Source organism: Arthrobacter sp. zg-Y844 (assembly GCF_024385465.1).
Lineage (GTDB): Bacteria > Actinomycetota > Actinomycetes > Actinomycetales > Micrococcaceae > Arthrobacter_B.
In genome coordinates this window covers 736,604-793,801 of the sequence record NZ_JANFLS010000002.1, presented here as the reverse complement: position 1 = coordinate 793,801, position 57,198 = coordinate 736,604, and the positions used below count along the sequence as shown (strand labels likewise).

Below are 57,198 nucleotides of genomic sequence, written 5' to 3'. Positions count from 1 at the left end.
ACCGGCGCCCAGACAGCAAAGAACGGGCCGGTCCGCGGGAGCTGCATGCTCCGCGGACCGGCCCGTTTTTCGTTGTTGCTGCCTGCCGGCGTCAGCCCTGGCTTGGTCCTACGGCGTCTACCGCGTTGGCCAGGGGCACCCCGGAACCGTCCCGCCGGCCATGCTCGGTGGGCAGGGCCCGCGCCACCCCGTTGGCTGCGGACGCCTTCGCGGGACCGTGTCCGGCCCACGCCACCGACAGCGAATCTTCGCCCTTCAGGAAGCGGTGCGCCCGGACGCCGGCAGTGGCCCGGCCCTTCGCCGGGTATTCGGCGAACGGTGTCACCTTCACCGACCCGCCCGGAGTGCCCGGCAAGGCCTCGGTGGTGGTCGAAACGGTGACGACGACGGCGTCGGGATCCTCCGCGGCCACGGCACCGAAGAACACCGCGGCGTCGTCGGCGGCCAGCTTAATCCCGGCCACGCCGCTTGCCGTACGGCCCTGGGCGCGGACCGCGGAGGCAGGGAAGTGCAGCAGCTGCGCCGACCGGGTGATGAAGACCAGTTCGTCCGTCTCGTCCGCTGCCACGGACACCCCGATGACCTCGTCCTTGGGCTTGAGCGTGATGGCTTCCCAGTCATCACGGTTCAGCGGGTAATCGGGATTGACCCGCTTCACCACGCCGTTACGGGTGCCGATGGCGACCACGGCGTTCAACGGAACAAGTCCCACCAGCTTCTCGCCCTTGCCCAGGGTCATGAATTCCTTGACCGGCACGCCGCCGGCAAGGTTCGGCAGGCCGGCGGTCGGGGGCAGGGCGGGCAGGTCAAGGACGGAGATCCGGATCATCCGGCCCGAGGAGGTCAGCGCCCCGATCTCGCCGCGGGCGGTGGTCTTGACCACCGAGCGGAACACGTCGTGGCGCACCCGCTGCCCGCCTTCGGCGAGCGGTTCCTGGTCCGAGGTCCGGGCCACCTGGCCGGAGGCGGACAGGATGGCCCAGCAGGGATCGTCCGGGATCTCCAGCGGAAGGATCGCCTTGGCGCCCTTGCCCGCGACGCCGGCCGCAGCGGTCACTGCCGCACCTTTCAGGGGTGAAGCGGCCTCCGATTCGAGCAGCACCGTACGCCGCGGCGTCGCGTATTTTGCCGCCACTTCGCCCAGTTCATCCGAGACCAGGGAGCGCAGCCGCTGCTCGGAGCCGAGAATCGCTTCGAGCTCCTCGATGGCTTTGCGCAGCTCGTCCTGCTCCTTCTCGAGCTCGATGCGGGAGTACTTCGTCAACTGCCGCAGGCGCAGCTCGAGGATGTGGCTGGCCTGGACTTCGGTCAGGTCGTACACGGCCATCAGCCGTTCCCGGGCCTGGGCCGTTTCATCCGAGGACCGGATGATCTGGATGACCTCGTCAATGTCCACAATGGCGATCAACAGGCCCTCGACCAGGTGCAGCCGGTCCTTCTTCCGGCTCAGCCGGTAGGCGGTGCGGCGGCGGACCACGCCGAGGCGGTGTGCAACGTAGACCTGCAGCAGCTCAACCAGGCCCAGGGTCCGGGGCTGCCCGTCCACGAGGGTGACGTTGTTGATCCCGAAGGAATCCTCCATGGGCGTGAACTTGTACAGCTGGGCCAGCACCGCGTTGGGGTTGAACCCGTTCTTCAGCTCGATCACCAGGCGCAGGCCGTGGCTGCGGTCCGTCAGGTCCACAATGTCGGAGATGCCCTGCAGCTTCTTGGACGTCACGGCGTCCTTGATCTTTTCAATGACCTTTTCCGGGCCGACCATGTAGGGCAGTTCGGTGACCACCAGGCCGGTGCGGCGCGCGGTGAGCTGCTCCACCTCCACCTTGGCGCGGGTCTTGAAGGAACCGCGGCCGCTGGCGTAGGCATCGCGGATGCCGTCCAGCCCAACGATCCGTCCGCCCGTGGGCAGGTCCGGTCCGGGGATGAAGCGCATCAGCTCCTCCAGCCCGGCGTCCGGGTTGGCGATCAGGTGCTGGGTGGCGGCAATAACCTCGCCGAGGTTGTGCGGCGCCATGTTCGTGGCCATGCCCACGGCAATACCCGTGGCACCGTTGACCAGCAGGTTGGGGAAGGCTGCGGGCAGCACTTCGGGCTGCTGGAGCTGGTTGTCGTAGTTCGGGACAAAGTCCACTACGTCTTCGTCCAGGTGATCCGTCAGGGTCAGGGCCGGGGCCGCCAGCCGGGCCTCCGTGTAACGGGCGGCGGCCGGACCGTCGTCGAGCGAGCCGAAGTTGCCGTGGCCGTCGATCAGCGGCAGGCGCAGCGCCCAGTCCTGGGCCATGCGCACCATGGCGTCATAAATGGCCGTGTCACCGTGCGGGTGCAGCTTGCCCATCACCTCGCCCACCACCCGGGCGGACTTCACATGCCCGCGGTCGGGCCGCAGCCCCATGTCGGACATCATGTACAGGATGCGCCGCTGGACAGGCTTCAGGCCGTCGCGTGCATCGGGGAGGGCACGCGAATAGATCACCGAGTAGGCGTATTCGAGGAAGGAGCCCTCCATCTCGGTGGTGACATCTATCTCGATGATGTTCTCGGCGATCTTTTCGCCGGGTACGGATTTGGAGACGGGTTGGCGCCGGGCCATGCTTTTGTCGAATCCTTGCAGTGTTAGGGGACAGGGATTGCGCCCCGTACATAATCCACGCGGTGCGGAGCCACGCTGTACAGAGCGGGTGGATGACTATGGGGAAGTTTGCCCACTACTCTGATTCTATGGTGGAGCAGGGACATTACCCCGAATATTGGGAAGCCGACGTCGTGTTGCGGGACGGGGGGACCGGCCATCTGCGCCCCGTTTCCCCCTCCGATGCGGACGCGCTGCAGGCCTTCCACATGCGGCAGTCGCAGAGTTCCATCTACCTGCGGTTCTTCACCTACAAGGCCAAGCTCACCAATAAGGAGCTGGAGCGCTTCACCAATGTGGACTACCGGGACCGCGTGGCGTTCGTCATCACCATTGGTGATGAAATCATCGGCATCGGCCGCTACGACCGCCTCGACGATCCCACCGAAGCCGAGGTTGCCTTCAACATAGCCGACGGCCACCAGGGCCGCGGGCTGGGGTCCATCCTGCTGGAACACCTGGCCGCCGCCGCCCGCGAAAACGGCATCCGCCGCTTCTCCGCGGAAGTCCTTCCCGAGAACCGCAAAATGATCGGCGTCTTCGCCGACGCCGGGTACGAGGTAAGCCGGCACTTCGACGACGGCGTGATCGCACTGGACTTCAACATCGACCCCACCGAGAAATCGCTGGCGGTCATGGAAGCACGCGAACACCGTGCCGAGGCCCGCAGCGTGGCCGACCTGCTCTCGCCGTCGTCCATCGCCGTCATCGGAGCCAGCCGCGAATGGGGTTCGGTGGGCTACCAGCTGCTGGAGCACATCATCGAGGGCGGCTTCAAGGGATCCGTCTACGCCATCAATCCGGAAGCCTTCGAACTGGCCGGCATGATTTCCTACAGCCGGATTTCCGAAGTGCCGGAAACGGTCCAGCTGGCCGTCATCGCCGTGCCCTACGAACAGGTCCTGGAGGTGGCGGACGAATGCGCTGCCGCCGGGGTGAAGGCCCTGCTGGTGGTGACCGCCGGTTTCGGACCGAAGGGCCCGGAGGGGCTGGCCCGGCAGCGGGCCCTGGTCCGACGTGCACGGGCCCACGGCATGCGCGTGGTGGGGCCGGCGTCGCTGGGCCTGATCAACACCCGGCCGGACGTGTCCCTGAACGCTTCCATGGCACCGGCGCTGCCCCGGCGCGGGGGACTGGGGCTCTTCAGCCAGTCCGCCGCCATCGGCGTCCTGCTCTACGCCACTGCCCAGCGGCGCGCGCTGGGACTGTCCTCCACCATCTCCGCCGGCAACCGGGCCGACGTCTCCGGCAATGACGCCATGCAGTACTGGGAGGACGACGCCGATACGCGCGTGGTGGCCATGTACCTGGAGTCGGTGGGGAACCCGCGTAAGTTCTCCCGCCTGGCCCGCAGGCTGGCGCGCACCAAACCCGTGATTGTCGCCAAGTCGGACGTGACCGGCCTGCAGCTTCCGCCCGGCCACGCCGTGCGGACCACGCAGGCCCCTCCGGGCGCCCTGGACGCGATGCTCCGCCAGTCCGGCGTCATCCGCGTGAGCACCAACGAGCAGCTGATCGACGTGGCCCAGATTGCCGTCAGCCAGCCGCTGCCGCGCGGGCGCCGGGTGGCTGTCTTCAGCAACTCGGTGGCTCTGGGCCGGGTCCTGGCCGATGCCTGCACCGGACTGGACCTGGACATCACCCGCCTCGAGGCGGAACTGGCCCTGGACACCGGGATGAGCGTGGCGCTGCCGCAGCTGCGCCGCACGGTCACCGAGGTGCTGTCGGACGACACGGTGGATGCCGGCGTCGTCGCCATCCTCCCGGCGCCGGGACTGCGGACGGAAGCGATAGCCGCCGTTCTGGCCGAATGCGTGCAGGAGACCGGCAAGCCCCTGGTTGCCGCCTTCACCGGGATCGTGGATCCCCGGGCGCATGTCGAGGGGCTGCTTGCGGCGGACCCCGAGGTGCCCGGCGGCGGATTGCCCTGCTTCAGCAGCCCCGGCGCAGCGGTCACCGCCCTGGCCTCCGTGGTGCGCTACACGGAATGGGCGCAGCGGGACCACGGCAGTTTCGTGGAACCCGCCGGTGTCGATACCGAAGGAGCCTCGGCCTACCTCGACTCGTTGATGGACCGGGTGGAAGGCGACGCCCTGACCCGGCTGGACCAGGAACAGACGGCAAGACTCCTGGAGTTCTACCGCATTTCCGTGCTGCCCGCCGTCGGGTTTTCCACGCCGGACGAAGCCGTGGCCGCAGCTGAACAGCTTGGCTGGCCGGTGGCGGTCAAGACCCGTGAAGGGCACCTGCGCCACCGCCTGGACCTCGGCGGGGTGCGGCTGAATATTTCCACGCCGGAAGCACTGCGGACCAACATCGGGCAAATGCACCAGGCCCTGCGCCGCTACGGTGAATTCGAAATGGAAGTCCAGTCCATGGCCAACAGCGGGCAGGGCTGCCGGATCCGGGCCATTGAGGATCCGCTGCTGGGACCGGTGATCTCCTTCGGGCTCGCCGGTGATGCCACCAGCCTGCTGGATGACTGGGCGCACGGCGTTCCACCGCTGACGGACCGCGACATTGCCGACCTGGTGCGGGCACCCCGTTCAGCTGCCAAGCTCTTCGGCTACCAGGGACTGCCCGAAGCCGACATCGCAGCCCTGGAGGACCTCATCGCCCGGCTGGCTGTCCTGAAGGACGAGCATCCGCAGATCGCACTGATCGACATCAACCCGGTCCTGGTCTCCGCCGACGGCGTGACCGTGCTGAGCGCCGACATCCGGCTGGGCAACCCGCAGCGCCGCACCGACAGCGCCCGGCGCGCAATGCGGGACTGATCTGCTTACCTGCCCGCGCGCCATTTAGGCATGTAGGGGCGGTCTGGGGGAAACTGGAAGCATGTCGCCGTTACTTTCCGCTGAACGCCGCAGCCTTGACGCATCCATGGAACGGGCAGGCTTCTACCCGACGCTTTTGGCCGACGTGGTCCATGATGCCCTCGACGGCCGTGAACCGCTGTCCCATCTGATCCACCTCGAAACGCATTTTGAGCGTACCGAGGTGCACCGCCACATCACGGTCCTGGTGCTGACCGAGGACATGCTCGTCATCACGCACGTCGATGACCAGCAGCTGGATGAAGCCGGCGAGCAGATGATGGCGCAGGTCTCCACCGAATCCGTACCGGTAACGCAGATCCGCTCCGTAGTGCTGGGTTATATGTATGCCCAGCCGCAGAACTACAAGCCATCGGACCCGGCACGGGAAATGACCCTCGCCATTGCCTGGTCCGGCGGCCAGCGCCTGGACATGGGTCCCGCCGGCTGTGCGGACCCCCAGTGCGACGCGGACCACGGTTACACCGGGACCATCGCGCAGGAAGACATTGTGCTGCGCGTCAGTGCGGAAGCCGACGGCGCCCAGGCGGTCCAGAACGCCAAGGCCTTCGCCCGCGCCCTGCGCAAGGTGAACACCGACACCACTGCGGTTCCCCGCCCGGTCGACGGCGGCGACCCGCGCCAGCGCATGCCCGGCATCGGTGGACGCTTCAACCGCGCCCACCCGCAGCGCTAGCACCGTGGCATCAAACCCCGCTGCTCCTGACCTCCTGCCCGCAGCACCGGCTTACGGAACCCGTTCCGTAGCGGACGTGCTGTCCAGCGCCGCAGCCGTGCTGGGCGTGCCCGGCTATGAGAACCTGCTGTCCCTTCCGGCGGCCCGGCGGGTCTGCGTGGTGATGGTGGACGGGCTGGGCCTGTCGCTGCTCAAAAAGCGCGGCGGGCACGCCCCCTTCCTGAAGGGGTTCCTGCCTACCGCGCGTACCCTCAGCGCCTCCTTCCCCACCACTACTGTTGCGTCGCTGGCATCCCTGGGCACCGGACTGCCTCCCGGCCGGCACGGACTCGTGGGATACGACGTCCTGGATCCGAACCAGGACAAGGTAGTAAACATGCTCGGCTCCTGGGATCCGGGGGTGGACCCGCTGCAGTGGCAGCCCTATCCCACCATCCTGGAAACGGCCGCGGAGCACATTCCCGTGGCCACGGTCAGCCTGCCCCGCTTTGCCGATTCCGCCCTGACCCGTGCCGCGCTCCGGGGCGGCACGTTCATCCCGGCCTCCGGAGTGCACGCCCGGGTATCGGCCGCCGTCGACGCCCTGGCAGGTGCGGACCGGATGCTGATGTACCTCTACTGGAATGAGCTGGACAAGGCGGGGCACCGGTACGGTGCAGCTTCCCCGGAATGGGGCAACGAGCTGGAAGAACTCGACAGCGCCCTGAAGCGGCTCGTGGCCAGGGTGCCGGCCGGCACCCTGGTGGTGTTGACCGCAGACCACGGCATGGTGGATGTCCCCGCTTCCCAGCGGTTCGATTTCAGTACCCAGCCGGAACTGATCGACGGCGTCCGGCACACGGCAGGCGAGCCGCGCATGGTCCATTTGTACCTGGAACCTGACGCGGGACATGATGCGCTCAGCCGGCTCAAAGCCGCCTGGCAGGCCGCCTACGGCACCCGGGCATGGATTTTCACCCGCGACGAAGCAGTGCGTGCCGGCTACTTCGGACCCGAGGTGGATGCCGCCGTCCTGCCCCGGATCGGCGACCTTATGATCGCCGCACGGGAGCAGATTGCACTGTTCGACACCCGCCGCGTTGCTGCCTCGGCGCTGGAGGTCACCGGCCAGCACGGGTCGCTCACCAAGGCAGAGTGCGAAGTGCCCCTCCTGGTCCTGGCACGCCCCGAAACGCGGAAGCGCGCGTCTTCTCCGGCGCAGGGAGGGAAGTAGCCATGGCGGAACTGGTCTTTTTCTCAGGCACCATGGACTGCGGCAAATCGACGCTCGCGCTGCAGATGGATTACAACCACAGCGCCCGCGGCCGCGGCGGAATCCTGTTCAGCCGCAATGACCGGGCGGGGGAGTCCATGATCTCCAGCCGCCTTGGACTGCAGACGCCGGCGGTTGAAGTGCGTGACGACACGGACTTCTGGGCCGAGGTGCTGCGCTGCAGGGCAACGGGGCACAACGTGGACTACCTGATCTGCGACGAGGCACAGTTCTACAGTGCGGCGCAGGTCGAGCAGCTGGCCGCCATCGTGGATGAGATGGACATCGACGTGTTCGCCTTCGGCATCACCTCCGACTTCCGGACCCGGTTGTTCCCGGGGTCGCAGCGCCTGGTTGAGTTGGCGGACCGCATGGAGGTCCTCCAGGTCCGCGCCCTGTGCTGGTGCGGGCGGCGCGCCACCCACAACGCCCGCACCGTGGACGGGGTAATGGTGACGGAGGGCGACCAGGTGGTGGTTGGCGACGTCGAATCCCGCACCCCGGCTCCGGCCCCTGCCGCCGAAGCGGAACTGCCGCTGTTTGCGGATGAGCCGCTGTTCGAGGACCGGCCCTTGTTTGACGATCAACCGTTGTTCGACGCCGATGACCTGCTGGCTCCCGGCGCTGCAGGGTCCCCGGCGGGAACTTCGGCGGAAGCGGCCCCCGTCATCGGTTATGAAACACTGTGCCGCCGGCACTACATGCGCCGGGTAACCGCACAGCAGGCAGCGGCCCTCGCAGACCCAGCGGAATCAGCGTCGGTGTGTTGCGTGGAGTCCAAGGCGGAAACGCCCTAGGCAGTACCTTCGCGTAGGGCGCGCCGGGAATCGCTCAGGGCAGCCCTGAAGGGCCTCGTCAGCGAATCGAACGTCCTCGGGGACTAGTCGCCCTTGGTGCCGAAGACAATCTCGTCCCAGGACGGGACCGAGGACCGCTTGGGCTTGATGGCGCGCCGTTCCTGGGCGCCGTCGTCCTTGCCCTCTGCCTTATCGGCGTCGGACGGCTGCTGGCCCTTGCCTCCGCTGGGCAGGCGGTCCCACGGGAAATCGCGTCCGGCGTTCTTGCGGGCGGGGGATTCCACCGGTGCCTCGTCCGGAACAGCGGTCTCTGCTTCCGCGGGCGGGTTGGGCGTTTCCTCGTCGGTACCGTCCGCGGCAGGTTCCCGGGTGGCCCGCCGGCGGAAGGGCCGCGCCAGGACGCTGATCTCCCGGGTCTGGGTAACGCTGCCGGGAAGGGCCACGGGATCTACCGGATCGTCGCTGTCCGCGGAGTCGACCGACGGCGCCAGGGTCAGGCGGCCGGTACGCGGCCGCTTGCCGTTGCTGTCCTCGTCCTCTGTATCGGGGCTGCCCTCCCGCGGGTGCGCCGCTGGGACGCTGCCCTTGGACAGCAGGGTTGCCAGGGCATCGTCGCCGTCTTCATCGCTGCCCAGCCGCTGGCCGCGCCGCGACCGCAGGACTTCGAGGATGTCGTCGGTGTCGTCGGAGGAGGCTCCGCCTTCTGCTTCGAAATCGAAGACGCGGTCCGCGACGGCGGCCAGGCGGCGGGTGGGCACGGGTGTGTCCAGCGGTTCCAGTTCGCTCAGGACCTGGGCCCAGCGGTTGGTGTTCGTAACGCTCTTGCGCAGCGGGCTGAAGATCCAGCGGGCCGGCGGTTCTTCGCCGACGGCGACCCGGGACTTCTCGGTGAGCTCGAAGCGGGCCACCACTTCCCAGGTTCCATCCGGGCGGCGCCAGGCATCCCACTCGACGGAATCGGGGTCCACGCCGAAGGAACGCAGCCGGTGCAGCACCATGTCGCCGAGGTTTACCGGATTCTCACCAAAGGCACTGCGGTAACCGTCGTGGGTGGCGGACATGGGCGCGGCAACTTCAACGCCCTGCGCCTGCCGCGCAACGTACTCACGTTCGGCGAGCACGGGGCCTTCGTAGCGGCGGATGTGCGCCAGGTCGTGGCCGGAAAGTTCGGCAACCTCTTCGGCGCTGGCGCCGGATCGGATCCGGGCCTGGATATCCCGCGGAGTCATGGTGGTGCCGGCCGCCGGAGCAGCCTGCGGTGCGGACCGGTGTACGGGGCGCGATGCCGCCACCCGGAGGGCTTCATCAATCCGGAGACGGAAGGTTTCCCCGCCCTTGCCGCTTAACAGCAGATGTTCGCCACCTTCATGGACACCCACCAGCCGTAGATCCTGCATCAAAAAGTCCTCCACCCGATAGCAATTCCTTCTTGAAACAATGCCATCCCCGGCGCCGAAAACCTAAGCTTTGCCCGGGTGTGGCGCATTTGGAAAGGGTGCAGGATTGCCGTCCCTGCGCGGGAGCGTACGTCCGGAGCAGCAGCCGGTTCGCTTTTTGGCCCTATGTGGGTAAAAATCTCTGCTTTACGGGCACAAAACAGGTATCCGTGGCGTTGATATCTCCGAGTCACCGACGCGGGTCCGTAAGAGCCGGTCCGCCCCGGGGCTCAGGCAGCAGCGAACACCATTCAAACGGACGGCGAGATAAGACACTATGGCGACAGATTATGACGCCCCGCACAAGACCGGGGAAGACGCCGGAGAAGAGTCGATAGAGGAGCTCAAAACGCGGCGCACCCCTGTGCAGACAGCCGTCGTGGACGAGGACGAGGCAGAGGCGGCTGACAGCTTTGAGTTGCCCGGGGCGGACCTTTCCGGCGAGGAGCTGCTGGTTCGGGTCCTTCCGGCGCAGGCCGACGAGTTCACCTGCGCCTCATGCTTCCTGGTCCGCCACCGCTCACAGATAGCCCTGGAAAAGAACGGCATGTTTTACTGCGTGGACTGCGAGGGCTGATTCAGCGCCCGGAGGTGAGCGCCTCGACCAGCTTTTCCGGACGGCGCGTGGAGGTCAGCCAGTACGGCGTGCGGTCCGCCGGATCAGTGATTTCAATGCGGACCACGGGGGAGATCCAGCCGCGGATGCACATGTAGGCCGTAGCGTTCAGCGCCGGACCGCGCTGCATGGTGGCGTCTTCGCCCCGGAACGCCTCGACCTTGCCGATGAAGCGCCGCTCGATCTGCGCCCGTCCAACCTGCAGGGTTTCCGGGGTAACCCGGATCTGGGGTGTAGAGATCACCAGGAGCACTGCCAGGATGACTGCGGCGACTACGGCACCGGTAATGCCCGCGGCCAGGCTGATCGGGACAAACACAAGGATGCAGGCCGCGGCGAGGAGGGCGGCGACGAACCAGATCCCGAAGGAAGGTGTGAGGCGTTCGGAGTACAGCACGGTGCCGGCGGAGCTCTTGGAAGAAGGGCTCTTTGCAGAAGGGGATGACATACCCCCAGCTTTTCACCTTTGGCGGAGCATTTCATCCCGCGCCGTGCCGGTGGGCAAATGCCCGGCGGCCGTTCAGGAAAACGCGCTAAAGTGTGGTGGTTGGCCCGGTGGCCTGGGCCGAACGGCCCTGCCGCCCGGATGCTTCCACCGCCCCCGCAGCCGTCCCGGCTGCTGTTGTTGGAATCTATTGAAACCGGAGAAACTGGTGCAAGATGCAGGGACCACGCTGAAGGTACAGCTGAAAATGCTCGACGACGGGCTGGAACCGCCGTCGTACGCGCACCCCGGCGACGCCGGAGCCGACCTTCGCTCCCGGATCGATTTCACCCTTGAGCCGGGGGAACGGCAGCTCATTCCCACCGGTGTTTCACTGGCCCTGCCTTTCGGCTACGCAGCTTTTGTCCACCCCCGGTCCGGGCTCGCCACCAAGCACGGCATCAGCATCGTCAACGCGCCCGGGACCGTGGACGCCGGCTACCGCGGAGAAATCTCCGTCACCCTGATCAACACGGATGCGACGCAGCCGGTGACGCTGCGGCGCGGCGACCGGATTGCCCAGCTGGTGATCCAGCGCGTGGAAACGGCCGAGTTTGTTCCCGTCGATGAGCTGCCGGATTCTGTCCGGGGTGCCGGGGGATTCGGCTCCACCGGAGGATTTACCGCAGTTCCGGCCTGACCGGCAACCGGACCGCGGACGGCGGCCGTACTTAGAACTTGCAGACAAGAGAGAAGGAACTTCGGTTATGGCATTTGGGCGCCGTAAGAAAACCAAGGCAGAGGAAACCGCCGGGTCGGAAGCAGCAGCGGAGAATGCGGCCGCAACGGGCACGGACCCGGCAAACGCCGACGCCGGCAGTGACGCCGTGCAGGCTCCCGCAGCCGGTGGTCCCTACGACCTGAGCGAGCGGCCCTCCGAGGAGGGCTACGTTGATCTCGGAGCGCTCCGGATCGCCGCCTCCCAGGGGCTGCAGCTGCGCCTGGAGGTCGAGGAAAAGACCCAGCGCGTGGTTGCCGTGACGCTGGACCTGGAGGGATCCAGCCTTCAGCTGCAGGCCTTCGCCGCTCCCCGGTCGGAGACCCTTTGGGACGACATCCGGGACCAGATCGGCAAGTCCGTGGGGTCGCAGGGCGGCACAGTGGATGAACTCTCCGGTACGTTCGGCACCGAGCTGCTGGCCCGGGTGCCTGCGCAGGCACAGGACGGCTCCAAGGGCTACCGAGTGGCCCGCTTTGTCGGCGTTGACGGTCCCCGCTGGTTCCTCCGCGGAGTCTTCGGCGGCCCGGCAGCCATGAATCCCGAAGCCGCCGGCCCCCTGGAGGAAGTCTTCCGCAACGTAGTGGTGGTCCGGGGCGAGCAGCCCCTGCCGCCGCGCGACCTCCTGCAGCTGCGCCTGCCCCGCGATGCTTCCCCGCTCCCGCGTGCCGACAAGGGTGCAGCCAAGCCCGCCGCACCCGAGCGCGGCCCGGAAATTACGACGATCGGCTAACCGGTGCCAGCCGTTACCGCTTCCACGCACTGCGCGAGCATCAAGTCCCTCCCGGAGCGCGGCCGGGCCTACTGCCGCGGCTATGTCTCGGCCATCACAGTGGTTCCGGCCAACGACCCGCCGCGGTTTACCGCCGTGGTCGAAGACTCGATGGCCGCCTACCGCGAAAGCCCCCTGGCGTCCCGGGCGAAGGTGCGCCTGGTCTGGGTAGGCCAGCGCAGGGTGCCGGGGATCGAAGCCGGAACCTGTCTGGCGTTCGAGGGCATGGTGTCCAATGTTGACGGCCGCCCCACCATCTTCAATCCGCGATACGAAATCATTGGACGCCCGGAGGCCGACGCATGAACACACCCAAGCAGCCGGAAGAAGGCCAGCCGGACCTGAACCAGCTCGCCGGACAATATGCGGCCCGGGCCGGAGTGGAACGCCGCGACGACGGGCAGATCGATGTGCTCAAGTCCGTCGGCGGTGTCCGGGGACTCGCCGAGGCGATTGTTCCCGGGCTTCTCTTCACCCTGCTTTACACCGTGGGGGCGGAGCTCAACGTTTCGCTGGGTGCGGCCGTAGCCGCTGCAGCGGTGTTTTCAGCGGCCAACCTTCTCCAGCGGCGCCCGTTGATGCAGTCGCTCACGGGCGTGGCAGGTGTGGCCATCTGCGCCTTCGTAGCACTGCGCAGCGGTGACGGCGCCACGTACTTCGTCCCCGGGTTCTACCTGAACGGCGCCTACATCCTGGCGTTCCTGATCTCCATCGCAGTGAAATGGCCGGTTGCCGGACTGTTGTTCGGGATGATCCGCGGCGAGAACCTGGACTGGCGCGCCGCTCCGGTCCGCCTCAAGGCCTACACCTGGGCCAGCTGGATCATCGTGGCGGTCTTCGCCCTCCGGCTGGCCGTCCAGCTGCCCCTGTTCCTGGCGGACAATGTTGCCGCGCTGGGCACCATGCGCCTGGCTATGGGTGTGCCGCTTTATGCGCTGGGACTCTGGCTGGCATGGGTGGTCTCCCGGCCCTCCGCCGTCGTGGCCCCTGAATCCGCGAGCGGGTCCGGTTCGGCTGCGGGGGACTCCGCCGCCGCGGGGAACCCCGCAGCGCCCGACTCGGCGTCCAGGGATTCCTGACGGACTTGTGCGGCCGCCGCGGCCGCGGCCGGGGACAGGACTGCGCGCAGTTCGTCTTCGGCCGCAATCGTGGTGATGAAGAAGAGCTCGTCTCCCGGCTCCACGACGTCGTCGTTGCTCGGCGTGATGGGCGCGTCGTCGCGCAGGATCGCAACCACGGTGGCATCCAGCGGCCAGTCGATGGATCCCAGGGTCCGGCCCGTGAGGTGCGAATCGGCGGGAACGGTGAACTCCACCATTGAGGACACCCCGGTCTGCAGGCTCAGCAGGCGGACCAGGTCGCCGATCTCCACGGCTTCTTCGACCAGGGCTGTCATGAGGCGGGGCGTGTTCACCGCCACGTCCACTCCCCAGGAATCATCGAACATCCAGTCATTCTTCGGGTTGTTTACGCGGCCCACGGTCCGCGCAACGCCGAATTCGCTCTTGGCCAGCAGCGAGACCACCAGGTTGACTTTGTCATCGCCGGTGGCGGACACGACGACGTCGGCTTCCTCCAGCTGTGCATCCTTCAACGTGGTCAACTCGCAGGCATCGCCGATCAGCCACCGCGCTCCGCGCAGGCCGCTGCGGCCCACGCACTCGGGCTTCTCGTCAATCAGCAGGACATCATGGCCATGGGAGAGCAGCTCCTTGGCGATGGACGAGCCCACGCTGCCGGCGCCGGCAATAACAACTTTCACAGGGACTCCTTGGCTGGTTCCTTGGACAGGATCTTGCTGATTTCCGCGGTCCGGTCAACGGACATCATCGCGTGCAGGACATCACCCTCCTGGTAGCTGCTGTCCTGGCGCGGCAGGGTCCCTTCCCCGAACCGGGTGACATAGGCAATGCGCACCCCCGCGGCCGTCTCGATGCTGGACAGCGACCGGCCCAGCCAGCCCTCGTGCAGGGACAGCTCACCCAGGATCAGCCGGCCGGAGGACTCCCTGAAGTCGCCGTTGATGCTCTGCTCGGGCAGGATCCTGCGCAGGACCTGGTCCGCGCTCCACCGAACGGCCGCAACCGTGGGGATGCCGAGCCGCTGGTAGATTTCCGCGCGTCCCGGATCATAGATGCGCGCGACGACGTGCCCTACGTGGAAGGTCTCACGCGCCACGCGGGTGGCCAGGATGTTTGAGTTGTCGCCGCTGGAAACGGCTGCAAAGGCATAGGCCTCTTCGATGCCCGCTGCCTTCAGCGTCTCGCGGTCAAAGCCGACGCCGGTCACCTTGCGTCCGGTGAAGGTCTGCCGCAGCCGGCGGAACGCCCGCTCGTCCTGGTCGATGATGGCGACCGAATGGCCGGCATTGTCCAGGGTGTGGGCGAGGCTGACGCCTACGCGCCCGCACCCCATGATCACGTAATGGGCCAACTGCCCTACCTCGGTTTCGGTTTGGTCCTGTCGCGGACTGCCCGCCGCAGGAAGCGGCCGCGCAGCCGTCCGCGCATTAAAAACAATCAACGCCAGCTTAGTCCCGACGGCGCCCCAAATAGCACCGGGCTCGGCTCCCGTGGTGAGATGGAGTTTTAGGTTCCATGAAGGAAGTACAACCACCCCATGTCTATTGAACTCACCATCGGCGCCCCGGCCCACGGCGGCCACTTCGTTGCCCGGCATGAAGGGCGCGTCGTCTTTGTCCGGCATGCCCTGCCGGGGGAGCGGGTCCGGGTCCGGCTCACCGAATCCGGCGAGGACGCCAAGTTCTGGCGGGCCGACGTCGTCGAGGTCCTCGAGGCGGCAGAGGGCCGCCGGGAGCATTTCTGGAAGGACGCAGACGCCCTGCGCGCCGCGGCACGGGGAAAGCTGCCCGTGGGCGGCGCGGAGTTCGGACACATTGACCTGCCCGTCCAGCGCCGGCTGAAGGCGGAGGTCTTCGCCGAGCAGCTGCGCCGGCTCGGCGGGACCGATCTGGTCCCGGAGGTTGAACCCGCACTCGAGGAAAGCGCCGACGGGCTGGGCTGGCGTACCCGGGTCAGTTTCTCGGTGGCGCCCAGCGGCCGGCTGGCCATGCACGCCCACCGCTCGGATGAACTCATTCCCGTCGAAGAAATGCCGCTGGCCTCCGGGGCGATCAACGCCCTGCGCCTGTGGGAGACGGATTTCACGGGAATCGAGCGTGTGGAGGTAGCCGCTCCGGCTGCCGGCGGACAGCCCCTGGTCCTTCTGATCCCGGCGGCGGGAACCCACCCGCGGATTCCCGCGCGGATTGCCGGCAACCTGCCCGACGGCGTGTCCGTGGCCGCCTGGGACCCGGAGAGCCACGAGCTCACCCGGCTGAAGGGACGGACCTGGGTGCAGGAAACGGTGCTGGACCACGACTACCGGGTCACCGGTGCCGGCTTCTGGCAGATCCACCGCTCCGCACCGCAGACGCTGGCCTCGGCAGTCCTCGAAGGGCTCCAGGTGCAGTCCGGGGAATCCGTGGCGGACCTCTACGCAGGTGCCGGGCTGTTCACGGCTCCGCTGGCCGCGGCCGCCGGGGAATCCGGCCGGGTGCTCTCGGTGGAAGGATCCCCGGGCGCCAGCCGTGACGCCCGGAAGAACCTCTTCGCCGCGCCCCAGGTGCAGATCAGCCAGGGCCGGGTGGACAAGATGCTCCGCGAAGCCGGGGACCTCGACGTCGTGCTCCTGGACCCGCCCCGTGTCGGGGCCGGGAAAGCGGTGGTGCAGCAGATCGACGCCGCCGCGCCCCGCGTGGTCGGCTACGTGTCCTGCGACCCGGCGTCGTTCTCCAGGGACCTGGGCTATTTCCGTGCCGCCGGCTGGGAAATGGACAGCCTGCGGGTCTTCGACCTGTACCCGCATACCCACCACATGGAGTCCTTCGCCGTCCTGCGCAAGCGCTAGCGGGACCGTCGCCGGCGACGCCGGTCACGACGCGTCGTGGCCCATATCTCCTCGGGGCGCCCCTGTAAAGGCTAGGATGGGAAGCAGTTGTCCAGTACTGCGCCTTTATGGGGGAGTTCTCCGGAAATTTCTGTTTTCGGAGGAATCGTTGCCCAGGCAGGGGGCCTGTGTCGGCAGGAAATGAACCACCGGTTTCCATGCCGCCCCCCTTGCCCGACTTTTTAGGGAAACCTAACTGGCGGGCAGTTGTGACCTGGACAAAGATAACAAGGTGGCGAGAGGAGTCCTGTTATGACTAATGTGGACAGCTTCGGATCCAAGGGCGTCTTAGACGTCAAAGGGTCCGAGTATGAAATTTTCCGGCTGAATTCCGTCGAAGGCGCCCAGAGCCTTCCGTTCAGCCTCAAGGTCCTGCTGGAGAACCTGCTCCGCACCGAAGACGGTGCAAACATCACGGCAGACCACGTACGTGCCCTGGCGCAGTGGGACGCAGACGCAGAGCCCAGCACCGAAATCCAGTTCACCCCTGCCCGGGTGATCATGCAGGACTTCACCGGCGTACCCTGCATCGTTGACCTGGCTACCATGCGCGAGGCCGTTGCCGCTCTCGGCGGCGATCCCAAGCGCGTGAACCCGCTGGCACCTGCCGAAATGGTCATCGACCACTCCGTGCAGATCGATGCCTTCGGCAACTCCGGCGCCCTTGAGCGCAACATGGAGATCGAATACCAGCGCAACGGCGAGCGGTACCAGTTCCTCCGCTGGGGCCAGACGGCATTCGATGACTTCAAGGTTGTTCCCCCGGGAATGGGCATCGTGCACCAGGTCAATATCGAGTACCTGGCCCGCACAGTCATGACCCGCGAAGTTGACGGCGTCCTGCGTGCCTACCCGGACACCTGCGTCGGCACCGACTCCCACACCACCATGGTCAACGGCCTGGGCGTGCTCGGCTGGGGCGTTGGCGGCATTGAGGCCGAAGCAGCAATGCTCGGCCAGCCCGTCTCCATGCTGATCCCGCGCGTCGTCGGCTTCAAGCTGACCGGCGAGATCCCCGCCGGAGCAACGGCCACCGACGTCGTCCTGACGATCACCGAAATGCTGCGCAAGCACGGTGTGGTCGGCAAGTTCGTCGAGTTCTACGGTGAAGGCGTCGGCGCTGTTCCGCTCGCCAACCGCGCCACCATCGGCAACATGAGCCCCGAGTTCGGTTCCACTGCGGCGATCTTCCCGATCGACGACGTGACGCTGGAATACCTGCGCCTCACCGGCCGGTCCGAGGAGAACGTAGACCTCGTTGAGGCCTACGCCAAGGAACAGGGCCTGTGGCACGATCCGTCCAAGGAAATCAAGTACTCCGAGTACCTGGAACTGGACCTGTCCACGGTGGTTTCCTCCATCGCCGGCCCGAAGCGTCCGCAGGACCGCGTGGAACTGACCAACGCCAAGACGCAGTTCCGCAACGACCTCAAGAACTACGTCCACGAGACCGTAGAGGCCGAGAGCGGCACTGTCGACGAGACGCTGGAAGAGACCTTCCCGGCCTCCGACGCCCCCTCGTTCAATGCCAACGCCACCACGGTTGAAGACCATGACCACGACCTGGTTGCCGAGGCGGATGCTCCCGCCCACCGCGCCACCAACTCCGTGCCGGTCACCATGGCCGACGGCCGCAGCTTCGAGCTGGACCACGGTGCGGTAACGATCGCCTCGATCACCTCCTGCACCAACACGTCCAACCCCTCCGTGATGATGGCCGCCGCCGTGCTGGCCCGCAACGCGGTGGACAAGGGCCTGGCGTCCAAGCCGTGGGTCAAGACCTCCGTTGCTCCGGGCTCCAAGGTTGTCACGGACTACTACGAGAAGTCCGGCCTGATCCCGTACCTCGAGAAGCTCGGCTTCTTCGTGGTGGGTTACGGCTGCGCCACCTGCATCGGCAACTCCGGTCCCCTCGAAGAGGAAATCTCCGAGGCGATCAACGAAGCCGACCTTGCGGTCACCGCCGTTCTTTCCGGCAACCGCAACTTCGAAGGCCGCATCAACCCGGACGTGAAGATGAACTACCTGGCCTCCCCGCCGCTGGTAGTCGCCTACGCCCTGGCCGGCACCATGGACTTCGACTTCGAGAATGACCCGCTGGGCCAGGACGAAGCAGGCAACGACATCTTCCTGAAGGACATCTGGCCGAACCCGGTCGAGGTCCAGCAGATCATCGATGCCTCCATCGACAAGAAGATGTTCAGCGACAGCTACGACACCATCTTCGAAGGCGACGACCGCTGGAAGTCCCTGCCCACCCCCGAAGGTGCAACCTTCGAATGGGACATGGAGTCCACGTACGTCCGGAAGCCCCCGTACTTCGAGGGCATGAAGGCCGAGCCGGAGCCCGTCTCCGACATCGAAGGCGCACGCGTGCTGCTGAAGCTGGGCGATTCGGTCACCACCGACCACATCTCCCCGGCCGGTTCCTTCAAGTCCGACACCCCCGCAGGCAAGTACCTGCTGGAACACGGTGTGGCCCGCAAGGACTTCAACTCCTACGGCTCGCGCCGTGGCAACCACGAAGTCATGATCCGTGGCACCTTCGCCAACATCCGCATCAAGAACCAGCTGCTCGACGGCGTTGAAGGCGGTTTCACCCGTGACTTCAGCCAGGCCGACGCACCGCAGGCTGCCGTTTACGATGCCGCGATGAACTACCAGGCTGCCGGCACCCCGCTGGTAGTCCTGGCCGGCAAGGAATACGGATCCGGTTCCTCGCGTGACTGGGCCGCCAAGGGCACCGCACTGCTGGGCGTCAAGGCCGTTGTCGCCGAGAGCTACGAGCGCATCCACCGCTCCAACCTCATCGGCATGGGCGTCCTTCCGCTGCAGTACCCGGCCGGCGTCAATGCCGAGTCCCTGGGCCTGACCGGTACGGAAACCTTCTCCGTTGAAGGTGTCACCGAACTGAACAACGGGACCACGCCCAAGACCGTAAAGGTCACGGCCACCCCCGAAAACGGCGAAGCCATCACGTTCGACGCGGTCCTCCGCATCGATACTCCGGGTGAAGCCGACTACTACCGCAACGGCGGCATCCTGCAGTACGTACTGCGCCAGATCTCCGCTAAGTAGCAGTAAACGCACCACGTTCAGGGCCCCGTTTCCCCGATCCGTCCAAAGGGCGGTGGAGGGAAACGGGGCCCTGAAGCGTTGGGTAGGAACCGCGGAGCGCACGCCGCGCGTTAGAGTTAATCCATTGCGACGGTGTGCAGTGCCGCCGATACGACTCAAGGGAGGCACCCCTGTTGGGACTTCTGGAAACAATCCGGGATCCTCGGGACCTCAGCAGGCTTTCGCTGACACAGCTGAAGCGGCTTGCTGAGGAGATCCGTTCATTCCTGATCACTAACGTCGCGCAGACCGGCGGGCACCTCGGGCCGAACCTGGGCGTGGTGGAACTGACCATGGGCATCCACCGGGTCTTCGATTCGCCGCGGGACAGCATTGTCTTTGACACCGGGCACCAGTCTTACGTGCACAAGATCCTCACCGGACGCCAGGACTTCGCTACGCTGCGCCAGCAGGGCGGCATGTCCGGCTATCCGTCGCGGGCCGAATCGGTCCACGACATCGTGGAAAGCTCCCACGCCTCATCCTCCCTGTCCTGGGCGGACGGCATCTCCCGTGCCCGGCAGCTCAGCGGCGAAGGCGACCGCTACACCGTGGTCATGGTGGGCGACGGCGCCCTGACCGGCGGCATGGCCTGGGAAGCCCTCAACAACATTGCCGCGGACCAGCGCCGCCGCGTGGTGATTGTGGTCAACGACAACGGCCGCTCCTACGCCCCGACCATCGGCGGCCTTGCCGACTACCTGGCGTCCCTGCGTCCGACCATCGACGCCGTCCGCACCCACCACGCCTACGAGAACACCCTGGACTGGTGGCGGAAGCGCCTGCAGCAGGGCGGTCCTGCGGGCCGTTTCGCCTACCGCAGCCTGCACGCCGCGAAGAAGGGGATCAAGGACTGGTGGTCCCCGCAGGGCCTCTTCGAGGACCTGGGCATGAAATACGTGGGACCGATCGACGGCCACGACCTCGACGCCGTCGAACGCGCCCTCCACAAAGCGAAGAACTACGCCGGCCCGGTCATTGTGCACGCCATGACCGAGAAGGGACGCGGCTACGCTCCGGCGCGCGCCCACGAAGCGGACCAGTTCCACGCCGTCGGGATCATCGACCCGGAAACAGGCGCCCCCGTGGAACCGGGCGGCAAGGAATCCTGGACGTCCGTATTCGCCACCGAGATCGCCGAAATCGCCGACGAACGCGCGGACATCGTGGGGATCACCGGTGCCATGCTCATCCCGGTGGGCCTGCACCGTTTTGCCGAGCGGCATCCGGACCGGGTGTTCGACGTCGGCATCGCCGAGCAGCACGCCCTCACGTCTGCCGCCGGCATGGCCTTCGGCGGTCTGCACCCGGTGGTGGCGCTGTACGCCACCTTCCTGAACCGTGCCTTCGACCAGTTGCTGATGGACGTCGCCCTGCACAAGGCCGGCGTGACCATCGTCCTGGACCGGGCCGGCGTTACCGGTCCGGACGGGGCCAGCCACCACGGCATGTGGGACATGTCCATGCTGCAGATCGTCCCCGGGCTGCACCTGGCCGCGCCGCGCGATGCCACCCGGCTGAAGGAGGAGCTGCGCGAAGCCGTGGCCATCTCCGACGCCCCTAGCGTAGTCCGATTCTCCAAGGGCACCGTGGGAAGCGACATCGACGCCGTGGAACGGACCGCCGACGGCGTGGACATCCTGGCCCGGCGCCCCACCGAGGACAGCTCCAACGACGTTTTGATCGTCAGCGTGGGTGCCATGGCGGGCATGGCCCTCGACGTCGCCGACAGGCTCGGCGCGCAGGGCATCAGTTCCACCGTCGTGGATCCGCGCTGGGTGCTGCCCGTGCCGCAGTCCATCATCCGCATTGCCGCCGACCACCGGATTGTCATCGTGATCGAAGACGGCGTCCGGGCCGGCGGCGTGGGCTCGCGGATCCGGCAGGAAATGCGGGCCGCTGGCGTGGATACCGCGTTGAACGAGGTTGGACTGCCGGCCGAGTTCCTCGACCACGGCAGCCGCAGCGAGGTGCTGGAGCGCGTGGGGCTGACCGCCCGGCAGATCGCCAACGACGTCGTCGCCCAGGTCCTCGGCACGAAGGTGCCGTTTGCCCGGCCGCTGCCGGGCTCCGAAATGCCGACGGGGCAGGTACCGAAGATCCAGTAGCCGCGCAGGGTCCGGCGAGGCCGGACCACTCTGAAGGGGTGTAAGCCATGGCGGATAATGTTCCTGCCCTTGCCGTTACGGGAGCCACCGGTGCCTTGGGCGGCGCGGTTGCCCGATTGCTCGCAGAGGCCGGGGTCCGGCAGCGGCTGCTCGCGCGGCGCACCGCCCGCCTGCCCGAGCTGCCGGATACCCCCGTCTTCGCGGCCTCCTACCTGGATAGGCCGCAGGCGGTCAGTGCCCTGCGCGGGGTGCAGACCCTGTTTATGGTGTCAGCCGCTGAGAGCCCGCACCGGGTGGAGGACCACTGCAACTTTGTGGACGCGGCCGTCGACGCCGGTGTGGAGCACATCGTCTACACGTCCTTCATGGGTGCGGCGCCCGACGCCGTCTTCACGCTGGCCCGAGACCACGCAGCCACCGAGGAGTACATCGCGTCCCGGCAGGGCCTGGAGCACTCGTTCCTGCGCGACTGCCTCTACCAGGACGTACTTCCCACCTTTGTCCAGCCCGACGGCGTCATCCGCGGCCCGGCGGGAGAGGGGCGTTTCGCCCCGGTGGCGCGGAGGGACATTGCCCGCACCGCCGTGAAGATCCTGCTGTCGCCGGAGCAGCACCGGAACCGCACCTACACCCTGACCGGTCCTGATGAGCTGACCATGGAGGATGTTGCCGGCATCCTGGCCCGGGTCACCGGAAGACCCGTGAGCTACCAGGCGGAAACCGAGGACGAGGCCATGGCTTCCCGAATGAAGGCGGGCGCCGCCCGATGGCAGGCCGAGGCGTGGACCAGCAGCTACCGGGCCATTGCCGAGGGCCAGCTGGCACCGGCCACCCCGGACATCGAACAGCTCACCGGTATTGCCCCGCTGGGGCTCGAGGATTACCTGCAGCAAACCAGTAGTTGATCTCCGCAGGGGAGTGCCCGGCGGGGCCTTCAGGGGATAGGCTCGAATGTATGGAACACCACATGCCCTCGGACATCCCACGCTTTCTCGCTGAATGCACGGTGGGCGATCTGGATGACGAAACAACACCCGTAGCGGACCTGTACGGCATGTACATTATCTGGAGCGAGCAGCAGGGGACCGAGCCGCTGGCAGTGCAGGCGTTCTCCGCCGCCGTCCAGGAAGAGGGCATCGAGGCCGAGCGCCGGCGCAGCGAGCAGGTCTACACCGGACTGCTTCCCACCGGAGCCATTCCCATCCAGTACATCCTGGAAACGGACAAGGCCCCGGGTCCCAACAACAGCCTGGACACCTTCCTGGGCTAGCGCGTTCTGCTGCCGGTCCGGGACTTTGCTGCCGGTTTGGGAAAAGCCTCCGCTGCGCAGCGGCAGCCCGAATCCCTGCCTTCTGTCCGATTCCCTGTGGTTTGTCCGGATTCCCGCGCCGCGCCGAGCAGGAATCCGGACAAACCGAGGGATTCTGCGCAAACCGCAGGGATCCAGGGGACGCACAAGGAGAGCACTACACGGGAGTACCGTAGCTTGCATGACTTCTTACAACAGACTCGGAAATTCCGGCCTGACCGTCTCCACGGTTGGACTGGGCTGCAACAACCTGGGCCGTCCGGGGACGCCCACCGAATCGCAGGAGGGCACCGACGCCGTCGTCAACGCCGCGGTCGACGCCGGCATTACGCTGTTTGACGTTGCGGACGCCTACGGGCGCACCCCGGGGCTCAGCGAGGAAATGCTGGGCAAGGCGCTGGGCAACCGCCGCGACGACGTGGTGGTAGCCACCAAATTCGGCATGGACATGAAGGGCGTCAACGGCGCAGACTTCGGTGCCCGGGGATCCCGCCGCTACATCGTCAAGGCTGCGGAGGCTTCCCTGCGCCGCCTGAACACGGACTGGATTGACCTCTACCAGTTCCACACCCCGGATCCGCTGACGCCCATCGAGGAGACCCTCGCGGCCCTGGATGATCTGGTGACCAGCGGCAAGGTCCGGTACATCGGACACTCCAACCGGGCGGGCTGGCAGATTGCCGAAGCGGAGTTTGTGGCCCGGATGGGCGGCTTCACTCCGTTTATCTCCTCGCAGAACCATTACAACCTGCTGGACCGCCGGGCCGAGCTGGAGGTCACTCCGGCCGCCGAAGCCTACGGACTGGGCGTGCTGCCCTACTTCCCGCTGGCCAACGGCCTGCTCACGGGCAAGTACAGCAGCGGCAAGGCTCCCGAGGGCAGCCGGCTGACGCATTCCCGGACTAACCTGCTCGAGAACGCTGACTTCGAGCAGCTTGGCGAGTTTGGCCGGTTCGCTGCCGAGCGCGGCCTTACCGAAGTCCAGGTGGCCTTCTCCTGGCTTGCCGCACAGCCGTCCGTGGCCTCCGTGATTGCCGGTGCCACCAAGGTGGAGCAGGTGCAGCAGAATGCCGACGCCGTTTCCTGGGTCCCGTCCGAGAAGGACCTTGAGGAACTGGACCGGATCTTCCCGCGGACACCGAAGGTCGCTTTGTTCTAGGTTCCTCCCGTCACCTTGGGTGGTCCGGAGGGTCCGGAACGGCGGCAACGAAAATTCCTGCTCGCAGAGCTCGCAGAAATTATTAAAGCCGCCTAACCCGGACCCTGCGGCTCCTTCGGAGCATCCAAACCCGCCGCCTAACCCGGACCCTGCGGCTCCTTCGGAGCATCCAGACCCGCCGCCTAACCCGGACCCTGCGGCTCCTTCGGAGCATCCAGACCCGCCGCCGACTCCTGGCCTGCGTGGTTCGGGAGGTTCATGCCGGTTTGGTGGCCCTGCCGTCGAGCCAAAGGGTGTCGGAGTCGTCCCGGTGTGTTCCTGTGGTTCCGACGTGTTTCTGATCTATTTGGGGGCCGTTTTTGATGACATGGACGAGCGCCATCCCGTGACCGCGTCCGATTCCGTAATCGGCCTTGAGCCATTCGAGGATTTCGCCGGCCTTGACGTTGCCGCCGCTGAACCCCTTGGCTGCGGCGATATCCATGAGCTGGCGGGGCGTCAATCCTGTTTTTTCTTCAACTGCGTCTAGATAAGCCTGGAAAGACATGGTTGTTCTCCTAAATCCTGAACTGACTTTGCGGATTCCCGGGGTCGCTAGCCGCCCGTCTCTTCCCGGCGTTCCTGCCGGTAACCCTCACGCTGATGTAGGACGAAGCTTGCCAGCAGCCTAATGAAAGCAGCGCCCAGTACCAGGAAAAGACCTATCAATAGCCAATTCCACGGCTCGTCGAACGGTAGGAGAAGAACCAGCCACAACGAGACGCAAGCACTGAGCATGAACACGACCATTCGCTTTGTACGCGTCTGCGACCATGCTGGGCCCTGACTCATGCAGGGAGGCTAGCGCGGCCGCTGCCCGCTGACCAGACCCGAATGAAATGTACCGGGACAGGAACGCGAAAGCGCCGGACGGACCGGGTTAGGCGGCTTTAATAATCCTTGCGAGCTCTGCGAGCAAAGGATTTTCGTTGCCGCCGTTCCGGTCCGCCCGGCGCGGGCGAAACAAACGGCCTAGCTAGGCTGGAGCAGCTACAGCAGCCTCATGGAACTTCTTGCCGTTCACACGCTCGGAAGCCCCGACACGGTCCAGGTACGGCGTGATGCCGCCCAGGTGCATCGGCCAGCCGGCACCGAGGATCATGCACAGGTCGATGTCTTCGGGAGCTGCCACAACGCCCTCTTCGAGCATGAGCCCGATTTCCTCGGCCAGGGCATCCTGCGTCCGGCGCAGGACTTCCTCGGAGGTGGACGGCGTGGTGCCGAAGTCCAGCATCGCCAGGGTTTCCTCGGGGATGTAGGCGTTGCCGTCCTCGTCCTTCTGCCACAGGGACTTGATGCCGGCGTCGATGAGCTTCTGCGAGTTCTTCGAGAGCCAGAAGCGCTCACCGAAGGCCGAGTGCAGTGATTCCTGCACATGCTGTCCCACCGGCAGGCCCACGAGGGCGAGCAGGGTGAACGGAGACATGGGCAGGCCCATCGGACGCAGCGCATTGTCTGCGGTGGCGGCGTCGGTGCCCTCATCGAAGACCATGGTGATCTCGCCGAACATGCGGCCCAGGATGCGGTTCACCACGAAGGCTGCGGCATCCTTGACCAGCACGGCCGTCTTCTTCAGCTGCTTGGCCAGGACAAAGGCGGTGGCCAGCACGGCGTCGTCGGTCTTGGGAGCCCGCACGATTTCCAGCAGCGGCATAACGGCGACCGGGTTGAAGAAGTGGAAGCCGACTACCCGCTCCGGGTGCTGCAGGTCCGCGGCCATTTCCGTCACGGAGAGCGAGGAGGTGTTGGTAGCCAGGATGCATTCGGGGGAGACCACGGCCTCCACCTCGGCGAACACCTGCTTCTTCACGGAGAGTTCCTCGAAGACGGCCTCGATGACGAAGTCGGCGTCGGAGAACGCTTCCTTCGAGACGGAACCGGTGACCAGGCCCTTGGTGCGGTTGGCGGCGTCGGGGGAGATGCGCTTCTTGGCCAGGAGCTTGTCCACCTCGGCGTGCACGTAGCCCACGCCCTTGTCCACGCGCGCCTGGTCGATGTCCGTCATCACCACGGGCACCTTGAGCTGCCGGGCGAAGAGCAGGGCGAGCTGGCTGGCCATCAGGCCGGCGCCGACCACGCCCACCTTGGTGACCGGGCGGGCCAGCTTCTTGTCCGGCGCGCCGGCGGGGCGCTTGCCGCGCTTCTGGACCAGGTCAAGGAAGGCATAGACCGTGGAGCGGAACTGCGGGGTCTGCATGAGCTCGGCCAAGGCATTGCACTCGGCCTCGCGGGATTCCTCGCGCGTCCAGGTCTTGCCGGCTTCAAGCAGGTCCAGGACCAGGGCCGGGGCGGGGGCTGCGTTGGAGGTCTTGGCCTCCACAAACGCACGTCCCTTGGCGACGGCGGCGTCCCAGGCTTCGCCGGCCTCGGCGGGTTCGACGGCGTTGGGCCGGGAAACCTGCTCCTCGCCGCTGATGACGCGGGAGGCCCAGGCGAGGGACTGCTCCAGGAAGTCGGCCGGCTCGAACAGGGCGTCGGCAATGCCCAGCTTGTAAGCGGCAGCCCCGGAGAGGGTGCGGTTGTTGCTGAGCGGGTTCTCGATCATCACCTTCACGGCGTTCTCGGGTCCGATCAGGCGCGGCAGCAGGTACACGCCGCCCCAGCCCGGAACCAGGCCGATGAAGGCCTCCGGCAGCGACAGGGCACCGGCGCCGGTGGAGACCGTGCGGTAATCCGACTGCAGGGCGATCTCCAGGCCGCCGCCGAGGGCAACGCCGTTGATGAAGGCGAAGCTGGGCACGCCCAGGTTGCCGAGCTTGGCGTAGACGTCATGGCCCAGGTGGGCCATGGCGGCGCCGTCTTCATATTCGGAGATGGACTTCACGGCGGAAAGGTCGGCGCCGGCGACGAGGTAGAACGGCTTGCCGGTGACGCCGACGCCGACAATCTCGCCCTTGTCCGCACGGGCCTTGAGCTCGTCGAGCTTCGCGCCCAGCTCAAGGAGCGTGTTCGGGCCGAGCGTGGTGGGACGTGAGTGGTCGACGTCGTTGTCCAGGGTGATCAGGGCGAAGGTGCCCTGGTTGCCCGGCAGCTGGATGTCGGAGACGTACGAGTGGGTGATGACCTCGGTGGGGAAGAGTCCCGCGAGGCGCTGGTAGTCAGGAGCAGACATTACTTCGTGGCCTCCGTGGAATCGGTGTTGTAGTCGGGGTGGTTCGGGTTTTCCCAGATCACGGTGGCGCCCATGCCCAGGCCGATGCACATGGTCGTCATGCCGTAACGCACGCTCGGGTCTTCCTCGAACTGGCGTGCCAGCTGGTTCATCAGGCGGACGCCCGAGGAGGCCAGCGGGTGGCCGACGGCGATGGCGCCGCCGTAGCGGTTCACGCGGGGATCGTCGTCGGCGATGCCGAAGTGGTCCAGGAAAGCCAGCACCTGGATGGCGAAGGCCTCGTTGATCTCAAACAGGCCGATGTCCTCGATGGACAGTCCGGTCTGCTCCAGCACCTTTTCGGTGGCGGGGACCGGGCCGTAGCCCATGACCTCGGGCTCGACGCCGGCGAAGGCGTAGCCGACCAGGCGCATCTTGACGCCCAAACCCAGTTCCTCGGCCGCTTCGGCGGAGGCCAGCAGGGCGGTGGTGGCGCCGTCGTTCAGGCCGGCGGCGTTGCCGGCGGTGACCCGGCCGTGGGCACGGAACGGGGTCCGCAGCTGGGCGAGGTCTTCAACGGTGGTGCCCGGGCGCGGCGGTTCGTCCACGGTGTTCAGCGTCCAGCCGGAGCCGGGCTTCTTCGTGGCGACGGGGACCAGATCCGGCTGGATGGCGTTACCGGCGTAGGCCTTGGCCAGCTTCTCCTGGCTGGCGGCGGCGTACGCGTCGGTGCGGTCCTTGGTGATGTGCGGGAAGCGGTCATGCAGGTTTTCCGCGGTGTTGCCCATGTTCAGGGCGGCCGGGTCCACCAGCCGCTCGGTCATGAAGCGGGGGTTCGGATCGGCGTCCTTGCCCATCGGGTGGTTGCCCATATGCTCCACACCGCCGGCGATGACGACGTCGTAGGCGCCGAAGCCGATGCCGGACGCAGTGGTGGTCACGGCCGTCATGGCACCGGCGCACATGCGGTCAATGGCGAAGCCCGGGACGGTGCGCGGCAGGCCGGCCAGCAGCGCGGCGGTGCGCCCGATGGTCATGCCCTGGTCGCCGGACTGGGTGGTGGCTGCAATGGCAACCTCGTCAATGCGTTCCGGAGGAAGGGAGGGGTTGCGGCGCATCAGTTCGCGGATGCACTTGACCACCAGGTCATCAGCCCGCATGCCGGCGTAGATGCCTTTTTCGCCTGCTTTGCCGAACGGGGTCCGCACTCCGTCAACGAAAACTACGTCCCTGATCTGCCGTGATCGGCTTTGTGGGCTCACGTACTTACTCCTCTTTGAGATATGAAACGGAACAACGTCCGAGTCGATGTTACTCGTGAGTAACATAGGCCGCAAGGACGCCGGCGGACAGCCGTGGACTGACCGCTATGGCGTGGATCACGCCGCTTCCGAATCGACCCTACCCACATACCGGCGTTCGACAAACCCGTGGTCCGTGCCGGGATTCCGGCGCACCGGGCAGCAACGGAGCAGGTTAGGCGGGGAGCAGGGCTATGCGCGTCCGGCAGCCTGGTCCGGGGAGCCCCCGCGACGTGAGGCCAAAACCTGGGCAACCGCTGTTCCGGCCGCCGATGCGACCCAGAGGATGAGTGCCGAAAGGATCCAGTTGCCAATCCCGGTGTTGCTGACTCCAGCGGGGATGGTACTGGCTATCACCAACGCCAACAGGGCAGCGACGAGCCCCGTCCCGCCGAGGAACGCGGGTGCGTAGCGTTTTGCCGCCCAGTTGGTCAGCGGCGTCATAAGTGCCTGGGCGAGCACCACAACCAGTACCGTGGCGACGAATCCGGGCCACTGGACGCGGAATCCGGGCACCCACCACATACTCAGCAGAAGGGCTGCGCTTGCCGCAAGTATCTGCAGCAGGCACGTGATCAGCAGGTTTTTCATGCGGCCGGGGGTTAGGCGGACAGCGCCATGGACTTCAGCCGGTCAAACTCGGACTCTGTGATGCTCCCGTCGGCAAGGAGGCTGCGCGCGGACTCAATCTGCTGGGCGGGAGAAGCCGTTCCGGCGATCCGCCGTACATAGCTGTCCGTTGCCTCCGCCTCCTCCCGGACCCGGGCCTCACTTCGCGCAGCCATGCCTCCGCCCCGGGCGATGATGTACACCAGCGCCGTAATAAAGGGGGCGACGAACAGAAAGAAAATCCAGGCCGCCTTGGCGAAACCGCCGAGTTCCCGGTCACGGAACAGATCCGACAGGATCTGGAACAGCAGGATTAGATAGGCCACGAAAAAGAACGCCACAACGATGCGCCACATGGATTCCCAGAAGCTCATGTCAATCTCCTTTGATAATTCCCCCGGGGTGCGTGGCGGGCCCGCCGTACGTGGCCATGTGCACATCGAAGAGCAATCGTGGAGTCCGCTGGTGTCCTCATTTTCCTCCCGGCGCCCGCCGGGTGGAAGGTGTCCCGCAAACGGCGCTGGTAGGTTTGGGCGCATGGAGTCCATAGCCGATCCAGCGTTGGCTGCCTGGCTGGAGGAGATACGTACCGGCGAAAGCGTGGAGCCCTCACTCGAAACCATCTGTTTGTTGAGGAAGGACCGAGCCCGGCCTCCCGGTCCGGAGCTTGCCAGCGTCACCGACATCACCATCCCCGGAAGGCCTGCGCTGCGGGCCCGGTTGTACCGCTCTGGTGCCGGAATTCAGCCGCTGACGGTGTTTGTGCACGGCGGCGGGTTCGTGTTCGGCGGGCTCGAGTCGCACGACAGGCTCTGCCGCCGCCTCGCACTGTTGGCCAACACCGCGGTCCTGGCGGTGGACTACCGGCTCGCCCCCGAGCATGCCGCGCCGGCGGCAGTGGATGACATTGTGTGTGCCCTGGCCTGGGTTGCGGAGGGTCCGGGGGAACTGGGGTCCGTCCGTCCCGGCGTCGGGCTGGCCGGTGACAGTGCCGGCGGCCTGATCGCTTTCCTGGCCGCAGACAGGCTGGCCGGTACCGCGTTGCAGCCTCAGTTGCTCCTGCTGGCCTATCCCAACGCCGACCTGGCCCTGGCCCTGCCCAGTGCCGGCGAAAAGGGTGAGGGATGGGGTCTGTCGGTGCGGGACCTGACGTTCTTCATTTCACAGTGGGTGCCGGCGGCGTCCCCGGAGATGTTTGCCGAGTACAGCCCGTTGGCTGTTGCCGCTGCCGGCGGACGGCGGCTGATGTCCGTGCGGACCCTGCTCGCTACGGCAGAGCATGATCCGCTGCGGGACGAGGGGCAGCTGCTGGCTGAAACCCTGATGCGCCGTGGAACCGACGTCGACTATGTGCCCCACCCCGGTTTGGTGCACGGCTTCCTGACCCTGGACACTGTCTCGCCGGCTGCCCGGCAGGCAGGCGATGCCCTGCTGCGGCGGTACGGGACGGCGCTGCGGCACGCCCATGATGCCAAGGGGTAAGAACGTGCCAGTCCGGCAGCTCACGCTCTAGGCGGAAAGCATGCTGATGATTTAGTCCCGGGAGCACGGGCTCGGTAACCTGTTGATGATGACTAGCGCGAAAACTTCCCCGGAATCTGCCCCTAATCTGCACGCCAGCGGCATGGTGCGCGTGCGCGGAGCGCAGGAGAACAACCTGCGCAACGTCGACGTCGACATCCCTCGCGACGCGATTGTCGCCTTCACCGGGGTTTCGGGTTCGGGTAAATCGTCCCTGGCCTTCGGCACCATCTACGCCGAGGCGCAGCGGCGCTACTTCGAGTCGGTGGCCCCCTATGCGCGCCGCCTGCTCTCGCAGGGGCACAACCCGAAGGTGGAGGAAATCGCCGGGCTGCCGCCCGCCGTCGCCCTGCAGCAGCGCCGCGGAGCCCCCAGCTCGCGCTCCACCGTCGGCACCCTCACCACGCTCTCCAACTCGATGCGGATGCTGTATTCGCGCGGTGGCACCTATCCGGCAAATGCCGAACCGGGCAGCCTCGACTCTGACGCCTTCTCGCCGAACACAGCCGCCGGCGCCTGCCGGGAGTGCTCCGGACTGGGCATTGCGCATACCGTCACCGAAGAGTCCCTGGTCCCGGATCCCAGCCTCAGCATCCGGGACGGCGCGATTGCCGCCTGGCCCGGAGCCTGGCAGGGCAAGAACCTGCGTGACATCCTCATCCAGCTCGGCTACGACGTCGACGTGCCCTGGAAGAAGCTGCCGAAGAAGGACCGTGACTGGATCCTGTTCACGGAAGAACAGCCGGTAGTCATGATCACCCCGCAGCGCGACCGCGTAGCCAAACCGTACAAGGGGCGGTTCTGGAGCGCCAAGAGCTACGTGATGCACACCCTCGCGGATTCCGGCAGCGCCCAGATGCGCGAACGCGTCCTGGCCTACATGGTGTCCGGTCCCTGCCCCGTCTGCGGCGGAGCGGGCCTGCGTCCCGAGGCGCTCGCCGTCACGTTCGCCGGCCGGAACATTGCCGAGTTGAACGGCGCCACGCTGGCGGAGCTGGCCGAAATCATCCGGCCGACGGCGGAACTGAAATCTGCGGGCACCGCCTCCCGTGCGGCGGCCTCCAATGAAGACACTGAAGTTGCGGTAACCATCACGCGGGACCTGCTGGGCCGGCTGGAGGTGCTGATCGGCCTGGGCCTCGGCTATCTCAGCCTCTCCCGTGCCACCCCCACCCTTTCACCCGGGGAAATGCAGCGTCTGCGGATCGCCACCCAGCTGCGCTCGGGCCTCTTCGGGGTTATCTATGTCCTGGACGAGCCCTCCGCGGGACTGCACCCGGCCGACGCCGAGCCGCTGCTGACCGTGCTGCAGGAACTCAAGGACGCCGGCAACTCCGTGTTCGTCGTTGAGCACAACATGGATGTGGTGCGCAGCGCCGAATGGATTGTGGACGTAGGTCCCCAGGCCGGCGACGGCGGCGGAACCGTGCTCTACAGCGGACCGGTCGAGGGCCTGGCCGAGGTTGAGGAGAGCGCCACCCGTCCGTTCCTCTTCGGGGAGGCCGAAACAGCAAAGCCGGCCCGCCGCACGCCGGACCAGTGGCTGAGCCTGAAGGGAATCACCCGGCACAACCTGCGCGGACTGGACGCGGAGATCCCGCTCGGGGTCTTCACCGCGGTGACCGGCGTCTCCGGCTCCGGCAAATCCACCCTCGTCAGCCAGGTCCTGGCCGAAACGGTGGGCCGCCAGGTGAACGGCGTGCCGACTGAACCCGAAGACCCGGAGGCTCCCGAAGAACATGATCCGGGGGCCCACGTGCGCAGCATTGCCGGACTGGAACACCTGGACCGGCTGGTCCGGGTGGACCAGCGGCCCATCGGCCGCACCCCGCGCTCCAACCTGGCCACCTACACCGGACTCTTCGACGCGGTGCGGAAGCTGTACGCGGGCACCGAGGAAGCCCGCGCCCGCGGCTACAACGCCGGACGCTTTTCCTTCAATGTGGCCGGCGGACGGTGCGAGACCTGCCAGGGCGAAGGCTTCCTCGCCGTCGAACTGCTGTTCCTGCCCGGAACCTACGGCCCCTGCCCGGTCTGCCACGGCGCCCGTTACAACGAGGAAACCCTGCAGGTCACCTACCGGGGCAAGAGCATTGCCGATGTCCTGGCGATGCGGGTGGAAACCGCCGCCGAGTTCCTGGCTGACGTTCCGGCGGCAGCCCGGAGCCTGCGGACGCTGCTCGACGTCGGGCTGGGCTACCTGCGCCTGGGCCAGCCCGCCACCGAGCTCTCCGGCGGCGAAGCACAGCGGATCAAGCTCGCCACCGAACTGCAGCGCGCCCGCCGCGGCCATACGCTGTTCCTGCTCGACGAGCCGACCACCGGCCTGCACCCGCAGGACGTGCAGCTGCTGCTGCGCCAGCTGAACCGGCTGGTGGATAACGGCAACACCGTGGTGGTGGTTGAGCACTCCATGAATGTGGTGGCGTCCGCGGACTGGGTCATCGACATGGGCCCCTCCGGCGGCGAGGAAGGCGGCCGGATCATCTGCGCCGGCACCGCCGACGACGTCGCCGCGTGCGACGCCAGCCGGACGGCACCCTACCTGTCTGCGGCGCTCAAGCTGCTCCCGTAGCCTAGGGCGCGGTCCGGAAACGCTCCCATGCGGATTGGCGGGACATCCCCAGCGACGAGCCGATGGCGGCCCAGCTGATGCTCCTGGCGCGGGCCGCTCCCACCCAGCGACGTAGCTGCTCCTCCACCTGGTCCCGTGCTTCCGCAACGCGGGGGAGCCGTTCCAGCAACTCGTCGTTGCTCAGCGCGTCCCAGGGCGTGGCCGGCAGCGGATCGGGGTCCGCCGGACGGGGTGTATCCAGCAGTTTCCGGGCACCTTCCGCACAGTCCCGGCAGATGGCTGCGGTGGGGGCCGCTGCCAATACTCCGGTTTCCTCCCGCGGCCGAAGACAGAACGAACACATAAAGGGCTCGTTTCCCGGGTGATCGCGGTCCGTACCGCTCAGCTCAGAAGGCATGGCCCCAGTCTAGCCAGCGGTCCATCGAACCTACCCCTTGTGCTGTCAGGCAACCCCTGAAAGTATGTGTCAGGCATTACCTGACACATGAGGGGGAGTCGCGTGGCTACTGATCAACTTCCGGATCCGGTGACGGCCGACGGGGGGCGGAGCGGACGCCCTTTCCGCTTCCTCGCCTCCACGGGTGCGGCGGAAGGTTTCGGCGACGCCCTGACCCGCACGGCCCTGCCCATTCTTGCGGTTGCGGTGCTGGGTCTCGGGCCGGTATTCGTGGGTATTCTCAACGCCACCGGAATTGCAGCCTTCCTGCTGCTGGGTATGAGCGCCGGAGTGGCCGTGGACCGCAGCGGCAAACCGCTGCTTGCGATGGGGGCAGCTTCCCTGCTGCGTTGCGGAGTCCTGCTGTTCCTCGCCGCCGGCGCCTGGCAGGGGTGGCTCTCCGGAAGCGGGCTGTTCGCTGCTGCCGTGCTGATCGGCATCGCGGACCTCCTTTTCACCACCGCCCATTCCACCGTTGTCCCGGTGGTGTCCGGTCCGCAGGGAATGAAGCGGGCCTACTCACGGCTGGCCATGATCAACCAGGCGACTACTGCGGGCGGCGCTGCCGCGGCCGGCACTGTTCTGGGTCTGCTGGGCATGCCGGTGCTGCTCCTGACCGGTGCTGCGGCCTATGCCTCGTCCTGGCTGGTTCAACTCGGGATCCGGCTGCCTGCGGCTGCACCGGCTCCCGGGCGCCCTGCACGTGGGCGGGCCCGCCGTGGATTCGCCACGCTCCGGCGCACCCCGGCGCTGAGGGCCTTGACCCTGTCCGCCTGCCTGACGAATGCCGGTGCCATGGTCGGCAACACCGTCCTGCCGGTCTACGTGCTGCGAGACCTGGCTGTTGCGCCGCCGGCCTTTGCGGCCCTGGGGGTGCTGTCCGCTCTCGGAGCCGTTTCCGGTGCTGCGGCCGCGCCGTACCTCACAGGCCGGCTGGGGCTGAAAGCGGTCAGGACCGGTGCCGCCCTGCTGTCGGTGCCCGCCGTCCTGCTGGCGGTGTTCTGTTCCGCCCTCCCCGGTCCGGCGCTGGCGTGGCTAGCGGGTTCCACCCTGGCCTGGGGCTGCCTGGTGGCTCTGTCCGGCGTCGCCGGTGCGGAAGTGCTGCCCCGGACGGTGCCGCGGAACGAACTGGCCACGGTAGGTGCCGCGCAACGGACGCTGACCCTCGGCGTGATGCCCGTGGCAGCGCTGCTGGCCGGGCTGGCGGCAGCGGCAGCGGGCACCCTGCCGGTGCTCTGGCTGTGGGCAGTGCTGGCCGGGCTGGCCGCGCTGCCGGTCGCCTTTACCAAGTCGCTGGCCGGGTTCCGCTAGACGGGCCGGCCCCCGGCGTCGAGGACCTAGTGACGGGTTGACCCCGGACGGCGGAAGCGCACATAGCTGTAAACAATCAGGGCCAGGCCGATGACGCCCGACCCAATGAGCGTTCCACCGGTGACCCACCCGCCGGGCAGCCACCAGGAATCCTGCAGCGGCCACCAATGCGGCACCTGCCGCCAAAGCCCCCAGATCACGCCGGCGGCCATGACCGCCAGGCCGCCGCAGACAGTCGCGACAATCCGCGGCGTGGTCTGCACCCCCTGAGCGGCCGCACGGAAAGCGCGTGCTTTCACTGGATGCAGCCAGCGGTGGGCCCACGCATAGCGCAGGGACAGGACGGCCAGCCCGGCCACCACCATAAGCAGCCCCGGGCCGGGGAGCACCAGAGCGGCCAGGCCCAGGATCACCAGGGACCATCCGGCCACCTCAATGCCGGTGCGGCGCAGCCACGCTGGAATCCGTTCCGTCCTATTCATGGGGCCAGCTTTCCACACCAACCTGCGAGTTGGCCGCGTGGGAGACGGCGGGCATTGCGCGGGCCCTGCACTGGCGCTCCGGTGGCGACGCGCGGCGTAGGCGCTTTACACAGTGACCGGGAACACGGCAGCTACCCTGAAGTGTGCTTAGCGAACCTTTCCCCGCCACACAGCTGCTGCACGGTGTCCGGCTTCGAGTCGCGGACTTGTCCGACGCCGATGCACTCGCTGCGGCCTACCACCGGAACCGGACCTACTTGGCGCCTTGGGAACCGCTCCGGGAGGATTCGTTCTTCACTCCTGCCGGCCAACGCTCGGTCATCCGATCAAAGCTGGTCCAGCATGCCGCGGGTACGGAGGTGCCCTGGGTCCTGGTTCATCACGAGCGGATCATCGGGACCATTACCCTCACCGGGATCGTCGGAGGTCCCTTCCAATCGGCCAACCTCGGCTACTGGGTGGACGGCGATTACGCCGGACGGGGGATCGGCACTGCAGCGGTGGCGGCAGTCGTCGAATTGGGTCGAAGCCAGCTGGGGCTGCACCGGATCCAGGCGGCAACCCTGCTTGAGAACGCCGCGTCGCAGAGAGTCCTGGACCGCTCAGGGTTCGAGCGGATCGGCATGGCACCGGACTACCTGCGAATTGCCGGAGAGTGGCAGGACCATCTGCTCTTCCAGCGGATCCTTTAGGAGGAAGCGATGCCGGACATCCTGCGGGCCGCACTGATCCCCACCGACCGCTTCACACTGGAACCGTTGGGTGTGCACCACGCGGCCGACATGGTGAGCGTTTTGGCCGGCACAGCCATCTACCAGTACATCGGCGGTCAGGCACCGACAGCTGAGGAGCTGGAGAAGCGGTATGCCGCCCAATCGATTGGATCATCGCCGGACGGCCGTGAGGCGTGGCTCAACTGGATTATCCGTGAACAGGGCAGAAGCATCGGGTTTGTCCAGGCCACGGTGGAGACGGACGGGGCGACGTCGGACGTTGCGTGGGTGGTGGGTGAGGCGTTCCAGGGTCGGGGTGCTGCCACCGAGGCTGCCCGAGCCATGGTCACCTGGCTGCGGCACCAACAACCACCGGTCCGGATCACGGCGTCTATCCATCCGGAAAACACTGCCTCAGCCTCGGTCGCCCGCCACCTGGGCCTCACCCCGACCGGCCGTTTTGACGAGGACGGCGAAGAATACTGGGAAGACTCCCCACCAACTGGGGCATAGCGATCTAGGGACGACCGCAACAAGGAAAAGGCAGGGCCTCGGACGATACCGAGGCCCTGCCTTTTCGATTGTGCGGTGACGCTGCGGGTTAGCCGTAGGGTCTGGCGGAGGCGGCTTTAATATTCCAAGCGAGCTCTGCGAGCTCTGGAATTTCGTTGCCGCCGGAGCCAGGCCCGTAGGCGGGCCAACCGCTGGAACCAGCCAGGGGCGGCCTAGTTCACCCGCACCGTCATCATGCCCTTCGGATTACTGTTCACGACGGTAATCTTCGTGCCCGTCCCGGCCACCACCACGCTCGCCTGCGGGTTCGCCGGATCGTAGTAGGCGTTCGGGTTGGTGTCATCGAATACCTGAACGCCGGGACGGGACGGTGCCTGCAGAGTCGTCATTCCGGTGGCCGTTTCCCGGTGCAGGAGGATCGGGTCGGTGGCTTCCTTGCCGAAGGTGGCGTCGAAGCTCTGGATGCGGTTGCGGGCGATGGTGCCGTCGGACCACCGCAGGGTCTGCGGATGCGCATCAACCGGAAGGATCAGACCCGCACCCGGGTGCTGCTGGGTGTTGTTGTTCCGCTGTCCGGCGTTCCAGTACGTGACCAGCAAGCCGTCCTGGTACGGGTAGTGCTCTACCCGGTCCGGGGCGCTGACCGCCCAGCCGAAGTTGTACGGGCCGGTCCGCAGGGTGTCGTCGTAACCCATGTACTGCCGGTTTTCGGCAATGTAGTAACGGCCGTTTCCGGCGGCATCCCGCGGCAGCGTGACCACCAGGGCCTGCTGTTTCTTGGTTGCGTGGAAGGCCGGGCCGAGCTTGTGGGTGGACTTTGTGCCGGCGGCCGCGGTGTCGTAGTCCAGCCAGCCGAGCTGCAGCTTTTCCCAGGCCCCCATATGGTTCGGTGTGGTGCCGATTGTTCCGTTGCCGTGGCCCAGCCAGGAACCGGAGCTCATGAGCGTCCAGAACCCGGTGCTGTTTTCGCCGCCGCTGGTGTCGTAGAGATCCGGAAGTCCGAGGTCATGGGCGTACTCGTGTGCAAACACGCCGAGCCCGCCGTTTTCCGGTTCCGTGGTGTAGTCGCGGATCCAGACCTTGGAATCACCGATCCGGATACCACCGAACGGGTTGGTCGCGGGTCCCTGCGTGCCGGCGCCGGCCTGGCCCACTGACCAGCGGTGCGACCAGATGGTCGACGTCGGAGCGCCGGCCTCTTCGCCCTCGCCTGCATGGATGGCCTGGAAGTGGTCGATGTAGCCGTCGGGCTCATCGAAGTTGCCGTTGTTGTTGTAGTCGTAGCGGTCCCACTGGTCGAACCCGGCCAGGTAGGCGTCGATATCCGCGGCAGTCTTGCCGGCAGCAATCTGCGCCTCGTACCAGGCGTCGGCGGCGTCCTGCACGAAGCGGGTCATGTCCTGCTGGCTCTCGGTCTCCCCGTAGCTGGCGGAGTTGTAGGGGACCGTAACCCAGTCGCTGACATCGCCGTCGACCGTGTAGCGGCCGCTGGACATCTCCTCATAGAGCGTTTTCAACGATTCCCCCTGGGGATCGAAGAACATATCTAGATAGTGCTGCCGGTCGAAGTCCGGCTCCCAGTACGTCGAGTTGTCCACCGCGCGGTTCGGTTCCGGAATCTGGTTGTGCTGCGGCCCGGCGGGCGCAGTCGGGAAGCGCGGATCCACCTGGGTGCCGAAGTCGATGAGGAAGGACAGGATCTGGTCGCTGTCCTCCAGTCCGTACTCCGCCCACTGCCCGGGCGCCACCTGCACGGCCTTTGAACCGCCGCGCGTCTGCACGGGCGCTTCTGAGCGGAGGACCTTTTCAATAGCCTGCTGGTTCAATTGACGGCGTTCGTCGGCCGCCGGATCGGAACGGTCGTCTGATTTGGCGGCGTTCCCGTCCGGTCCCGGCGCACCGGAGAACCCGCTGGGTGCCAGCGCAGGTTTGGCCGGGGCGGCCACGGCCGCCACCGGGGAGAGGGCAACGGCACTGCCGATGGCCAATACCAATGCGCACCGGAAACTCCGGCGCCTGTTTTCGTTTTTCAAGGCTTCCCCTTAGTGCAGCGTGTGAGTGAGGTGGGATTACGTTACGTTTTGGATGTCGCCTTTCAGGCCGGACAGACTGGAGTTTTTTTATTTGGAGAAAAGTGGAAGCAAAAGAACGCCGAGGTCTTCCGGAATGGAACTTTTACCTGTAAGGGTGCCTAAGGGGACATTCACACGCACTATGAGGAGTTGTTTAGATTGATGCATTCATCCGTCCGCCGCCGGGGCACTGCCACCGCAGTCACCGCGGCCGTGGCAGTTACACTCGTGTCGATGACACCCGCAGCAGCCGCGCCGCCCGAGCATGCCGGCAAGGACCAGAAGACCAGTGTCACGGTCATGGGGACCTCCGACATGCATGGCTATGTCGAGAACTGGGATTACTTCAAGGACGGCGAATACGACGACGCAGCACACAACGACGTCGGATTGGCAAAGGTCTCCACACTGGTGGACTCCGTCCGCGCCGACCGCGGCGTGGAATCCACCATGCTTATAGATGCCGGCGACACCATCCAAGGCACTTCCCTGACCGACTATTTCGCCAACACGGAGCCGATCACGGAGACCGGGGAAATCCATCCCATGGCTGCGGCAATGAATTCCATGGACTACGACGCCGCCGCACTGGGCAACCATGAATTCAATTACGGCCTCGAATTGCTCCGCGAGTTTGAAGGCCAGTTGGACTTCCCGCTGCTCGGGGCCAACGCCGTGGACGCAGCAACGGACAAACCTGCCTTCACCCCGTACATCATCAAGACGGTCAAGACGAAGGGCAACAAACCCGTGAAGGTCGGGATCCTGGGACTCACGAATCCGGGGGTGGCCATTTGGGACAAGAACAACGTTGACGGGAAGCTCGAATTTCCCGGCATCGTGGAGCAGGCACAGAAATACGTTCCCGAAATGAAGGCACGCGGCGCCGACGTGGTGGTGGTCAGCTCCCACTCGGGAACCTCCGGCACCTCCTCCTACGGCGACGACCTGCCGCTGGAAAACGCTTCCACCCAGCTGGCTGAAACCGTGCCCGGCATCGACGCCATCCTGGTGGGCCATGCCCATCAGGAAATCCCTGAACGGTTCGTCGCCAACAAGACCACCGGCGAGAAGGTACTGCTGACCGAGCCGCTGAACTGGGGCATGCGCCTGTCCGTTATGGACTTCGAACTGACCAAGGTGCGGGGGCAGTGGGACGTGACCTCGGCGTCGGCATCCCTGCTGAACGCCAACACCGTCGAGGCGGACCCCGTGGTCTCCAAACTGGTGGCCGAACAGCACCAGCGCGTGATCGACTACGTCAACACGCCCGTCGGCAACGCCACCGAGTCAATGCCCGCGGAGGAGTCCCGGTACCGCGACACCGCCGTGATGGACTTCGTGAATTCCGTCCAGGCCCAGGCGGTGGACCGGGCGCTCGACGGCGGCCCCAACGCGGACCTGCCGGTGCTCTCGCTGGTGGCACCCTTCAGCCGCACCGCGGAAATCCCCGCCGGTCCGGTCACCATCCGGGACCTCGCCGGTTTGTACGTCTTCCCGAACACCCTGTTCGGCGTGGAAATGACCGGCGCACAGGTCAAGGATTACCTGGAGTACTCGGCGAAGTACTTCACCCAGACCGCCCCCGGCGTACCGGTGGATCCCGCCACCCTGACCAACGCAGGCGGCACTCCCGACTATAACTACGACATGATGTCCGGCGTCGACTACGACATCGACATCAGCCGCCCGGTGGGGGAGCGCATCGTCAACCTGAGCTTCAACGGGGCTCCGGTGGATCCGGCCCAGCGGTTTGCCGTGGCGACCAACAACTACCGGCAGTCCGGCGGCGGGAATTTCCCGCACATTTCCACGGCTCCGGTGCTGGTGAACCAGCAGACGGAAATCCGGCAGCTGCTCATCGACTATGTGGTGGCCCAGGGGACCGTGGATCCGGCTGATTTCGCCGAGGACAACTGGCGCCTGGTTCGCAACGGGGTGCCTGTCTTCGGATAGCCGGGCAGCTGACACTGCCGGGCTGGCCGGACCCAATCGTCCGGTTATCCCGGCCTGTCCAAGCCGAATTAGACAGCACGCTTAGGAAATCCAGCGGGTTTTGTCTAAGCTTAACTGCAGAACGCGCGGGCGCCTCGTGCTCCCGTTGCCTGCACCGCTACGAAGGGACCAGAACCATGATCGGATTCATCATTGCAGGGCTTGTCATCGGAGCCCTCGCGCGGCTGATCAAGCCGGGCCGGCAGAACCTGGGAATCGTTGCGACCCTCCTTCTCGGCCTTGTCGGCTCCGTCATCGGCGGAGTCATCGCCAGCCTGCTGGGCACCGGAGACATCTGGGAGCTCAACATCCTTGGCTTCATCGTCTCCGTTGTTGCCGCCGTCCTGCTGATCGGCGTCGCCGAGGCCGTTGCCGGCCGCGGCAAGGGCAACCAGGTACGCCGCTAGACCGCACCATTAACCAAGCCGTCCCGGCACCCGGCGCGTACAACGCGCTGGGTGCCGGGACGGCTTGGTTTAAGGCTGCTTTGCCAGCCGGAAAAATGCTTGGGGGCCGGGCCCGGTCTAGGCCGAAACGGGCTGCCAGCCGCTCTGCTGCTCCGCCGGGAGCATCGTCCTCGGAACGGTTTGGGCCTCACGATCTCGAATCTCCGCTTGGAGGGAGAGGTAGAAGGCAAGAAGCCCTTCAACGAGGGGGCCGTCTTCAAGTTGGATAAACGCCTGATCGCACAGGGATTCAAGCGTGCTGTCCGTCATTGCGGAAAAGGCCGGGAACAGGTCAATGGAAACAATGGGACGTTGGGTCATTGAGAATCCTAAACAGAGGAACCCGGGCCCGCGTCTAAACCAAGGGATTACCACCCTAACCTGTTCGGCACCCTATGTAAATACGGCCGATAAGGGGAAGAACACTTAGATTGGGGCCATGGAAAATGACATCCGGGTGGACCCGCCCGAGACAGCAGGCGAACGTGAGACCCTGATCGGTTTCCTGGACTACTTCCGGGCCACAGTGCACCTGAAGGCGGCAGGACTCAGCGATTCCGACGGCGCCAAACAGCTACTGCCCTCCCTGACAACGGTCTCGGGACTCGTTCAGCACTTGACCGACGTCGAGCAGTTCTGGTTCCAGGGCCGGATAGACGGGCAGCAGGGGGTGCGGACACGGTGGTCCGACGAGGACCCGGACGGCGAGTTCCGCGTCTCCGAGTCAGACAGCCTGGACCGGCTGCTTGCCGACTATGACGCTGCCTGCCGCCGGTCGCGGGAAGTGTTGGCGCGGTATGGCCTGGAGGACCGCTGCCGGGGCGGCAATGGGGAACAGAGCGTGCGTTGGGTGCTGGTGCACATGATTGAAGAAACCGGCCGGCACTGCGGCCATTTGGACATTCTGCGCGAGCTGCTGGACGGCTCCACCGGCGACTAGTCCGTCAGCCGAGTGCCGTCCGAACCGGCCCGGGTCCAGTAGTACATCTTGACGAGTGCACCGCGTTGGCGTTGCTGCTCGGTCCGCACCGGATGGAATCCGGCCCTGCGCGCAACAGCCTCACTCAGGCTGTTTCCGTAGATGGTGCGCAGGGCGACCTTGGGAATGCCGCTGGCCAGGGCCCAGTCGCTGAGTCCGCGCGTGGCGGCAGTGGCGGCGCCCCGGCCGCGGCCGGAGGGCAACAGTGCATACATAAGCTCAGGCGTGCCGTCCACCGTGGATGAGATTCCCGCTGTGCCCAGCACCTCCTTGCCCTCCCGCAGCGAGTACCGGGCCAGGAGGCTCTCGCCGCGGGCTTCCGCTGCTCGGCTCATCCGGTAGCGGGCCCGATCCTCGCTGAGGTCCGGCGGGAAGAGGGTCCAGCGGATGACGTCGCCGTCCCTGGACAGGGCCTGCTCAAGGCGCCAGTCCGCCGCCGTCAGGATGTGGAGGGTGAACCTCCCCACTTGGAGTGTGTCCGGGGTCTGCGCGAGAAGTGGCATCCGCAATTATTGCGCCCTGGGACAGGGCTGCCCAACCCCTAGACAGGTTCCGCCTGTCCGGCCACGGGTATTGCTTCCAACAGTGTCTTCAGTCCCGCGTAGATGCCCGGTGTGTCATGGTCCACGGAGATGGCGGAGGCACCGTGCAGTCCGGTGATGCGGACGGTGAGATCACACCCGCCTCCGGCTTGTTCCAGGGTGTATTCGAGGACACCGGGAGGTTCGGCGGCCACCGTTCCATCCCATTCCGGGTTGAAGGTCAGGGCCAGGCGTACGGGAGCCTCCACCGTCAGGACCGTTCCGGTGATCAGGTCCTCGCCGTCGTAGCGGAAGGCATAGGAACTACCCTCCGCGATCGATCCGGTCAGGACCGAGTCCCACATCCAGGCCTTCGGGGTGCCGGCAGCAGTCAGCTCTGCCCAGACCCGGCCGGGAGTGGCTGCGATGTGCGTGCGGTAGATCGTCGAAGCTGTCTCGTCCATAGTGGATCCGCTTTCCTGAGGGGTGGCACTACCGGGTGCCGTCGCGGGTGACGATAATCCATACATGCCCGAACCGCTATCCCTGCGCCCACGTACTTCCCGGGACCTGGACACCGTCATCAGTTGGATTCCCGACGATGCCGCGCTTTTGATGTTTGCCGGACCCCGGCTGTCGTGGCCGCCAACCGGTGCACAGTTCGCGGAACCGGCAGCCGTGCCGGGACTTAGCTCTTGGGTAATGTGTGCCGGGCGTGCGCCGCTGGGGCATGCCGAGCTGACCGTGCAGAACGGGCACGCGCATATTGCCCGGGTCATCGTGGACCCGATGTTCCGGGGGCAGGGGCTTTCGAAACGGCTGATGCGGTTGGTCCTGGGACGGGCCCGCGCCGAGGGCGCCCGAAGCGCGGGGTTGAGGGTCGCCAAGGGGAACGCCGTCGCCCTGCGGGCCTACCAGGGGCTGGGATTCGTGATCGATCCACGCGGGGAAACCGCGGAGGCATGGGTGCTTGAACTGGATCTGGGAGGGTCAGCAGCCACTGGCTAGGAGCGGGCGGCGTTCCGTGCATCACGGAGGGGGCAGGCCGATGGCACACTGCTGGTATTGTAAGACGCCGGGATTTTTCGGGATAGTTAACGGGGGACGAGATCAGAACAACAGCCACCGACGAACAGAGCACTGCGCTCCCGCGTCATTTGTCGTCCTCCCATCGGGCCGCGCGCCGCACCCGCAGTGCCACATTCACGTGGGTGTTGGTCTCCCTGCTTTGCTCCGCTGCCGGGTTTGGGACAGTCGTGGCGGTCCGGGCAGCCGGAGGACTGGTCGGGTGGGGCAGTTTGGTCCTGTTGGCCGGGATGATCATGCTTACGCCCGTCGCCAGGTCTTTTTCGCTTCGGATCCTGCTTGGCATCATTGGACTTGCCGGCATTTCCCCGTTCCTGTGGTGGGTCAGAGCCGACCTGCTGTTTACGGACCGGGGCACTATCCTGTTGGCGCTGGCAGCGGGGGTCCTGTGTGGTTCGGCCGGTGCTGTGGCTGCCAGGGGCTTGTCCCTGCGGAGGCTGCTGCCGGAGTTCCGTTCGATGGACGTTCTTCCGCTCCTTGCCGGCGCTGCGTCAACCTGGATTGTCCATAATTACCTCTTCTCGAGAAGTCTCGAGTCCACCCTGTTCCTCCTGACGCGGTCCTGGGATTTTGTGCCGCACTTCAACATGTTCAACATGATCCGGAACCACGGCTCGGTGATCGCGGTGCTTCCACCGGCATTCGACGGCAGCTCGTGGACCGCCTCGTCGTATCCGCAGGGCTATCACGCCCTGCTGGCGTCCCTTGCGGAGATTTCCATGGGCAGCGAAGCCATGGACGCCGCCGGGGAAGCTACCCTGTTCCTCAAGCTTGTGGGGGTCAGTTCCATCCTCGGGACGGTTTTGGTGGTTTCGGCGCTGACTGCCCTGCCGGTGTTCCGGCGCCGTCTTGCAGTGACGGCACCGTTGACGGCATTGGCCTGCACTGCCTGGGTTGTGGGCCCGGGGGCCATCCCGGTGTTCAACGCGTTCCCGAACTTCGGACTTGCTGTGGCCCTCTGCATTGCCGTTATAGCGCTGGTGCACCTGCGGACACTCCTGCATCCTCTTGTCTCGTCAGCGGCTCTGGTGCTTGCCGTTGTTGGAGTGGCACATGGCTGGATCCTGCTGCTCGTCCTTTGCCTCCCGGCGGTTATCGTCTATGCCGCGTATCTGCTGTCGCATCGCCGCGATTGGCGCTGGCCGGAACTCACAGGCCAGGTCCTGATTATCGCCATTGGCTTCGCAGGCGTACTGGCTGCCGCCTGGCAGCTTCGGAAACTGTCTGCAGGCGAAGTGCTGAACACTGACGGCGGGATGAGTGAAGCGGATCCCGGCCATACCCTTATTTTCGTTATGGCGAATGTCGTGGTGGTCTGGGCCCTGGCAGCGTCACGCGGGACCCGGTCCCGCACCATCCAGAGGGCTGAGCATTCGGGCTGGCTTCTTGCCACACCGCTCTATGCCGCCGTGCTGCTCATTGCCTTGGCGGTGTTCCAGCTCGCAAGCGCCGACGAGATCACGTATTACTTCCACAAGTCGATGCTGGCAGTGGAACTGGTTGCGGTGGCCTGCGCAGTCATTGGTGCCGCTGAACTTCTGCTCCCGCGAATCCGCGTAGTCTCTGACCGGCGCATGGTCACCGCGGCATCGGTCGTCGCGACTCTCTGCGCCACACATTTCTTCGGTGCCCCGTACACGGGCCTGGACGAAAAGGGACTGAAGGCCTCGGCGTTTGGCTCGGAGGTTGCCGTCAACCAGGACGAGTCACTGTCCGGGCGTCTCCCTAAGTCAATCGAGAAGCTCGAGGCCATGGCCGTTCCAGGCAGGCAGCCGTTTATCTATGTGGGGCACGACGTCGGCACTGATCCGCTGCTGATGGCGCAGTGGTCGCTGACGCTGCAGGGTATCTGGTCAGAAGGCGTTCAGCCGGCGATTTCCATGCTGAAGCCCTTGTACAAGGGCCCGAACCGGGTACCCGATGCCATCAAGCCGATCCTGGAGTCCTCCATGGACCTTGACGTGGTTGTGGACCCGGAACTGGTGGCTCCCCTTCAGGAGTGGCTGCCGGAGCATGCCCACCGGATTACCACCTGGAAGCAGTAGGGAACCAGGCTCTACCCGCTAGCGGCCGCGGTGGCCGGCGGATTTGTCCTCAGCCGGCTTTTCCTCCAGCGGGTCCGGATCGAGGAAGGCCACGGTGAGGACAGCGGCGGTCTGCTCGATCTGCCACTCCCGGGCACCGAGGTCGCGCAGTGCGGCGCCCACGGTCTCCAGGTTGATTTCGGCGGGCGGACGCCAGGCCAGGCGCCGCAGATGGTCCGGCGTGAGCAGGTTCTCCAGCGGCAGGTTCAGCTTCTCCGCCAGCGCGGTGAGCCGCGGTTTGGCGGTCTGCAGGCGGGCAGCGGCTGCCGGATCGTTCTTGGCCCAGACGCGGGGAGGCGGCGGTGCATGGGTCGGGATATGCAGCGGGGGCAGGTCCGCAGTAGAGCGCGCCGCGGAGATGCAGCGGAGCCAGCGCGGAGCTTCCTTCTGTGCCGCGCGGCCGTGGAAGCCGGGGGTCTTGAGCAGCTGCGGCACGGTCGTCGGCATGGCCCGGGCGGCGGCGACAATGGCCGAATCCGGAATCAGCCGGCCGGGTGCGGTGTCCCGCAGCTCGGCCAGGTGCTCGCGTTCGGTCCAGAGTTCGCGGACGGCGGCCAGCTGGCGGCGGTCCCGGAGCTGGTGCATGCCGGAGGTGCGGCGCCAGGGATCCACCCGCGGAGGCGCCGGCGGAGCGGTACGGATGGCTTCGAATTCCTCCTCGGCCAGTTCCAGCTTGCCGGCTTCCGCCAGGACGCGGATCAGTTCCACGCGCAGCTCGGCGAGGACCTCGACGTCGAGCGCGGCGTAACGCAGCCACGGTTCGGGCAACGGGCGGGTAGACCAGTCCGCAGCCGAATGTTCCTTGGCCAGCGAGAAGCCGAGCAGGGCTTCGATGACGGCCGCCAGGCCCACGCGGGGCAGTCCGGCGAGGCGCGCGGCCAGTTCGGTGTCGAAAAGCTTGTCGGGCCACATGCCCAGTGCCGAAAGGCAGGGCAGGTCCTGGGTCGCCGCATGCAGGATCCACTCGACGCCGCTCAGGGCGTCGTTGATGATGCGCAGGTCATCGAAGGCTTCCGGATCGATCAGCCAGGTACCGGCGCCTTCACGGCGGATCTGGACCAGGAACGCGCGCTGGCCGTAGCGGAATCCCGAGGCGCGTTCGGCATCGACACCGGCGGGGCCGGTGCCCGCGGCCAGGGCCGCTGCGGCCCGTTCGAGGCCGCGCTGGGAATCAATGACCAGCGGCACGCCGTCCCGCGGCATTTCCAGCACCGGAATCGGCTGTGGCTCCGGCTGCTCCGCGGCTGAATCGGATGTGGTGCTGGACTGGTTTTCGGTCGTGCCGGGTATGTGCGCGGTCATAAGGATTCCATTCTACCGAGGAAGCCGGCGGCTGCGGGCAGCGGGGACAGCCCGCGGGTCCGCGCCTCCGGCAGGTGCAGCGCTCAGCTCCGGCGTCGGCCGGGAAGGGGCGTGACGCCGTCGGGCAGCGGGGGCAGGCCGGCGAAGGTGCACACCATGTCCGACCAGGCTTCCAGATGGGACTGCACATCGGCGTCGGCCGGGGTCCAGGAGGCGCGGAGTTCAATGTCGATCGAATCGTCCCGGCGCTCGAGGGTGCCGTAGCTCTCCGACAGCACCCGGGTGGCCGTTCCGCCGGCCATGGAATATCGGGCGTCGTGCTGCTCCAGCGCTTCCACCAGCCAGGTCCAGGCGACGGAGCCGAGCAGCTGGTCATTGCCCATGTCCGGTTCCAGCTCCGCGCGGATATAGGTGACGATGCGGAAGGTGCCGTTCCAGACGGGGGAGCCGGCGGGATCGTGGAGCAGGATGAAGCGTCCGGTGGCCAGCTCAAGCTGGTCGGGGACCGGCGGTGCGGCGGGTCCGTGCAGGCTGCCCGGACCGACGGGGCCGGGGGCCAGAACCTCGGCGCCGAGGGAAACGGCATACGGGGCCAGCCGCGTGGGTGCCGGGATTTCTTCCAGCTTCAGCTCCGCCCGGCAGGCCGCCCGGCGCAGGGCACCGAGCGCGGTCAGGAAATCCGGGGGTACCTGGGACAGGTCACCTATTGCACTCACCTCCGCAGACTACGGGCTGTGCAGGGCCGGGGGCGGGGCAGGCTCGCCGCTGTGGCCGTTTCGTTACCTGCCGTCCATGCCGCGGAAGCGGCCGGACGGCAGGTAACCGCGGCTCAGCGGGCGGCCAGCGGTGCCGGATCCGCAGCGACTTCGCGGGCGATGGCCGCAGCGAAGGCATCAACATCATCCTCGGAGGTATCGAAGGTGCACATCCAGCGCACTTCACCGGTGGACTGGTCCCAGTCGTAGAACCGGAAGTTGCCCCGCAGGCGGTCGGCGACACCGGCAGGCAGCTTGGCGAAGACAGCGTTGACCTGGCTGGGCTGGGTGATTTCCACCCCGTCGATCTGCTCGACGGCGGCGCGGAGGCGACTCGCCATGGCGTTCGCGTGCGAGGCCGAGCGGTGCCACAGGTCCGTACCGTACAGGGCGACGAACTGGGCGGAGATGAAGCGCATCTTGGAGGCCAGCTGCATGTTCATCTTGCGCAGGTAATCCAGTCCGGGGGAGGCCTCGGGGTCAAAGGTGATGATGCATTCGCCGTACATCATCCCGTTCTTGGTGCCGCCCAGGGAAAGGATGTCCACGCCGGCGTCGGCGGTCATTTCCTTGAAGGAAACGCCCAGCGCTGCGGCGGCGTTGCCCAGCCGGGCGCCGTCCATGTGCAGCTTCATTCCGCGTGCGTGGATGTGGTCCGCTATCGCGGCGATCTCCTCCACCGTGTACAGCGTGCCGAGCTCGGTGGACTGGGTGATGGAAACGGCCAGCGGCTGCGCGCGGTGCTCGTCGCCCCAGCCCCACGCCTCACGGTCGATCAGCTCGGGCGTGAGCTTGCCGTCGTCGGTCGGGATGCCCAGCAGCTTCATGCCGCCGATCCGCTCCGGTGCGCCGTTCTCGTCCACGTTGATGTGCGCCGTCGTCGGGCAGATGACCGCACCCCAGCGGGGCAGCAGGGACTGGAGGGCGATGACGTTCGCGCCGGTGCCGTTGAAGACCGGGAACGCGCGGATGTGGTTGCCGAACTGGTCGGTCAAAACCTCGCGCAGCTTCGCGGTGTACACATCTTCGCCGTAGGCCACCTGGTGGCCCTGGTTCGCGGCGGTCAGTGCGGCGAGGATTTCCGGATGGACACCGGAGTAGTTGTCGGAAGCAAAAGCCTTAATTGCGGTGTCGTGCAGGGGGAGTATGTCAGTCACGGTTCCTAGTATCTCTTACCTTGATGTAGTTCAGGTCACGTCGCCGGTACGAGGCGAATCCGCTGCCCGTTGACCTCTGCGGCATCCTGCTGGAAGAGCCGGACGACGGCGGCGGCCAGGTCCGCGACGTCGGTGTAGCCGGGGAACCTGCGGTCCGGGGCTGCGGCGCGCTCAGCGGAGTCCACCAATGCCTTGACCACGAAGACGACGGCGGCGGCGCGCTGGGGTTCCGGGTCTTCCTTCCGTCCGGACTGGGCGCCGCGGAAACCCGCGGCGATGGCCCGGACCCAGGCTTCGGCCGCGGCTTTGGCAGCCGCATATCCCGCGCCGGCGGCCGTGGGGGACTCCACGGCCGTGGAGGAGACGATCGCCAGCCGCCCGCCCGGGGAGGCCTCGAGCTGGTCGTAGAAGCTGCGGCTGACATTGCGCAGGGTGCGCAGGATGTTCGTTTCCAGGAAGTCCCAGTCCTGCTCGCTCTGGGAGCCGATGCCGGTACCGGCCCGCCAGCCGCCCACGAGGTGGATCAGTCCGTCGATCCCGCCGTAGATTTCCTGCATGTCGGCCGCCAGGGCCGCCACTTCGCCGGCGTCGCTGAGGTCGCAGGTGCGCAGGTCGGCCTCGTACAGCCGGAACAGCGTGTTCTCGAGCCGTGCCGCATCGCGGCCTACCGCGACCACCTTGGCACCCGCCGCCTCCAGGGCTTCACAGACGGCAGTGCCCGAGGGGCTTCCGGCGCCGGCCACCAGGACGGTCCGGCCCTTCAACGGGGCCGGGGCTGCCGTGCCGGATTCAGCGCTCATTCGGAGGTGCCTCCCGTGCGGTAGCCGGTGATCCCGGCCGTGGATTCGATTACCGGGGCCATCTTCTTGGACAGGGCTTCGTAGAACATGGAGAGCGGGAATTCGTCGTCGAGCACCTGGTCGGTAAGGCCGCGCGGCGGTCCGTCCAGCGGCAGGGCCTGCGGGCCGCGGGCCCAGACCGAGGCCGGGTTCGGCGTCAGTGTTCCTGCCACCAGATCGTACGCCGCAAGCCAGTGCGCGGTCTTGGGGCGGTCGATGGAACGCCAGTAGAGCTCCTCGATTTCGGCACCCAGCCGGACGACGACGTCGGCCGTTTCCTCCCAGTCGATGCTGAGCTTTCCGTCGGTCCAGTGGAGTACGTGGTTCTGGTGCATCCAGGCGAAGAGCAGCTGGCCGCCGAGGCCGTCGTAGTTGCGCACCCGGCTGCCGGTGATCGCAAAGCGGAAGATGCGGTCGAAGATCACCGCGTACTGGACCAGCCGGGCGTGCCGGCGGGTTTCCTCGGGGGCGTCCTCGTTCCGCTGGATCTTCACGGCTTCGCGGAAGGCGGTGAGGTCGCAGCGCAGTTCCTCCAGGGAGTAGAGGAAGTAGGGCATGCGCTGCTTGATCATGAACGGATCGAACGGGAGATCCCCGCGCATGTGGGTGCGGTCGTGGATGAGGTCCCACATGATGAAGGTTTCCTCGGTGAGCTGCTGGTTGTTCAGCAGTTCGGCGGCCTCGGCGGGCAGCTGCAGCGAGGTGATGTCCGCTGCCGCGGCCAGGACCTTGCGGAAGCGGGCGGCCTCGCGGTCGGCGAAGATGGCGCCCCAGGTGAAGGCGGGGGTTTCGCGCACGGCCACGGTTTCCGGGAAGAGCACGGCGGAGTTGGTGTCGTAGCCGGGGGTGAAGTCCAGGAAGCGGATGGGGACGAAGAGCCCGTTGGAGTACTCGCCGGCCTCGAGCTCGGCGACAAACTCAGGCCAGATAACCTCGATCAGCACGGCTTCCACGAGGCGGTTGGTGCTGCCGTTCTGCGTGTACATGGGGAAGACCACCAGATGGGAGAGGCCGTTCACGCGGTCCTGCTGCGGGGCGAAGGCCATCAGCGAATCCAGGAAATCCGGTTCCTTGTCCAGTCCGCCGTCCACCCAGCGCTCAAAGTCTTCCACTACGAGATGCAGATACCCGGCGTCGTGCGGGAAGGCGGGAGCCAGGGCCGTGACGGCAGCGGCAATGGTTCCGATCAGTTCAACCGCCTGCCCGTGGTGCTCGGGATCCACGGATCCGTTCTTGTTCTGCAGGGGCTGCAGGGCCGTGGCCGCCTGCTTCAGCGCTGCCCAGGCCTCGCTGTCAGCGGGACGGGCATCGGCCGCAACGGCGGCGAAGACGGGGCGGGACAGCGAGGAAAAAGCGGGGGAGGACATGGCTGAGACCTTCCGGGAGGGCCGTCCCGTTGAGACCGGGGGTGGCAGCTGGTGATGTTGCTCACAGCATACTCACGAAGTCCTAACGCTTACCTAAAGAACACTGATCCATTAGCAACTCTTAGGCTCATCACGATGCTATCGGGGTCCCAACACTAGCTCCGCTTCTGTGCGCAACGGGGCAAGGGGCTGGCAGTCTGTGCCACTGTCTCATGGACGAATGAATTCCTAGCGGGCTCGTGCCTTACGCCTCTTAATTTTGAGGGAAACGGTGTCCGTGAAGCGGGATTCAATGCTTTCAGAAACTGTCACAGAGTAGCGTCCGGCCGCTTGAACGGCGCTAGTCGTCTTGCGTCCTGGGTGAAACCATCCTTGGCGCTGGCGGAATCCTGGTTGTGCAGCGGCTATGAAAGCAGAGGCTGCAGGCGTTGCGCCTAGGATCGCAGCGTGGAAGCTTTCATCTGACCCATGATGTGGAAGAAGGAAGGTGCCAACACTGGACCATCGTGCGTTGTAATTGCGCAGCAGTTCGCGAACGCGATCAATGTCTTTCAGTGAGGCATCTCCGGTGTGCAACCAACCCGGCGCGTTTCTCCAGATGCCGGCTTCTAATCGCGGAGTCCAATCGCCGTCATAATCTTCCTTAACTGGCCATCGGCTTTTCCAAACTGTTTTGGTTGGACTAATGGGTCCAGCGTAGAGACAGAGAGATGTTAGATTTAAGTCCGCGACGTTTCCACTCGATTTCAGGGCTGCATGATGGGCCGCTCTAATAAGGTTGCGTTTTTTCGATGTATCAATAAGAGACATAATGCCAGAAGATGCCGACAGCTTGTCTGTAAGCTGACCTGCGGTTAATCCAAGCGAGTTCTTCAGTTCGTCCCTAAATGCATCGCGCCCACTTTCTAAACTTTTCAGCACATAGGGTTCAAATACCCATACGGGTTCTCCGTTCAAATCAACGCGGTTGAGCGCTTCGGACGCTGACGTGCGGGCCTGTCCACGGCTGTGGGACGGATGAGCGATGAACTCGCCATCGTCCTCCGTTAGATCCGGCAACTCGTCTTCACGTTCCAACTCCCCTTCGGCAGGTTCCATTTCGCGCGGAACCTCGTCTGAGGGTTCTATAAATGTCACGTTTTCAGCCACGTCAGACAAGGCTGCCAACGGATCCGCCAGTAGTTCGAGAAAAAAAGGATCAGGGTCGTCCCAGGAACTGGTAGCTAACACCTGCAGTCGTTCGAGGGGAGAGACCAGCGGTGCATATATCTGTTTTACGGTGAAGGGTGACCTCTTAATCCTCCCAAGGCCCCCAACGTGGTCTTCATGAAAGTGACTGAGGAAAAGGAGATGTATATTTTCTTCTTTACTCAATGCCGAGTGCTGTCGTGAGAACTCTTTGAATTCGCGTGTCAAGGCCTTTCCGCTTGATGCGCTTCCGCAATCGTATATCCAAACGAATGGGTCAGTTGCAGCGCTTTTCGACCCTAGGAAACCTGAATGGAAACCCCCATGCCCTACAGACCATTGGGTCCTCCGCGCATAAATGATGGGCATGATGGCCTTTCTGCTTAGAGTCCTCTTCGACTATTTAATCCCTAGTGAGCCTTCGTCAACTGCCAGGGCGGCATCTAGAGCTGACGTTTATAAGGAGTCCTACGAAATTTCGAAGGTGTCGCCATTATGGAGTACCTATCCCCGACAATACCTGACATTTAATCTGCCTGTGGCCAGTTTGCCGTTTGGTCCTGAATGCGCGGGCGATCTGTAGCGGTATGGCCCAGCCAGCATCTTTATCGATAATCGACCAGTGGGTGGGCGGTTACACGTACTTAGACAGGGAACCGGTATCGTTGCCCCGTCACTGGCAGCCAACATATATTGGCTGAGGCGAACAGGAATATACTGGCAATCGCTTATTGAACCATGCCCGGATTGGAGATCCGGCAGGATGGCAAGGTTGGTCCTTTTGTTCTGAAACTCGTCCGCAACTGTTGGGGAAGATACCCAGGTTCGCCGAATCGAGCGGTTACTTTCATGGGACGTCTCGCCGGATGGCGACGGTGTTTCATAAATGAACTTCAGTAGTGATCTGAGATCTTCCCTCGTGCATGGCGAAATGCCTGACGAGATTCGATGAATGCAAAATGGTGGCGGACACGGGCGTGCCTCGTCTGCGTTTTGTGCCGCTAGTAGCCGCGGCTGCTGTTGGGCGATTCGGTACCGATGACCGTCAGGGACACCTCCGGGTGGTTCTTTTCCACCCGCCGCAGCGCCCAGACATCGTTGAAGACGGCCACGTAGGCGCCGTCGGTGCGGACCAGGACCTCGGCCCCATGCACGTTGGACAGGATTTCCGCGGCGTCTGCCGTGGTGAGCCGGGCCAGCGAGTAGGAGAGCTGCTCGTAGCGCATGGGCGCATTGAAGTCCTGCGTCATGCGGTCCTCGACCACTTCGAACTGCATCGGGCCGACGGCGGCCAGGACCGGTGCCTGATCGCCTCGCCGGTCCGAGCGCAGCACCTGGATGATGCCCTCGTGCTCGAGCTGGTCGATGCCGCGCCGGAACTGCTTGTAGCGGCTGGGGTCCTGGGACCGGGCCACGCGGAAGTGTTCGGGCGAGAAGAACGGAATGGGCGGGTATTCCACCGGTTCCTCGACGTAGAGGCTGTCGCCCACCCGCAGGGCGGAAGCATTGACCAGCCCGACGACGTCGCCCGGGTACGCCTGGTCGATGACCTCGCGTTCGCGGCCGAACAGGTGCTGCGCGTACTTGGTGGCGAAGGTCTTGCCGGTGTTGGAATGCGTGACCACCATGCCGCGTTCGAAGATGCCGGAGCAGACACGGATGAACGCCACGTGGTCGCGGTGGGCCTTGTTCATGCCGGCCTGCACCTTGAACACAAAGCCGGAGAACGGCGCCTCGACGGGCCGGAGCCCGCCGTCCTTGTCCTCGCGGGCGGAGGCCGACGGCGCCAGATCCACCAGGGCGTCCAGGATCTGCTTGACGCCGAAGTTCAGGGCTGCCGAGGAGAAGAGGATGGGGGTGGCCTTGGCGTCCAGGAACTTGTTGCGGTCGAACTCGCGGCCGTCGATGACCAGCTCGGCTTCGTCCAGCGAATCGGTCCAGACATCGCCTTCGCGGGCCAGGGCGTCTTCGGGGCTGAAGTGTTCTTCCTTCGCCAGCGAGGCGCCGGAGTTCTGCCGTTCGAAGTGGACGTATTCGTCCTTCTGCAGGTCCCAGACGCCGCGGAAATCGCCGGCGATGCCCACGGCCCAGGTCAGCGGCATCGGCTCGAGGCCGGTGCGTTCGGTGATCTCGTCCATCAGGGCCAGCGGATCCAGGCCGGGCCGGTCCCACTTGTTGATCACGGTGATGATGGGCAGGTTCCGGGCGCGGCAGACCTCGAAGAGCTTCATGGTCTGGGTTTCCAGGCCCTTGGCGGCGTCCACCAGCATCACTGCGCAGTCCACCGCGGCGAGGACGCGGTACGTGTCCTCGGAGAAGTCGGCGTGCCCGGGCGTGTCCAGCAGGTTGATCACGGTGTCGCGGTACGCGAACTGCAGGGCCGTGGAGCTGATGGAGATGCCGCGGTCCTTTTCCATCTGCATCCAGTCGGAGACCGTTTCCCGGCGGTTTTCCTTGCCGTTGGTGGCACCGGCCGTGCCGATCACCCGGGCGTGCAGGGCCAGCGCTTCGGTGAGCGTGGACTTACCGGCGTCGGGGTGCGAGATCACGGCGAAGGTACGCCGCCGGGCGGACTCCTTGATGATCTCTTTGGTGGCGGTGGCGCTGACGGGGGTGGAAACCTGTTGGGACACTCCGCTGCTTTCAGACTCTGGTGGGTGGGACTGCCGGCGGGGGAACTGCTTGCTGCCGGGCAGTCGGCTGCTCAGAACACAGCTTTTTCATTCTACCCGCCCTCTGTCGGGCACCCGGACGGGTGTGTCGGTGCCGCCGTCGTCGCCGTCGCCACCCGCGTCTCCGACCGACCGTGCGCGCCGGGAGAGCAGGGGCATCACCGCAAGCAGGCTGGCGGCGGCCATGGCCGCCACCAGCACTTGGTAAGGCAGGATCCCGATGAGCACCGCCGCAAGCACCGAGGCCCCGACCTGGGGAAGGTTGGTCATTACCTGCGTTACGGCCGCGGTCCGGCCCTGCATGCCGGGCGGCGTCTCCTCCTGACGCAGCGTGACAAAGGCGATGATCATCCACGAAGCGCCCGTGCCGACCGCCGCGGCGCCGGCCATCACCAGGGGCAGGAAGGTCAGCGCGGTGGTCAGTACGCCGCCGGCGAGCAGGGCGACGCCGAAGACCATGCAGCGGCGGATCCCGAATCGCCGGATCACCAGGCTGGCCGTGAGTCCGCCCAATACCGCCATGAGACCCTGTGCGCCCAGCAGCACGCTGAGGAACTCCGGCGGCTTCCCCAGGCCCTGCTCCACCGTGGCGAAGACGGTCACGTTGAGGATGCCGGTGGCGCCCATGGCGATACCCAGGGTCAGCAGGGCGCGGCCGAGCAGGCGATGCCGTGCCATGAACCGGACACCCGCCGTCGTGCTCTGCCAGAACGTCTCGCCGGCGTCCCGGACAGAGACCGTTTCGGCCAGTTTCAAGGTGGCCAAAATCAGCGCGGCCGCAAGGAAACAGGCGCTGGCGAGCAGCACAACGGTGTGCATTCCCCAGAGGGCGAGCATCCCGGCGCCTGCCAGCGGCGAGATGATCCGCAGGCCCTGGTCGATGCTGCTCAGGATGCCGTTTGCGGGGGCGAGGAGGCGGGTGTCCAGCAGGTCGCGGAGCAGTCCGGATTGGGCGGCTGCAGTGATGTAGGAGGAAATGGCGTAAACGAAGATGACTGCATAGACCAGCCACACGGTGTCGACGCCGCGGACGGCCAGGAGGGCCAGGACGACGACGCCGGCGCCCAGGTTGTTGATGATGAGCAGCGGTCGACGCCGGTAACGGTCTGCCAGCCGCCCGGTGAAGGGCGCCAGCAGGGCCGGGAGGCCGAGGGCCGCGAAGACGAGGCCAGCGGCGGCGTCGCTGCCGGTGAGCTGCTTGACCCAGATGGCGGCGGTCAGGAACAGCACCGAGTCGCCGAAGTTGGAGAACACCCAGGCCAGCGCCAGTCTCCGGAAGCCGGGAACGCCCAGGACGTCGCGGTTGGTGCCCACTGCCGGCGGCGCCGTCGTCATTCCTGCCCCGGATCGACATTGAGGACGGAGAACAGGCGGACCGGGACCGCTCCGTCGGGGCGTTGATCCGGGTTCTCCCAGCGGCCTTCGAAGCGTCGGGCCAACTGCCACAGGTCTTCGCGAAGCTGCAGGATTTCTTCGTGGGTGGCGTAGGTGCGGGCCTCGTGCACCGTGGACACCTCGAGGTCCTCCGGAGGGAGTGCGGGGGAGCGGCGGAGCCAGGACTGGATGCGTGCCAGCTGGCGGTCCACCTCTATGGCGGCCACGGCGGAAACCGCGTGTACGGAGCCGGGCGCCTCCGGATCGATGACGTGCGAGCGGTGGAGTGCAACCGTCTTCCACGGTTTTTCGCGCCCGGCCTGCTGGACCTGTTCGATGAAGCCGTGCCTGGCCAGGATGCGCAGGTGGTAGGAGCAGCTGGCTACGGATTCGCCGATGGCGGCGGCGCACTGAGTTGCCGTGGCCGTTCGGGCGTCGTCCAGATGGCCGAGCAGTTCCAGCCGGACCGGATGCGCCAGTGCGCGGATCTGCACCGGATCGGCGAACACTTGCTCGCCGGGCGCTCCCGGGGTTGCCGCGTGCCGTTTGATGCCGGGTTCCGCCGGGTCCGGGGTCTGGTTCATGTGTTGAGGCTAGGTCCTAAAGGAATCTTTAGCAAGGGTTCTTTAGGTTGGGTTCCCGGGAGGAGGAAATCGAGCAAGTGCTCGGGTGCGGGGCCGGCGTGGCTCGGTGCGGGGCCGGGGCCGGGGCTGGGGCCGGGGCTGGGGCTGGGGCCGGGGCTGGGCTCGTGCGGACGGTGCGGGGCCCGGTGCTGAATCCCTGCGTTATGTCGCAATCCCTCCGGTTTGTCGCGATCCCTACGCCGCGCAGCGCAGGGAATGTCACAAAGTGCAGGGATCTGGACAAACCGGAGGGGCTCGGGCCGGGTTGGGCTGTGGACAAACCGCAGGG

General features: G+C 66.0%; 49 protein-coding genes and 1 pseudogene. 25 read left to right on the top strand and 25 right to left on the bottom strand.

The window, feature by feature from the left end:
• Positions 1 to 91: 91 nt before the first annotated feature.
• Positions 92 to 2,590 carry a DNA topoisomerase (ATP-hydrolyzing) subunit A gene (locus tag NNX35_RS10575; RefSeq protein ID WP_255863229.1) on the bottom strand — a complete coding sequence of 833 codons (2,499 nt, stop codon included), beginning with the start codon at positions 2,588 to 2,590 and terminating at the stop codon, positions 92 to 94.
• 128 nt (positions 2,591 to 2,718) lie between these two features.
• Here NNX35_RS10575 and NNX35_RS10570 point away from each other — a divergent pair, with 128 nt between their 5' ends.
• The 4 genes from NNX35_RS10570 (at position 2,719) to NNX35_RS10555 (ending at position 8,191) form a co-directional block, all read left to right on the top strand.
• On the top strand, positions 2,719 to 5,406 hold the full coding sequence (locus tag NNX35_RS10570) for a GNAT family N-acetyltransferase (RefSeq protein ID WP_255765873.1): 2,688 nt from the start codon (positions 2,719 to 2,721) through the stop codon (positions 5,404 to 5,406).
• A gap of 61 nt (positions 5,407 to 5,467) precedes the next feature.
• Complete coding sequence (locus NNX35_RS10565) at positions 5,468 to 6,142, top strand: DUF5998 family protein (RefSeq protein ID WP_255765874.1); 675 nt, start codon at positions 5,468 to 5,470, stop codon at positions 6,140 to 6,142.
• Positions 6,143 to 6,146: 4 nt separating this feature from the next.
• Positions 6,147 to 7,355 (top strand): nucleotide pyrophosphatase/phosphodiesterase family protein, encoded by a 1,209-nt coding sequence (locus NNX35_RS10560; RefSeq protein WP_255867734.1) that lies wholly within the window; start codon positions 6,147 to 6,149, stop codon positions 7,353 to 7,355.
• 2 nt (positions 7,356 to 7,357) lie between these two features.
• A complete protein-coding gene (locus NNX35_RS10555) occupies positions 7,358 to 8,191 on the top strand; it encodes a thymidine kinase (RefSeq protein ID WP_255867733.1) in 834 nt (277 codons plus the stop codon).
• A gap of 83 nt (positions 8,192 to 8,274) precedes the next feature.
• Here the strand turns inward: NNX35_RS10555 and sepH are convergent, their stop codons facing one another.
• A complete protein-coding gene (sepH, locus tag NNX35_RS10550) occupies positions 8,275 to 9,588 on the bottom strand; it encodes a septation protein SepH (RefSeq protein WP_255863228.1) in 1,314 nt (437 codons plus the stop codon).
• Between the two features lie 316 nt (positions 9,589 to 9,904).
• On the opposite strand from sepH, the gene NNX35_RS10545 reads away from it, so the two are divergent.
• Entirely contained in the window at positions 9,905 to 10,204 is a 300-nt protein-coding gene (locus NNX35_RS10545) for a DUF4193 domain-containing protein (RefSeq protein WP_255867732.1), read from the top strand.
• Between the two features lies 1 nt (position 10,205).
• On the opposite strand, the gene NNX35_RS10540 is transcribed toward NNX35_RS10545, so the two are convergent.
• Complete coding sequence (locus NNX35_RS10540; RefSeq protein ID WP_227922439.1) at positions 10,206 to 10,691, bottom strand: DUF3093 domain-containing protein; 486 nt, start codon at positions 10,689 to 10,691, stop codon at positions 10,206 to 10,208.
• 205 nt (positions 10,692 to 10,896) lie between these two features.
• On the opposite strand from NNX35_RS10540, the gene dut reads away from it, so the two are divergent.
• The 4 genes and pseudogenes from dut to NNX35_RS10520 all read left to right on the top strand — a co-directional run.
• Positions 10,897 to 11,367, top strand: coding sequence for a dUTP diphosphatase (gene dut / locus NNX35_RS10535; protein WP_255765879.1), 471 nt, complete (start codon positions 10,897 to 10,899; stop codon positions 11,365 to 11,367).
• A 67-nt stretch (positions 11,368 to 11,434) separates the two neighbouring features.
• On the top strand, positions 11,435 to 12,178 hold the full coding sequence (locus NNX35_RS10530; protein WP_255867731.1) for a DUF3710 domain-containing protein: 744 nt from the start codon (positions 11,435 to 11,437) through the stop codon (positions 12,176 to 12,178).
• A 3-nt stretch (positions 12,179 to 12,181) separates the two neighbouring features.
• Positions 12,182 to 12,523: a hypothetical protein gene (locus NNX35_RS10525; RefSeq protein WP_255765881.1), complete on the top strand. Its 342-nt coding sequence runs from the start codon at positions 12,182 to 12,184 to the stop codon at positions 12,521 to 12,523.
• Positions 12,520 to 13,128 (top strand): annotated as a pseudogene (locus NNX35_RS10520) (DUF3159 domain-containing protein); the annotation flags it as partial. The gene NNX35_RS10525 and the pseudogene NNX35_RS10520, both read left to right, overlap by 4 nt.
• Positions 13,129 to 13,145: 17 nt before the next feature.
• Here NNX35_RS10520 and NNX35_RS10515 read toward each other — a convergent pair.
• On the bottom strand, positions 13,146 to 13,979 hold the full coding sequence (locus tag NNX35_RS10515) for a TrkA family potassium uptake protein (protein WP_255867730.1): 834 nt from the start codon (positions 13,977 to 13,979) through the stop codon (positions 13,146 to 13,148).
• Positions 13,976 to 14,650 carry a TrkA family potassium uptake protein gene (locus NNX35_RS10510; RefSeq protein ID WP_255765883.1) on the bottom strand — a complete coding sequence of 225 codons (675 nt, stop codon included), beginning with the start codon at positions 14,648 to 14,650 and terminating at the stop codon, positions 13,976 to 13,978. The genes NNX35_RS10515 and NNX35_RS10510 overlap by 4 nt, the downstream gene beginning before the upstream one ends.
• A 186-nt stretch (positions 14,651 to 14,836) precedes the next feature.
• Here NNX35_RS10510 and NNX35_RS10505 point away from each other — a divergent pair, with 186 nt between their 5' ends.
• The 6 genes from NNX35_RS10505 to NNX35_RS10480 all read left to right on the top strand — a co-directional run bounded on the left by NNX35_RS10505 (position 14,837) and on the right by NNX35_RS10480 (position 23,858).
• Positions 14,837 to 16,126 (top strand): class I SAM-dependent RNA methyltransferase, encoded by a 1,290-nt coding sequence (locus NNX35_RS10505; protein ID WP_255867729.1) that lies wholly within the window; start codon positions 14,837 to 14,839, stop codon positions 16,124 to 16,126.
• Between the two features lie 291 nt (positions 16,127 to 16,417).
• On the top strand, positions 16,418 to 19,243 hold the full coding sequence (locus NNX35_RS10500) for an aconitate hydratase (RefSeq protein ID WP_255765885.1): 2,826 nt from the start codon (positions 16,418 to 16,420) through the stop codon (positions 19,241 to 19,243).
• 173 nt (positions 19,244 to 19,416) lie between these two features.
• Positions 19,417 to 21,390, top strand: coding sequence for a 1-deoxy-D-xylulose-5-phosphate synthase (gene dxs, locus NNX35_RS10495; protein WP_255867728.1), 1,974 nt, complete (start codon positions 19,417 to 19,419; stop codon positions 21,388 to 21,390).
• 47 nt (positions 21,391 to 21,437) lie between these two features.
• Complete coding sequence (locus NNX35_RS10490; protein ID WP_255867727.1) at positions 21,438 to 22,295, top strand: SDR family oxidoreductase; 858 nt, start codon at positions 21,438 to 21,440, stop codon at positions 22,293 to 22,295.
• Positions 22,296 to 22,357: 62 nt separating this feature from the next.
• Positions 22,358 to 22,660, top strand: coding sequence for a hypothetical protein (locus NNX35_RS10485; RefSeq protein WP_255867726.1), 303 nt, complete (start codon positions 22,358 to 22,360; stop codon positions 22,658 to 22,660).
• 220 nt (positions 22,661 to 22,880) lie between these two features.
• A complete protein-coding gene (locus NNX35_RS10480) occupies positions 22,881 to 23,858 on the top strand; it encodes an aldo/keto reductase (protein ID WP_227922411.1) in 978 nt (325 codons plus the stop codon).
• A gap of 256 nt (positions 23,859 to 24,114) precedes the next feature.
• Here the strand turns inward: NNX35_RS10480 and NNX35_RS10475 are convergent, their stop codons facing one another.
• The 5 genes from NNX35_RS10475 to NNX35_RS10455 form a co-directional block, all read right to left on the bottom strand.
• Positions 24,115 to 24,405 (bottom strand): DUF4287 domain-containing protein, encoded by a 291-nt coding sequence (locus NNX35_RS10475; RefSeq protein ID WP_255867725.1) that lies wholly within the window; start codon positions 24,403 to 24,405, stop codon positions 24,115 to 24,117.
• Between the two features lie 468 nt (positions 24,406 to 24,873).
• Entirely contained in the window at positions 24,874 to 27,009 is a 2,136-nt protein-coding gene (locus NNX35_RS10470) for a 3-hydroxyacyl-CoA dehydrogenase NAD-binding domain-containing protein (RefSeq protein WP_255867724.1), read from the bottom strand.
• Positions 27,009 to 28,250, bottom strand: coding sequence for an acetyl-CoA C-acyltransferase (locus NNX35_RS10465; protein WP_255765892.1), 1,242 nt, complete (start codon positions 28,248 to 28,250; stop codon positions 27,009 to 27,011). The genes NNX35_RS10470 and NNX35_RS10465 overlap by 1 nt, the downstream gene beginning before the upstream one ends.
• 231 nt (positions 28,251 to 28,481) lie before the next feature.
• Complete coding sequence (locus NNX35_RS10460; protein WP_255867723.1) at positions 28,482 to 28,880, bottom strand: phage holin family protein; 399 nt, start codon at positions 28,878 to 28,880, stop codon at positions 28,482 to 28,484.
• Positions 28,881 to 28,891: 11 nt separating this feature from the next.
• Positions 28,892 to 29,272 carry a PLDc N-terminal domain-containing protein gene (locus NNX35_RS10455; RefSeq protein WP_255867722.1) on the bottom strand — a complete coding sequence of 127 codons (381 nt, stop codon included), beginning with the start codon at positions 29,270 to 29,272 and terminating at the stop codon, positions 28,892 to 28,894.
• Between the two features lie 163 nt (positions 29,273 to 29,435).
• Between NNX35_RS10455 and NNX35_RS10450 the strand changes: the two genes are divergently transcribed.
• Together NNX35_RS10450 and uvrA are read left to right on the top strand one after the other, a co-directional pair.
• Entirely contained in the window at positions 29,436 to 30,380 is a 945-nt protein-coding gene (locus tag NNX35_RS10450; RefSeq protein ID WP_255867721.1) for an alpha/beta hydrolase fold domain-containing protein, read from the top strand.
• An 88-nt stretch (positions 30,381 to 30,468) separates the two neighbouring features.
• Entirely contained in the window at positions 30,469 to 32,994 is a 2,526-nt protein-coding gene (gene uvrA, locus NNX35_RS10445; RefSeq protein ID WP_255867720.1) for an excinuclease ABC subunit UvrA, read from the top strand.
• Position 32,995: 1 nt separating this feature from the next.
• Here the strand turns inward: uvrA and NNX35_RS10440 are convergent, their stop codons facing one another.
• A complete protein-coding gene (locus NNX35_RS10440) occupies positions 32,996 to 33,391 on the bottom strand; it encodes a ClpX C4-type zinc finger protein (RefSeq protein ID WP_255867719.1) in 396 nt (131 codons plus the stop codon).
• Positions 33,392 to 33,493: 102 nt separating this feature from the next.
• On the opposite strand from NNX35_RS10440, the gene NNX35_RS10435 reads away from it, so the two are divergent.
• Positions 33,494 to 34,741 (top strand): MFS transporter, encoded by a 1,248-nt coding sequence (locus NNX35_RS10435; RefSeq protein WP_255867717.1) that lies wholly within the window; start codon positions 33,494 to 33,496, stop codon positions 34,739 to 34,741.
• Between the two features lie 26 nt (positions 34,742 to 34,767).
• On the opposite strand, the gene NNX35_RS10430 is transcribed toward NNX35_RS10435, so the two are convergent.
• Positions 34,768 to 35,223, bottom strand: coding sequence for a PGPGW domain-containing protein (locus NNX35_RS10430; RefSeq protein ID WP_255765899.1), 456 nt, complete (start codon positions 35,221 to 35,223; stop codon positions 34,768 to 34,770).
• Positions 35,224 to 35,366: 143 nt separating this feature from the next.
• Between NNX35_RS10430 and NNX35_RS10425 the strand changes: the two genes are divergently transcribed.
• Together NNX35_RS10425 and NNX35_RS10420 are read left to right on the top strand one after the other, a co-directional pair.
• On the top strand, positions 35,367 to 35,915 hold the full coding sequence (locus tag NNX35_RS10425; protein ID WP_255867716.1) for a GNAT family N-acetyltransferase: 549 nt from the start codon (positions 35,367 to 35,369) through the stop codon (positions 35,913 to 35,915).
• Between the two features lie 9 nt (positions 35,916 to 35,924).
• Positions 35,925 to 36,449: a GNAT family N-acetyltransferase gene (locus NNX35_RS10420; RefSeq protein WP_255867715.1), complete on the top strand. Its 525-nt coding sequence runs from the start codon at positions 35,925 to 35,927 to the stop codon at positions 36,447 to 36,449.
• Positions 36,450 to 36,661: 212 nt separating this feature from the next.
• Here the strand turns inward: NNX35_RS10420 and NNX35_RS10415 are convergent, their stop codons facing one another.
• Complete coding sequence (locus tag NNX35_RS10415) at positions 36,662 to 38,482, bottom strand: immune inhibitor A domain-containing protein (RefSeq protein ID WP_255863212.1); 1,821 nt, start codon at positions 38,480 to 38,482, stop codon at positions 36,662 to 36,664.
• A gap of 273 nt (positions 38,483 to 38,755) precedes the next feature.
• Between NNX35_RS10415 and NNX35_RS10410 the strand changes: the two genes are divergently transcribed.
• A complete protein-coding gene (locus tag NNX35_RS10410; protein WP_255867714.1) occupies positions 38,756 to 40,477 on the top strand; it encodes a bifunctional UDP-sugar hydrolase/5'-nucleotidase in 1,722 nt (573 codons plus the stop codon).
• Positions 40,478 to 40,653: 176 nt separating this feature from the next.
• Positions 40,654 to 40,923, top strand: coding sequence for a GlsB/YeaQ/YmgE family stress response membrane protein (locus tag NNX35_RS10405; RefSeq protein WP_255867713.1), 270 nt, complete (start codon positions 40,654 to 40,656; stop codon positions 40,921 to 40,923).
• A gap of 117 nt (positions 40,924 to 41,040) precedes the next feature.
• On the opposite strand, the gene NNX35_RS10400 is transcribed toward NNX35_RS10405, so the two are convergent.
• Entirely contained in the window at positions 41,041 to 41,283 is a 243-nt protein-coding gene (locus NNX35_RS10400; RefSeq protein WP_255867712.1) for a hypothetical protein, read from the bottom strand.
• 118 nt (positions 41,284 to 41,401) lie between these two features.
• Between NNX35_RS10400 and NNX35_RS10395 the strand changes: the two genes are divergently transcribed.
• A complete protein-coding gene (locus NNX35_RS10395) occupies positions 41,402 to 41,902 on the top strand; it encodes a DinB family protein (RefSeq protein ID WP_255863209.1) in 501 nt (166 codons plus the stop codon).
• On the opposite strand, the gene NNX35_RS10390 is transcribed toward NNX35_RS10395, so the two are convergent.
• Both NNX35_RS10390 and NNX35_RS10385 read right to left on the bottom strand, forming a co-directional pair.
• Complete coding sequence (locus NNX35_RS10390; RefSeq protein ID WP_255867711.1) at positions 41,899 to 42,444, bottom strand: GNAT family N-acetyltransferase; 546 nt, start codon at positions 42,442 to 42,444, stop codon at positions 41,899 to 41,901. The two genes, NNX35_RS10395 and NNX35_RS10390, sit on opposite strands and share 4 nt — an antisense overlap.
• 38 nt (positions 42,445 to 42,482) lie before the next feature.
• Positions 42,483 to 42,926 (bottom strand): SRPBCC domain-containing protein, encoded by a 444-nt coding sequence (locus NNX35_RS10385; RefSeq protein WP_255867710.1) that lies wholly within the window; start codon positions 42,924 to 42,926, stop codon positions 42,483 to 42,485.
• A gap of 64 nt (positions 42,927 to 42,990) precedes the next feature.
• On the opposite strand from NNX35_RS10385, the gene NNX35_RS10380 reads away from it, so the two are divergent.
• Together NNX35_RS10380 and NNX35_RS10375 are read left to right on the top strand one after the other, a co-directional pair.
• Positions 42,991 to 43,470, top strand: a complete 480-nt coding sequence (locus NNX35_RS10380; RefSeq protein WP_255867709.1) for a GNAT family N-acetyltransferase — start codon at positions 42,991 to 42,993, stop codon at positions 43,468 to 43,470.
• Positions 43,471 to 43,784: 314 nt separating this feature from the next.
• A complete protein-coding gene (locus tag NNX35_RS10375) occupies positions 43,785 to 45,593 on the top strand; it encodes a hypothetical protein (protein WP_255867708.1) in 1,809 nt (602 codons plus the stop codon).
• A gap of 18 nt (positions 45,594 to 45,611) precedes the next feature.
• Here the strand turns inward: NNX35_RS10375 and NNX35_RS10370 are convergent, their stop codons facing one another.
• From NNX35_RS10370 to NNX35_RS10330, 9 genes are all read right to left on the bottom strand, one after another.
• Positions 45,612 to 46,934, bottom strand: a complete 1,323-nt coding sequence (locus tag NNX35_RS10370; protein WP_255867707.1) for an HRDC domain-containing protein — start codon at positions 46,932 to 46,934, stop codon at positions 45,612 to 45,614.
• An 83-nt stretch (positions 46,935 to 47,017) separates the two neighbouring features.
• Positions 47,018 to 47,641, bottom strand: a complete 624-nt coding sequence (locus NNX35_RS10365) for a DUF3000 domain-containing protein (protein WP_255766576.1) — start codon at positions 47,639 to 47,641, stop codon at positions 47,018 to 47,020.
• Between the two features lie 122 nt (positions 47,642 to 47,763).
• Complete coding sequence (locus NNX35_RS10360) at positions 47,764 to 48,846, bottom strand: low specificity L-threonine aldolase (protein WP_255867705.1); 1,083 nt, start codon at positions 48,844 to 48,846, stop codon at positions 47,764 to 47,766.
• Between the two features lie 35 nt (positions 48,847 to 48,881).
• Positions 48,882 to 49,646, bottom strand: coding sequence for an SDR family oxidoreductase (locus NNX35_RS10355; protein ID WP_255867704.1), 765 nt, complete (start codon positions 49,644 to 49,646; stop codon positions 48,882 to 48,884).
• Positions 49,643 to 51,052, bottom strand: a complete 1,410-nt coding sequence (locus NNX35_RS10350) for a DUF6421 family protein (protein WP_255867703.1) — start codon at positions 51,050 to 51,052, stop codon at positions 49,643 to 49,645. The genes NNX35_RS10355 and NNX35_RS10350 overlap by 4 nt, the downstream gene beginning before the upstream one ends.
• Before the next feature lie 228 nt (positions 51,053 to 51,280).
• On the bottom strand, positions 51,281 to 52,609 hold the full coding sequence (locus NNX35_RS10345) for an MBL fold metallo-hydrolase (protein WP_370647018.1): 1,329 nt from the start codon (positions 52,607 to 52,609) through the stop codon (positions 51,281 to 51,283).
• Between the two features lie 632 nt (positions 52,610 to 53,241).
• Positions 53,242 to 54,873 (bottom strand): peptide chain release factor 3, encoded by a 1,632-nt coding sequence (locus NNX35_RS10340; protein ID WP_255765916.1) that lies wholly within the window; start codon positions 54,871 to 54,873, stop codon positions 53,242 to 53,244.
• A gap of 87 nt (positions 54,874 to 54,960) precedes the next feature.
• A complete protein-coding gene (locus tag NNX35_RS10335) occupies positions 54,961 to 56,247 on the bottom strand; it encodes an MFS transporter (RefSeq protein WP_255867701.1) in 1,287 nt (428 codons plus the stop codon).
• The gene (locus tag NNX35_RS10330; RefSeq protein WP_255867700.1) at positions 56,244 to 56,870 is read right to left on the bottom strand and encodes a helix-turn-helix domain-containing protein; all 627 of its coding nucleotides are present in this window, start codon (positions 56,868 to 56,870) and stop codon (positions 56,244 to 56,246) included. Before NNX35_RS10330 ends, NNX35_RS10335 begins: the two co-directional genes overlap by 4 nt.
• Positions 56,871 to 57,198: the final 328 nt, after the last annotated feature.

Excerpts from the sequence above, each read along its gene's own strand:
- uvrA (WP_255867720.1), top strand. The coding sequence starts at position 30,469 with ATGACTAGCGCGAAAACTTCCCCGGAATCTGCCCCTAATCTGCACGCC.
- NNX35_RS10450 (WP_255867721.1), top strand. The coding sequence starts at position 29,436 with ATGGAGTCCATAGCCGATCCAGCGTTGGCTGCCTGGCTGGAGGAGATA.
- NNX35_RS10380 (WP_255867709.1), top strand. The coding sequence starts at position 42,991 with ATGCCCGAACCGCTATCCCTGCGCCCACGTACTTCCCGGGACCTGGAC.
- NNX35_RS10480 (WP_227922411.1), top strand. The coding sequence starts at position 22,881 with ATGACTTCTTACAACAGACTCGGAAATTCCGGCCTGACCGTCTCCACG.
- NNX35_RS10500 (WP_255765885.1), top strand. The coding sequence starts at position 16,418 with ATGACTAATGTGGACAGCTTCGGATCCAAGGGCGTCTTAGACGTCAAA.
- NNX35_RS10375 (WP_255867708.1), top strand. The coding sequence starts at position 43,785 with ATGCTTACGCCCGTCGCCAGGTCTTTTTCGCTTCGGATCCTGCTTGGC.
- NNX35_RS10555 (WP_255867733.1), top strand. The coding sequence starts at position 7,358 with ATGGCGGAACTGGTCTTTTTCTCAGGCACCATGGACTGCGGCAAATCG.
- NNX35_RS10370 (WP_255867707.1), bottom strand. The coding sequence starts at position 46,934 with ATGACCGCGCACATACCCGGCACGACCGAAAACCAGTCCAGCACCACA.
- NNX35_RS10420 (WP_255867715.1), top strand. The coding sequence starts at position 35,925 with ATGCCGGACATCCTGCGGGCCGCACTGATCCCCACCGACCGCTTCACA.
- NNX35_RS10475 (WP_255867725.1), bottom strand. The coding sequence starts at position 24,405 with ATGTCTTTCCAGGCTTATCTAGACGCAGTTGAAGAAAAAACAGGATTG.
- NNX35_RS10410 (WP_255867714.1), top strand. The coding sequence starts at position 38,756 with ATGACACCCGCAGCAGCCGCGCCGCCCGAGCATGCCGGCAAGGACCAG.
- NNX35_RS10405 (WP_255867713.1), top strand. The coding sequence starts at position 40,654 with ATGATCGGATTCATCATTGCAGGGCTTGTCATCGGAGCCCTCGCGCGG.
- sepH (WP_255863228.1), bottom strand. The coding sequence starts at position 9,588 with ATGCAGGATCTACGGCTGGTGGGTGTCCATGAAGGTGGCGAACATCTG.
- NNX35_RS10470 (WP_255867724.1), bottom strand. The coding sequence starts at position 27,009 with ATGTCTGCTCCTGACTACCAGCGCCTCGCGGGACTCTTCCCCACCGAG.
- NNX35_RS10430 (WP_255765899.1), bottom strand. The coding sequence starts at position 35,223 with ATGAATAGGACGGAACGGATTCCAGCGTGGCTGCGCCGCACCGGCATT.
- NNX35_RS10355 (WP_255867704.1), bottom strand. The coding sequence starts at position 49,646 with ATGAGCGCTGAATCCGGCACGGCAGCCCCGGCCCCGTTGAAGGGCCGG.
- NNX35_RS10385 (WP_255867710.1), bottom strand. The coding sequence starts at position 42,926 with ATGGACGAGACAGCTTCGACGATCTACCGCACGCACATCGCAGCCACT.
- NNX35_RS10330 (WP_255867700.1), bottom strand. The coding sequence starts at position 56,870 with ATGAACCAGACCCCGGACCCGGCGGAACCCGGCATCAAACGGCACGCG.
- NNX35_RS10505 (WP_255867729.1), top strand. The coding sequence starts at position 14,837 with ATGTCTATTGAACTCACCATCGGCGCCCCGGCCCACGGCGGCCACTTC.
- NNX35_RS10545 (WP_255867732.1), top strand. The coding sequence starts at position 9,905 with ATGGCGACAGATTATGACGCCCCGCACAAGACCGGGGAAGACGCCGGA.
- NNX35_RS10565 (WP_255765874.1), top strand. The coding sequence starts at position 5,468 with ATGTCGCCGTTACTTTCCGCTGAACGCCGCAGCCTTGACGCATCCATG.
- NNX35_RS10390 (WP_255867711.1), bottom strand. The coding sequence starts at position 42,444 with ATGCCACTTCTCGCGCAGACCCCGGACACACTCCAAGTGGGGAGGTTC.
- NNX35_RS10540 (WP_227922439.1), bottom strand. The coding sequence starts at position 10,691 with ATGTCATCCCCTTCTGCAAAGAGCCCTTCTTCCAAGAGCTCCGCCGGC.
- NNX35_RS10335 (WP_255867701.1), bottom strand. The coding sequence starts at position 56,247 with ATGACGACGGCGCCGCCGGCAGTGGGCACCAACCGCGACGTCCTGGGC.
- NNX35_RS10345 (WP_370647018.1), bottom strand. The coding sequence starts at position 52,609 with ATGCCCATCATTTATGCGCGGAGGACCCAATGGTCTGTAGGGCATGGG.
- NNX35_RS10400 (WP_255867712.1), bottom strand. The coding sequence starts at position 41,283 with ATGACCCAACGTCCCATTGTTTCCATTGACCTGTTCCCGGCCTTTTCC.
- NNX35_RS10395 (WP_255863209.1), top strand. The coding sequence starts at position 41,402 with ATGGAAAATGACATCCGGGTGGACCCGCCCGAGACAGCAGGCGAACGT.
- NNX35_RS10350 (WP_255867703.1), bottom strand. The coding sequence starts at position 51,052 with ATGTCCTCCCCCGCTTTTTCCTCGCTGTCCCGCCCCGTCTTCGCCGCC.
- NNX35_RS10440 (WP_255867719.1), bottom strand. The coding sequence starts at position 33,391 with ATGCCTTCTGAGCTGAGCGGTACGGACCGCGATCACCCGGGAAACGAG.
- NNX35_RS10570 (WP_255765873.1), top strand. The coding sequence starts at position 2,719 with ATGGTGGAGCAGGGACATTACCCCGAATATTGGGAAGCCGACGTCGTG.
- NNX35_RS10460 (WP_255867723.1), bottom strand. The coding sequence starts at position 28,880 with ATGAAAAACCTGCTGATCACGTGCCTGCTGCAGATACTTGCGGCAAGC.
- NNX35_RS10530 (WP_255867731.1), top strand. The coding sequence starts at position 11,435 with ATGGCATTTGGGCGCCGTAAGAAAACCAAGGCAGAGGAAACCGCCGGG.
- NNX35_RS10485 (WP_255867726.1), top strand. The coding sequence starts at position 22,358 with ATGCCCTCGGACATCCCACGCTTTCTCGCTGAATGCACGGTGGGCGAT.
- NNX35_RS10575 (WP_255863229.1), bottom strand. The coding sequence starts at position 2,590 with ATGGCCCGGCGCCAACCCGTCTCCAAATCCGTACCCGGCGAAAAGATC.
- NNX35_RS10455 (WP_255867722.1), bottom strand. The coding sequence starts at position 29,272 with ATGAGCTTCTGGGAATCCATGTGGCGCATCGTTGTGGCGTTCTTTTTC.
- NNX35_RS10490 (WP_255867727.1), top strand. The coding sequence starts at position 21,438 with ATGGCGGATAATGTTCCTGCCCTTGCCGTTACGGGAGCCACCGGTGCC.